The 55208-nt window shown below is 62.5% G+C and carries 59 protein-coding genes, 1 tRNA gene and 1 pseudogene (1 of these 61 running past the window's edge); 41 read left to right on the top strand and 20 right to left on the bottom strand.

All coding sequences use genetic code 11. The features are described from left to right. The 5 genes from FJV77_RS27315 to FJV77_RS27295 all read left to right on the top strand — a co-directional run. Positions 1-1032, top strand: the 3' portion of a protein-coding gene (locus FJV77_RS27315; RefSeq protein WP_142869622.1) for an ATP-binding protein. It extends 879 nt beyond the left edge of the window; only the last 1032 of its 1911 coding nucleotides appear in the window; its start codon lies off the left edge, out of view; it ends in the stop codon at positions 1030-1032. Positions 1033-1133: 101 nt separating this feature from the next. Further along, complete coding sequence (locus FJV77_RS27310; RefSeq protein WP_142869621.1) at positions 1134-1550, top strand: endonuclease domain-containing protein; 417 nt, start codon at positions 1134-1136, stop codon at positions 1548-1550. Between the two features lie 109 nt (positions 1551-1659). Further along, positions 1660-2964 (top strand): DUF6638 family protein, encoded by a 1305-nt coding sequence (locus FJV77_RS27305; RefSeq protein WP_142869620.1) that lies wholly within the window; start codon positions 1660-1662, stop codon positions 2962-2964. Between the two features lie 103 nt (positions 2965-3067). Further along, on the top strand, positions 3068-4192 hold the full coding sequence (locus tag FJV77_RS27300; protein ID WP_142869619.1) for a DUF2333 family protein: 1125 nt from the start codon (positions 3068-3070) through the stop codon (positions 4190-4192). A gap of 314 nt (positions 4193-4506) precedes the next feature. Continuing rightward, positions 4507-6186, top strand: a complete 1680-nt coding sequence (locus FJV77_RS27295; protein WP_142869618.1) for a formate--tetrahydrofolate ligase — start codon at positions 4507-4509, stop codon at positions 6184-6186. Positions 6187-6261: 75 nt separating this feature from the next. On the opposite strand, the gene FJV77_RS27290 is transcribed toward FJV77_RS27295, so the two are convergent. Beyond that, positions 6262-6900 carry a cysteine hydrolase family protein gene (locus FJV77_RS27290; RefSeq protein ID WP_142869617.1) on the bottom strand — a complete coding sequence of 213 codons (639 nt, stop codon included), beginning with the start codon at positions 6898-6900 and terminating at the stop codon, positions 6262-6264. A gap of 127 nt (positions 6901-7027) precedes the next feature. On the opposite strand from FJV77_RS27290, the gene FJV77_RS27285 reads away from it, so the two are divergent. Further along, on the top strand, positions 7028-8023 hold the full coding sequence (locus FJV77_RS27285) for a helix-turn-helix domain-containing protein (RefSeq protein ID WP_142869616.1): 996 nt from the start codon (positions 7028-7030) through the stop codon (positions 8021-8023). Positions 8024-8038: 15 nt separating this feature from the next. Here the strand turns inward: FJV77_RS27285 and FJV77_RS27280 are convergent, their stop codons facing one another. Further along, a complete protein-coding gene (locus FJV77_RS27280) occupies positions 8039-8596 on the bottom strand; it encodes a sugar O-acetyltransferase (RefSeq protein WP_142869615.1) in 558 nt (185 codons plus the stop codon). 130 nt (positions 8597-8726) lie between these two features. Here FJV77_RS27280 and FJV77_RS27275 point away from each other — a divergent pair, with 130 nt between their 5' ends. From FJV77_RS27275 to FJV77_RS27260, 4 genes and pseudogenes are all read left to right on the top strand, one after another. After that, positions 8727-9188 carry a DUF4126 domain-containing protein gene (locus FJV77_RS27275; protein WP_142869614.1) on the top strand — a complete coding sequence of 154 codons (462 nt, stop codon included), beginning with the start codon at positions 8727-8729 and terminating at the stop codon, positions 9186-9188. Beyond that, positions 9185-10561: an FAD-containing oxidoreductase gene (locus FJV77_RS27270; RefSeq protein WP_142869613.1), complete on the top strand. Its 1377-nt coding sequence runs from the start codon at positions 9185-9187 to the stop codon at positions 10559-10561. The genes FJV77_RS27275 and FJV77_RS27270 overlap by 4 nt, the downstream gene beginning before the upstream one ends. Before the next feature lie 27 nt (positions 10562-10588). Continuing rightward, positions 10589-10747 (top strand): annotated as a pseudogene (locus FJV77_RS33110) (MFS transporter); the annotation flags it as partial. A gap of 87 nt (positions 10748-10834) precedes the next feature. Further along, on the top strand, positions 10835-11890 hold the full coding sequence (locus FJV77_RS27260) for a succinylglutamate desuccinylase/aspartoacylase family protein (protein ID WP_142869612.1): 1056 nt from the start codon (positions 10835-10837) through the stop codon (positions 11888-11890). A gap of 1 nt (position 11891) precedes the next feature. Here the strand turns inward: FJV77_RS27260 and FJV77_RS27255 are convergent, their stop codons facing one another. Then, positions 11892-12662, bottom strand: a complete 771-nt coding sequence (locus FJV77_RS27255; protein ID WP_142869611.1) for an isocitrate lyase/phosphoenolpyruvate mutase family protein — start codon at positions 12660-12662, stop codon at positions 11892-11894. A 314-nt stretch (positions 12663-12976) separates the two neighbouring features. Between FJV77_RS27255 and FJV77_RS27250 the strand changes: the two genes are divergently transcribed. Both FJV77_RS27250 and FJV77_RS27245 read left to right on the top strand, forming a co-directional pair. Further along, positions 12977-15169 carry an anthranilate synthase gene (locus FJV77_RS27250; protein WP_142869610.1) on the top strand — a complete coding sequence of 731 codons (2193 nt, stop codon included), beginning with the start codon at positions 12977-12979 and terminating at the stop codon, positions 15167-15169. Between the two features lie 5 nt (positions 15170-15174). Beyond that, positions 15175-16122 (top strand): cation diffusion facilitator family transporter, encoded by a 948-nt coding sequence (locus tag FJV77_RS27245; protein ID WP_142869609.1) that lies wholly within the window; start codon positions 15175-15177, stop codon positions 16120-16122. A 192-nt stretch (positions 16123-16314) separates the two neighbouring features. Here FJV77_RS27245 and FJV77_RS27235 read toward each other — a convergent pair whose 3' ends face one another. Further along, positions 16315-17412, bottom strand: a complete 1098-nt coding sequence (locus FJV77_RS27235) for a hypothetical protein (RefSeq protein WP_142869608.1) — start codon at positions 17410-17412, stop codon at positions 16315-16317. Positions 17413-17513: 101 nt separating this feature from the next. On the opposite strand from FJV77_RS27235, the gene FJV77_RS27230 reads away from it, so the two are divergent. The 7 genes from FJV77_RS27230 (at position 17514) to FJV77_RS27200 (ending at position 21867) form a co-directional block, all read left to right on the top strand. Then, positions 17514-17942, top strand: a complete 429-nt coding sequence (locus tag FJV77_RS27230; protein ID WP_142869607.1) for a DsrE family protein — start codon at positions 17514-17516, stop codon at positions 17940-17942. Between the two features lie 68 nt (positions 17943-18010). Continuing rightward, a complete protein-coding gene (locus FJV77_RS27225) occupies positions 18011-18793 on the top strand; it encodes an SDR family oxidoreductase (RefSeq protein ID WP_142869606.1) in 783 nt (260 codons plus the stop codon). A 45-nt stretch (positions 18794-18838) separates the two neighbouring features. Further along, complete coding sequence (locus tag FJV77_RS27220; protein ID WP_142869605.1) at positions 18839-19147, top strand: putative quinol monooxygenase; 309 nt, start codon at positions 18839-18841, stop codon at positions 19145-19147. 115 nt (positions 19148-19262) lie between these two features. After that, entirely contained in the window at positions 19263-19502 is a 240-nt protein-coding gene (locus FJV77_RS27215) for a type II toxin-antitoxin system Phd/YefM family antitoxin (RefSeq protein WP_185970444.1), read from the top strand. Beyond that, positions 19499-19885 carry a type II toxin-antitoxin system VapC family toxin gene (locus FJV77_RS27210; RefSeq protein WP_142869603.1) on the top strand — a complete coding sequence of 129 codons (387 nt, stop codon included), beginning with the start codon at positions 19499-19501 and terminating at the stop codon, positions 19883-19885. Before FJV77_RS27215 ends, FJV77_RS27210 begins: the two co-directional genes overlap by 4 nt. 76 nt (positions 19886-19961) lie before the next feature. Then, positions 19962-21065: an AbrB family transcriptional regulator gene (locus FJV77_RS27205; RefSeq protein ID WP_142869602.1), complete on the top strand. Its 1104-nt coding sequence runs from the start codon at positions 19962-19964 to the stop codon at positions 21063-21065. 49 nt (positions 21066-21114) lie between these two features. Further along, entirely contained in the window at positions 21115-21867 is a 753-nt protein-coding gene (locus FJV77_RS27200; protein WP_142869639.1) for an SDR family NAD(P)-dependent oxidoreductase, read from the top strand. Positions 21868-21920: 53 nt separating this feature from the next. Here the strand turns inward: FJV77_RS27200 and FJV77_RS27195 are convergent, their stop codons facing one another. After that, positions 21921-22817 carry a LysR family transcriptional regulator gene (locus tag FJV77_RS27195; protein ID WP_142869601.1) on the bottom strand — a complete coding sequence of 299 codons (897 nt, stop codon included), beginning with the start codon at positions 22815-22817 and terminating at the stop codon, positions 21921-21923. Between the two features lie 148 nt (positions 22818-22965). Here FJV77_RS27195 and FJV77_RS27190 point away from each other — a divergent pair, with 148 nt between their 5' ends. Next, positions 22966-24501: an MFS transporter gene (locus tag FJV77_RS27190; protein WP_142869600.1), complete on the top strand. Its 1536-nt coding sequence runs from the start codon at positions 22966-22968 to the stop codon at positions 24499-24501. A 12-nt stretch (positions 24502-24513) separates the two neighbouring features. Here the strand turns inward: FJV77_RS27190 and FJV77_RS27185 are convergent, their stop codons facing one another. The 3 genes from FJV77_RS27185 to FJV77_RS27175 are packed head-to-tail and all read right to left on the bottom strand — an operon-like array spanning position 24514 to position 26655. Next, a complete protein-coding gene (locus FJV77_RS27185; RefSeq protein ID WP_142869599.1) occupies positions 24514-24828 on the bottom strand; it encodes a nuclear transport factor 2 family protein in 315 nt (104 codons plus the stop codon). Then, positions 24828-25310 carry a hypothetical protein gene (locus FJV77_RS27180; protein ID WP_246691397.1) on the bottom strand — a complete coding sequence of 161 codons (483 nt, stop codon included), beginning with the start codon at positions 25308-25310 and terminating at the stop codon, positions 24828-24830. The genes FJV77_RS27185 and FJV77_RS27180 overlap by 1 nt, the downstream gene beginning before the upstream one ends. A gap of 7 nt (positions 25311-25317) precedes the next feature. Beyond that, positions 25318-26655, bottom strand: coding sequence for an ATP-grasp domain-containing protein (locus tag FJV77_RS27175; protein WP_246691396.1), 1338 nt, complete (start codon positions 26653-26655; stop codon positions 25318-25320). Between the two features lie 26 nt (positions 26656-26681). On the opposite strand from FJV77_RS27175, the gene FJV77_RS32545 reads away from it, so the two are divergent. The 5 genes from FJV77_RS32545 (at position 26682) to FJV77_RS27150 (ending at position 32393) form a co-directional block, all read left to right on the top strand. Next, positions 26682-26918, top strand: a complete 237-nt coding sequence (locus tag FJV77_RS32545; protein WP_185970447.1) for a hypothetical protein — start codon at positions 26682-26684, stop codon at positions 26916-26918. Between the two features lie 216 nt (positions 26919-27134). After that, positions 27135-28811, top strand: coding sequence for a 2-isopropylmalate synthase (gene leuA, locus FJV77_RS27165; RefSeq protein WP_246691400.1), 1677 nt, complete (start codon positions 27135-27137; stop codon positions 28809-28811). A gap of 196 nt (positions 28812-29007) precedes the next feature. Further along, the gene (locus FJV77_RS27160; RefSeq protein WP_142869597.1) at positions 29008-30783 is read left to right on the top strand and encodes a hypothetical protein; all 1776 of its coding nucleotides are present in this window, start codon (positions 29008-29010) and stop codon (positions 30781-30783) included. Positions 30784-30889: 106 nt separating this feature from the next. Beyond that, positions 30890-31693 carry an alpha/beta fold hydrolase gene (locus tag FJV77_RS27155; RefSeq protein WP_142869596.1) on the top strand — a complete coding sequence of 268 codons (804 nt, stop codon included), beginning with the start codon at positions 30890-30892 and terminating at the stop codon, positions 31691-31693. Positions 31694-31775: 82 nt separating this feature from the next. Beyond that, positions 31776-32393, top strand: coding sequence for a hypothetical protein (locus FJV77_RS27150; protein ID WP_142869595.1), 618 nt, complete (start codon positions 31776-31778; stop codon positions 32391-32393). Here FJV77_RS27150 and FJV77_RS27145 read toward each other — a convergent pair. After that, complete coding sequence (locus FJV77_RS27145) at positions 32383-33318, bottom strand: metallophosphoesterase (protein ID WP_142869638.1); 936 nt, start codon at positions 33316-33318, stop codon at positions 32383-32385. The two genes, FJV77_RS27150 and FJV77_RS27145, sit on opposite strands and share 11 nt — an antisense overlap. A gap of 71 nt (positions 33319-33389) precedes the next feature. Between FJV77_RS27145 and FJV77_RS27140 the strand changes: the two genes are divergently transcribed. Next, a complete protein-coding gene (locus tag FJV77_RS27140; protein ID WP_185970443.1) occupies positions 33390-33890 on the top strand; it encodes an NUDIX domain-containing protein in 501 nt (166 codons plus the stop codon). Positions 33891-33980: 90 nt separating this feature from the next. Here the strand turns inward: FJV77_RS27140 and FJV77_RS27135 are convergent, their stop codons facing one another. Next, positions 33981-34967 (bottom strand): glutathione S-transferase family protein, encoded by a 987-nt coding sequence (locus FJV77_RS27135; protein ID WP_142869594.1) that lies wholly within the window; start codon positions 34965-34967, stop codon positions 33981-33983. 271 nt (positions 34968-35238) lie between these two features. Between FJV77_RS27135 and FJV77_RS27130 the strand changes: the two genes are divergently transcribed. The 6 genes from FJV77_RS27130 to FJV77_RS27105 all read left to right on the top strand — a co-directional run bounded on the left by FJV77_RS27130 (position 35239) and on the right by FJV77_RS27105 (position 39955). Beyond that, positions 35239-35775 (top strand): N-acetyltransferase, encoded by a 537-nt coding sequence (locus FJV77_RS27130; RefSeq protein WP_142869593.1) that lies wholly within the window; start codon positions 35239-35241, stop codon positions 35773-35775. A gap of 92 nt (positions 35776-35867) precedes the next feature. Continuing rightward, the gene (locus FJV77_RS27125) at positions 35868-36629 is read left to right on the top strand and encodes a 3-hydroxyacyl-CoA dehydrogenase (RefSeq protein ID WP_142869592.1); all 762 of its coding nucleotides are present in this window, start codon (positions 35868-35870) and stop codon (positions 36627-36629) included. A gap of 27 nt (positions 36630-36656) precedes the next feature. Further along, positions 36657-37808 (top strand): CaiB/BaiF CoA-transferase family protein, encoded by a 1152-nt coding sequence (locus FJV77_RS27120; protein WP_246691395.1) that lies wholly within the window; start codon positions 36657-36659, stop codon positions 37806-37808. 36 nt (positions 37809-37844) lie between these two features. After that, entirely contained in the window at positions 37845-38615 is a 771-nt protein-coding gene (locus FJV77_RS27115; RefSeq protein WP_142869590.1) for a HugZ family protein, read from the top strand. Between the two features lie 149 nt (positions 38616-38764). After that, complete coding sequence (locus FJV77_RS27110; protein ID WP_142869589.1) at positions 38765-39103, top strand: metalloregulator ArsR/SmtB family transcription factor; 339 nt, start codon at positions 38765-38767, stop codon at positions 39101-39103. A 57-nt stretch (positions 39104-39160) separates the two neighbouring features. Continuing rightward, on the top strand, positions 39161-39955 hold the full coding sequence (locus tag FJV77_RS27105; RefSeq protein ID WP_142869588.1) for an RNA methyltransferase: 795 nt from the start codon (positions 39161-39163) through the stop codon (positions 39953-39955). 39 nt (positions 39956-39994) lie between these two features. On the opposite strand, the gene FJV77_RS27100 is transcribed toward FJV77_RS27105, so the two are convergent. The 3 genes from FJV77_RS27100 to FJV77_RS27090 all read right to left on the bottom strand — a co-directional run bounded on the left by FJV77_RS27100 (position 39995) and on the right by FJV77_RS27090 (position 42114). Next, positions 39995-40219, bottom strand: a complete 225-nt coding sequence (locus tag FJV77_RS27100) for a hypothetical protein (protein ID WP_142869587.1) — start codon at positions 40217-40219, stop codon at positions 39995-39997. Between the two features lie 51 nt (positions 40220-40270). Next, a complete protein-coding gene (locus tag FJV77_RS27095) occupies positions 40271-41422 on the bottom strand; it encodes a hypothetical protein (RefSeq protein ID WP_142869586.1) in 1152 nt (383 codons plus the stop codon). Positions 41423-41577: 155 nt separating this feature from the next. Then, complete coding sequence (locus FJV77_RS27090) at positions 41578-42114, bottom strand: EipA family protein (protein WP_246691399.1); 537 nt, start codon at positions 42112-42114, stop codon at positions 41578-41580. A gap of 389 nt (positions 42115-42503) precedes the next feature. On the opposite strand from FJV77_RS27090, the gene FJV77_RS27085 reads away from it, so the two are divergent. Continuing rightward, the gene (locus tag FJV77_RS27085; RefSeq protein WP_142869636.1) at positions 42504-43133 is read left to right on the top strand and encodes a histidine phosphotransferase family protein; all 630 of its coding nucleotides are present in this window, start codon (positions 42504-42506) and stop codon (positions 43131-43133) included. An 86-nt stretch (positions 43134-43219) separates the two neighbouring features. Here FJV77_RS27085 and FJV77_RS27080 read toward each other — a convergent pair whose 3' ends face one another. After that, on the bottom strand, positions 43220-43405 hold the full coding sequence (locus FJV77_RS27080; protein WP_142869584.1) for a hypothetical protein: 186 nt from the start codon (positions 43403-43405) through the stop codon (positions 43220-43222). Here FJV77_RS27080 and FJV77_RS27075 point away from each other — a divergent pair. Next, positions 43392-43760, top strand: coding sequence for a response regulator (locus FJV77_RS27075; protein WP_142869583.1), 369 nt, complete (start codon positions 43392-43394; stop codon positions 43758-43760). The two genes, FJV77_RS27080 and FJV77_RS27075, sit on opposite strands and share 14 nt — an antisense overlap. Positions 43761-43845: 85 nt before the next feature. On the opposite strand, the gene ctrA is transcribed toward FJV77_RS27075, so the two are convergent. Then, positions 43846-44541 carry a cell cycle two-component system response regulator CtrA gene (gene ctrA, locus FJV77_RS27070; RefSeq protein ID WP_006203583.1) on the bottom strand — a complete coding sequence of 232 codons (696 nt, stop codon included), beginning with the start codon at positions 44539-44541 and terminating at the stop codon, positions 43846-43848. Positions 44542-44991: 450 nt separating this feature from the next. Here ctrA and FJV77_RS27065 point away from each other — a divergent pair, with 450 nt between their 5' ends. Further along, positions 44992-45369, top strand: a complete 378-nt coding sequence (locus tag FJV77_RS27065; RefSeq protein ID WP_142869582.1) for a flagellar export protein FliJ — start codon at positions 44992-44994, stop codon at positions 45367-45369. Between the two features lie 102 nt (positions 45370-45471). Here the strand turns inward: FJV77_RS27065 and FJV77_RS27060 are convergent, their stop codons facing one another. Further along, complete coding sequence (locus tag FJV77_RS27060; protein WP_142869581.1) at positions 45472-45876, bottom strand: helix-turn-helix domain-containing protein; 405 nt, start codon at positions 45874-45876, stop codon at positions 45472-45474. Positions 45877-45971: 95 nt separating this feature from the next. Between FJV77_RS27060 and FJV77_RS27055 the strand changes: the two genes are divergently transcribed. Next, entirely contained in the window at positions 45972-46901 is a 930-nt protein-coding gene (locus tag FJV77_RS27055; RefSeq protein ID WP_142869580.1) for an NADP-dependent oxidoreductase, read from the top strand. 63 nt (positions 46902-46964) lie between these two features. Here the strand turns inward: FJV77_RS27055 and FJV77_RS27050 are convergent, their stop codons facing one another. Beyond that, positions 46965-47240 carry a DUF1153 domain-containing protein gene (locus FJV77_RS27050; protein ID WP_013529904.1) on the bottom strand — a complete coding sequence of 92 codons (276 nt, stop codon included), beginning with the start codon at positions 47238-47240 and terminating at the stop codon, positions 46965-46967. Positions 47241-47496: 256 nt separating this feature from the next. Between FJV77_RS27050 and mnmA the strand changes: the two genes are divergently transcribed. Continuing rightward, positions 47497-48687 (top strand): tRNA 2-thiouridine(34) synthase MnmA, encoded by a 1191-nt coding sequence (gene mnmA, locus FJV77_RS27045; RefSeq protein WP_142869579.1) that lies wholly within the window; start codon positions 47497-47499, stop codon positions 48685-48687. A 156-nt stretch (positions 48688-48843) separates the two neighbouring features. Here the strand turns inward: mnmA and FJV77_RS27040 are convergent, their stop codons facing one another. Continuing rightward, positions 48844-49803: a Gfo/Idh/MocA family oxidoreductase gene (locus tag FJV77_RS27040; RefSeq protein WP_023683623.1), complete on the bottom strand. Its 960-nt coding sequence runs from the start codon at positions 49801-49803 to the stop codon at positions 48844-48846. A 365-nt stretch (positions 49804-50168) separates the two neighbouring features. Here FJV77_RS27040 and FJV77_RS27035 point away from each other — a divergent pair. The 4 genes from FJV77_RS27035 (at position 50169) to FJV77_RS27020 (ending at position 52923) form a co-directional block, all read left to right on the top strand. Beyond that, positions 50169-50245 (top strand) — tRNA-Met (locus tag FJV77_RS27035). Between the two features lie 499 nt (positions 50246-50744). Continuing rightward, positions 50745-52100: a selenium-binding family protein gene (locus FJV77_RS27030; RefSeq protein WP_142869578.1), complete on the top strand. Its 1356-nt coding sequence runs from the start codon at positions 50745-50747 to the stop codon at positions 52098-52100. Next, on the top strand, positions 52097-52468 hold the full coding sequence (locus FJV77_RS27025) for a 2Fe-2S iron-sulfur cluster-binding protein (protein WP_142869577.1): 372 nt from the start codon (positions 52097-52099) through the stop codon (positions 52466-52468). The genes FJV77_RS27030 and FJV77_RS27025 overlap by 4 nt, the downstream gene beginning before the upstream one ends. Before the next feature lie 5 nt (positions 52469-52473). Further along, positions 52474-52923 (top strand): CoA-binding protein, encoded by a 450-nt coding sequence (locus FJV77_RS27020; protein WP_185970445.1) that lies wholly within the window; start codon positions 52474-52476, stop codon positions 52921-52923. 72 nt (positions 52924-52995) lie between these two features. Here the strand turns inward: FJV77_RS27020 and FJV77_RS27015 are convergent, their stop codons facing one another. After that, the gene (locus tag FJV77_RS27015; RefSeq protein ID WP_281408605.1) at positions 52996-54225 is read right to left on the bottom strand and encodes an NAD(P)-binding domain-containing protein; all 1230 of its coding nucleotides are present in this window, start codon (positions 54223-54225) and stop codon (positions 52996-52998) included. A gap of 59 nt (positions 54226-54284) precedes the next feature. Further along, positions 54285-54842, bottom strand: a complete 558-nt coding sequence (locus tag FJV77_RS27010) for an OsmC family protein (protein ID WP_023679231.1) — start codon at positions 54840-54842, stop codon at positions 54285-54287. Between the last annotated feature and the right edge of the window lie 366 nt (positions 54843-55208).

Genomic DNA, 55208 nt, shown 5'->3' with positions numbered 1-55208 from the left:
GAACTCGGCGGTTTCCTCTTCACCTTCATCGGCGACGGCGCGCCGGGCACCGGCAAGACGACGCTGATCCAGATGATCGCGGGCCTGGTCAACGGCTACTGCCAGGTCGCCGGCTATCCCTTCGCCTATGAGAATTTCGGCGTCGACCAGATTTCGTCCTACCAGGGCAAGTCAGGCCAGAACTGTCGCCAGTTCATAAACAATGTCTTGAACCCGCGCGTCATCGGCTTCGGCACCATCGACGACATCGACCAGGTGGCGGCACGCCGCTCCGACGACCGCGCCTCGGCCGGCCAGCAGGAAATCACCGGCGTCCTGATGGATGCCTTTGCCGGCGCCGGCACCGTGGTGCGCGGCAATTGCTGCTTCGGCATGTTCTCCAACTATCCCGAAAATGTCGACGACGCCCTGCGCCAGCGCGCCGGCGCCCGCTGGCTGGTCGACGGCCCGCAGAGCCGCGACGACTATATCGACATCTTCGTTTTGCTTGCCGGCAAGAACCACAAGATCCCGCTCGGCGACCACAAGCTCTATGCCGCGCAGGAAATCCAGCGTGCTGTGACCGAGGCCTATGAGGAGCATGAGAAGCCTAGGGAAGACGGGCTGATGAAGGTCTATGAGCGCTACATGAAGGAAAACGGCGCGCCGAAATCGATGGCCGACATCGGCACGTACCTGCACCTGATCAAGGACGCCGAGCCGCGCTTCACCGGCCGCGCCATCAAGAACGTCACCGACGCCATCAAGATGCGCGCCATGGACATTGAGCTTCCCGACGACTGGTTCGAGAAACCGGAAGCCTTCATGCACAAGGGCTACGACGAGAAGAAAGCCATGATCGAGGAACTGCGCGGGCCGTTCTCGATGGACATGGTCATGCAGGAGATCAACCGCTACGCCGATTCCGAATTCCGCTATTCCGACAAGTCGGACGATGCGGCGGTCGAGAAGCTGCTCCGCGATGCGCGGCTGCGCGAACGGGCGGGTCGTGAGATGGAGGAGATGAAGAAGAAGGGGCTGTGGAATGCGTGAAGTTCCTTCGGAGCCCGCAGGTGTTGAAAGGCTTGTCACCAGCGCTGACGCCCCCCTCTCCCCGTTCTTCACGGGGAGAGGGTAAGGGTGAGGGGCAGCGCATGCGTGGACCAGAAATCTCAACAACGAAACGGGCAAGACGCCTTCGGCAGTCGGACAACGACGCGGAGACAGCACTTTGGATGGAATTGCGCGACCGCAGGCTCAACGGCCACAAATTTGTGCGTCAATTTCCAATAGGCACTTACTTTGCCGATTTCGCCTGCAGGGAATGCCCGTTGGTTGTCGAGGTGGATGGCAGTCAACACACTAACAACAAATATGATCAAGTTCGTGATCGTTTCATGATTTCAAATGGTTGGTCCGTACTTCGCTTTTGGAACGTCGACGTCTTGAAGGATCGGGATGCAGTACTCGAGACTATATTGGCGGCCCTTGAACAGCGGCTCGATCGCCGTATCGAGACGTATGATGTTCGATTTGTTGCCGCCGAAGGTTATGGGGAGACATGTCCTTGACGGTTAGCGCCGCCCCTCACCCTTACCCTCTCCCCGTGAAGAACGGGGAGAGGGGGTCGTCAGCGTTGGTGCCTCGCCTCAGCAGGCAATGCCTGTCGGACTTATCGACATGAAACCCGCCAAGAAACCCGACCTTCTCCGTGACAACGAGCTGATCTACGGCCGCCTGCTCGCCGTCGATGAGGCGCATCTCGTCCAGCGCTACAACAAGGCGCTTGTTGCCTTCGGGTTGAAGCCGACCAAACTAAAGAGTTTCCAGATCGACCGCACCGGCTTTTCGCCCGAGGTGGCCGAGGAATGCGGCGATTATGACTATCTCGATCCCAATGAGGTCAACCGTCGCTTCATCATTCTGACGCCGTCGCAGATCGACCTGCCGGTGGTGCACACCGCCTTCTCCAACACCTCGCAGCTGATGTTCGAATTCATGTCCAAGAACCAGCGCGCCATCGACGCGCTGACCATCAAGGACGTCATCTACGGCGAGATCGAAGATTCCGTCCCCGTGGTCAACGACATCGAGGATCTGCTGTCGATCAGCCAGGTCGAGTTCAAGGTGCTGTCGGCCGAGGACGTGCTGGGCAAGGCCGCCGAGCTCGGCAAGCTTGTCGACCGGCTGAAGCAGGAGCCGGACGCCTGGCGCGACAACGCCATGCTGACCCGCATGGTCGATCTCGCCAAGGTCTGTGGCGATATCAGAGAAAACGCGCTGGTGCCCGACCAGGTGATCTTCCGCCACAACGCCTATTGGACCAGCCATTTCGGCGGCCTCTACGTCTTCGTCGATCCTGATATGACGACGGTCATCGGCGACCCAGCCGCACCCGGCTTCCGCCGCTCGCGGCCCTGGCAGGTCAGCTACCTCTCAATCAACGATGCCGACAAGGTGTTCAAATTTCTGGCCAGCACCGGCCGCATCGAACTGCCGCGGGCGTCATGGGTCGAAAGCTCGGGCTATCTCGAGCATCGCGCCGAGACGGTTGTGCGCTCCCTGATCCGTGACACCGAACCGAACCGCAATTTGACTGATGTCGACAAGGTCTGGCTGCAGACCTGGATCCACGGCCATGCTGATCTCATCACCAGCGACGGCAATTTTCCCTTCCTCAACGCCGCCAAGCGCGAAATCGCCCAGCTCGGCCATCTCAAGATCGAGGATGTCGCGCCGCGCCAGCGCTTCCTGGTCGTGCGCGGCAAGCCCGACCACCCCGACGCCTGGCTAACCAACCAGCTGATCTCGGATTTCGTGCCGCAGGACTTCGTCTCGCGCTACGTCTTCAACAAGCCCGGCTTCTACAAGGACTATGACGGCTACAGCGACGCCTGGCGATCGCATGTTGTGGACGTTCTGAAAACCACATATTTGAAAGACAAGGTGGCGTTTCGCACGCGCCTTTACGGCTTGACTGACTAAAACGAAATGAGCCGTCATTTCGTTCTAACTTATTGTTTTGGCGCATGATGTTGTCCAAAAAGTCTGCAACTTTTTGGCATCATGCCGAGGGGTGATGTAAGCCATGCTTGATCCGATCGTGAATTTCTTCACCCGCATCTTCCAATGGATCGGCCGCGGTATCGGCCTTGTCATCGGCGCGATCCTGTGGCCGTTCTTATGGGCCGGGCGCTGGTATACGCAGCGCGGCTGGATCCTGAAGGCGGTGGTCGGCCTGGCTTTGCTGGTACTGATCGGCCTCTACGCCAACTTCTTCTACGCCACCCAGTGGTGGAACAAGTTCGACCCCAACTACGTCGACAAATACACCTTCGAGAACCGCAACATTTCCGCCGGCGAACAGGTCGCGGCCGGCGCCGGCACCGAGACCGCCAAGACCTGCGGCAATTCGGGCATCGCCCAGGTCGCGGCCGACCTGACCGACTTCAACGTCAACCAGAATGCCTGGATCTCGTCGATGATCCTCTACAAGCTCGGCCTGTTCGGCGTCGACTGGGATCACACGCCGTTCATGGATAACAAGGCTTCATTCCAGCGCGGCATCAACCAGGCGGTGCGGCGCACCGCCACCGAGCTTGCCGACAATCTCGGCCGCGTGCGTACGACATCGCAGATCGACGCCGATCTGCAGGATGCGCGCGGCAATCTGCAGTTCGACGAGGAAACCTGGTATTTCGGCCTGAACCCGTTCGGACCGAAGACGCCGACGCCGAGCTATTATCGCGATGCCGTCAACAAGCTGCGCTCCTTCAACGCCCGCCTGGCCACCTGCCAGGCGACGTTCGACGCCCGTGCCGACAATCTGAAGCAGTATATAGACCGCATCTCCTCCGACATCGGTTCGACCTCGGCGATCCTCAAGGAGCGTGCCGAAAACCACAACGATGGCTGGTTCGACTTCCGCGCCGACGACCGCTTCTGGTTCGCCTATGGCCAGCTCTATGCCTATTACGGTCTGATGAAGGGCGCCCAGGCCGACTTCGACGACGTGATCAAGGAAAAGCATCTCGGCAATCTGTGGGACACGATGGATTCGCAATTCGTCTCGGCGCTGCGCATCCAGCCCTTCATCATCGCCAATGGCCGGGAGGATGGCTGGATCATGCCGACGCATCTGACGACGATGGGCTTCTACGTCCTTCGCGTGCGTTCCAACATGGTCGAGATCAGCAACGTTCTGACGCAGTAACGTCTGTTGCTGCCTCAACAGGCGATGGCGAATTTGCGCCGTCGTCTCTGTCGCATTCCGTGCATTGGGCGGCTGTTTTGAGACGGCGGAACGACGCGTCCTCTGGCTTCTATACGCCGCGGCAACGGAGCCAGGAAGAACCGGCGACAGGTCGGCCCGGCCGCGGAGACACTTTCTTCATAGGAAACATAGTTGCATGCAAGTTGACGCCACGGCAGCGACAGGGTTAGAACATGCCCGCGCCCGGGTTCAACATGCCTGCGAGTGAGATCAAAACCCGTCCCCTCCACCGTTCAATCCGAAGGAAAGCCGTCATGGCCGAAGTGAAGTCCGACATCGAGATCGCGCGCGGCGCCAAGAAAAAGCAGATTCAGGAGATCGGCCAGAAGATCGGCATCCCGACCGAGCATCTTTTGCCCTACGGCCACGACAAGGCGAAAATCTCGGCAGAGTTCATCAAGTCGGTGAAGGGCAACAAGGACGGCAGGCTGATCCTGGTGACCGCCATCAACCCGACGCCGGCCGGCGAAGGCAAAACGACCACCACCGTCGGCCTCGGCGATGGCCTGAACCGCATCGGCAAGAAGGCGATCGTCTGCATTCGCGAGGCGTCGCTCGGCCCGAATTTCGGCGTCAAGGGCGGCGCCGCCGGCGGCGGCTACGCGCAGGTCGTGCCGATGGAGGACATGAACCTCCACTTCACCGGCGACTTCCACGCCATCACCACCGCGCACAATCTGCTTTCGGCGCTGATCGACAACCACATCTACTGGGGCAATGAGCTCGGCATCGACACCCGTCGCGTTGTGTGGCGCCGCGTCATGGATATGAACGACCGCGCGCTGCGCGAGATCATCGCCTCGCTCGGCGGCGTCGCCAACGGCTTCCCGCGCGAAGCCGGCTTCGACATCACCGTCGCCTCGGAAGTGATGGCGATCCTGTGCCTCGCCACCGACCTTAAGGATCTCGAGAAGCGCCTCGGCGACATCATCGTCGCCTATCGCCGCGACAAGACGCCGGTCTACGCCCGCGACCTCAAGGCCGACGGCGCCATGGCGGTGCTCTTGAAAGACGCCATGCAGCCCAACCTGGTGCAGACGCTGGAAAACAACCCGGCTTTCGTCCATGGTGGCCCATTCGCCAACATCGCGCATGGCTGCAACTCGGTCGTCGCCACCACGACGGCGCTGAAGCTCGCCGACTATGTCGTCACCGAAGCCGGCTTCGGCGCCGATCTCGGCGCGGAAAAGTTCTTCGACATCAAGTGCCGCAAGGCAGGGCTGAAGCCGGCGGCGGCCGTCATCGTCGCCACCGTGCGCGCGATGAAGATGAATGGCGGCGTCAAGAAGGAAGACCTCGGCAAGGAGAACATCGAGGCGGTGAAGAAGGGCTGCGCCAATCTTGGCCGCCACATCGAAAATATCCGCCAGTTCGGCGTGCCGGCGGTGGTTGCCATCAACCACTTCTATTCCGACACCGACGCCGAGATCCAGGCGATGAAGGACTACGTCGCCTCGATGGGCGAAGAGGCGATCCTGTGCAAGCACTGGGCCAAGGGCTCGGCCGGCATCGAGGAGCTCGCCAACAAGGTGGTGCAGCTTGCAGAATCCGGCGCGTCGCAGTTCGCGCCGCTCTATCCCGACGCCATGCCGCTGTTCGAGAAGATCAACACCATCGTCCAGCGCATTTATCGCGGCTCGGAGGCGATTGCCGACAAGTCCGTGCGTGACCAACTGCACGCCTGGGAGCAGGCCGGTTACGGCAATCTCCCGGTCTGCATGGCGAAGACCCAATACTCCTTCTCGACCGACCCGAACCTGCGCGGCGCGCCGACCGGCCACACCGTGCCGGTGCGCGAGGTCAGGCTTTCCGCGGGCGCCGGCTTCGTCGTCGTCATCTGCGGCGAGGTCATGACCATGCCGGGCCTGCCCAAGGCGCCATCTTCGGAAAAGATCTTCCTCAACGAAGCCGGCCAGATCGAAGGCCTGTTCTAAAAATTTCGAGACCGTTGCGAGATTCAAGAAGGGGGGCCAATGGCCGCCCTTTTTGCTTTCCGGGGACGGATCTGCCTATGCGGCGTGGCGCGCCAGCGCGCGCTGGTTGGACGCATAGGGCGTGTCGCGTTCGGGCAGTGCGCCGGTCTTCAGGCAGTCGATCCATTCGGCGGTCTTGAGTACGGCCGCGAAGCGCGACTGCAGGATGATGCTCACCACTCGGTGGATCTCTTCGGCCGAGGCATAGCCGGCGCTGTTGGCATAGGGCAGCGAGCCGGTTGCGTCGGAGAGGAACTCGACCGTAAAGCCCATATGGACGGCGTGGATGATGGTCGACAGGTCGCAATTATGCGTCATGTAGCCAATGACCGTGATCGTATCGATGGCATTGGCGCGCAGCCACTCCTCGAGATCGGTGCCGGTGAAGGCGCTCGGCAAGTTCTTTTCGACATAGTGGTCGCGCTTGCGCCTGGCGATTTCGGGATGCAGTTCGCCGCCATGGCTGCCCTTGGCGAATACCGGCGATGTCTCGGGCGCCATTTGCTTGACGATCACTACCTTGACGCCGGCAGCAGTGGCGGCGGCCATGGCCTGGGCCACATTGACGACGCTGTTGCGGAACGGCGGATGCTTGATCGCAAGATTGCCGCCGTCATAGTCATTCTGGACATCGATGACGATGAGTGCGCGGCGCGGCGTGGTGTTGGCGGACATGGTGTTTTCCTTTCGGGCTTGACTGGGACGGGCCGAAAATAGGCCGATCGCCCGATTGCCAAAAGTGGCCCGATTGACATCGTTCGAAAGAATTGGGACAATCCGCCTTCACTTGCCGGAAACGCCCATGACTGATCCGATCATTGCCGTCCTCGCCTTTGACGGCATCAGTCCCTTCCACCTCTCCGTACCGTGCGTGGTGTTCGGCACCGACCGCACCAAGCTCGGCCTGCCGCGTTTCGACTTTCGCGTCTGCGCGCTCGACAATGGGCCCATCCACACCGATGCCGGGCTGACGATCGCGGTGCCGCATGGGCTCCCCGCGTTCGACGATGCCGACATCGTCATCATTCCGAGCTGGAAAGATCTCGACGCCCCGCTTCCGACCCCGCTCCTCGAAGCGCTTACGCGCGCAAACCGGCGCGGCGCGCTGATCGTTGGCCTCTGTCTCGGCACCTTCGCCATCGCCGCCGCCGGGCTGCTCGCCGGCCGGCGGGCGGCCACGCATTGGTCCTCCACCGACCGGTTGCAAGCGCTGCATCCCGACATCGAAGTCGACGCCGACGTGCTCTACGTCGACGATGGCGACATCGTCACCTCGGCCGGTGTTGCCGCCGGGCTCGACTGCTGCCTGCACATAGTGCGCGCCCGCTATGGCGCGGAGGTAGCGCTGCGGCTGGCCAGGCACATCGTGCTGTCGCCGCACCGGCAGGGCGGGCAGGCACAATTCATCGAGCGCCCGCTGGCGAGAACCCCGGCTGCCGACCGCTTCACCCAGGCGCTCGACACCGTGCGCGCAACGCTGGGGCAAACGCATAGCCTCGACCGCGTCGCTGAGGCCGCCGGCCTGACCCGGCGCACCTTCACCCGCCGCTTCCAGAAATCGATCGGCACCAGCTTTGGCGAGTGGCTGGCCGGCCAGCGCATCGAACTCGCGCAACGGCTGCTGGAGGCGACCGAAAAATCGATGGACATGGTGGCTTTCGAAGCCGGCTTCGGCAGCGCCACCTCGCTGCGCCAGCATTTTTCAGCGCGGCTCAAGACGTCACCGGCGCAGTACCGGCGTGAATTCTCACGGCGAGCAGAGCCGGACGAGCGCATGGCGCGCGTGGCTTCGCACTGACCGCCCGCGTAGGGTTCAGCCGCGCTTGACCGCCCGCGCCGGATTGCCGACCACGGTGGTGTTATCAGGCACGTCACGCGTCACCACAGCACCAGCGCCGACAATGGCACCATCGCCGATGCTGATGCCGCCGAGGATGATGGCGCTGCCGCCGATCCAGGCGTTGTCGCCGATGGTGACCGGCCTGGCGATCTCCAGCCCCGCCTGACGGCCTGCTGCCTCCTTGTGGTGCTCGGCGCAGTAGATCTGCACATTGGGGCCGAGCAGCGTCCGTCTGCCGATGCGCACGGGCGCGGTGTCGAGGATGGTGCAGCCGGCATTGAGAAACGCGCCTGCGCCGAGATGGATGTTGAAACCGTAGGCGCAGTGGAACGGCGCCTCGATGCGGGCGCCCTCGCCCGCGCTGCCGAGCAGCGCCGATAGCGCTGGACCGATGTTGCCGCGTTGCTGGGGCGGCAGCGAATTGTGCTCGAACACCGCATCGCGCGCGATCACCCGCAGCGCTTCCAACTCGTCGTCGATGCAGGTGTACCACTCGCCTGCAATCATCTTCGTGCGTTCGTTTGCGGACATGGCCACGCCTCCAATCTGATCTCCTGCCAAAGCACAATCCTCCGCCTGGGAAAACCCCACTGTCCAAATGCCCGGCCTATGCTAGCTTGCCGCGCGGACCGTCCGAGGTTCTGCGTTGAGGGGATCAACCATGCTCTATCTGCTTGCACTTCTGATCGGCATCATCGCCGGTCTTCGCGCCATGACAGCACCGGCCGCAGTCGCCTGGGGCGCTTATCTCGGCTGGCTGCCGCTTGCCGGCACCTGGGCAAGCTTCATGGGCCATTGGGCCGCCGTCGGCATCTTCACCATCCTTGCCATCGTCGAACTCATCACCGACCAGCTGCCATCGACGCCGAGCCGCAAAGTGCCGCAGCAGTTCGGCACTCGCATCCTGCTTGGCGCCTTTGCAGGTGCTGTGATCGGCGCCACCGCCGGTTCCACCATTGGCGGTCTGATCGCCGGCGCCATAGGCGCCGTCATCGGAACCTATGGCGGCGCAGAGGCGCGCGGCCGGCTGGCAGCCGCCTTCGGCCAGGATCGGCCCGCCGCTCTCATCGAGGACGCGGTGGCCATCATTGGCGGCCTGCTGATCGTGGCGGCGGTGGCATGACGGCAAAGACTTTCGACGCCATCATCATTGGCGCCGGCCAGGCCGGCACACCGCTCGCCGGCAGGCTGAACGCAGCCGGCATGCGCGTGGCGCTGATCGAGCGCAAGCTGGTCGGCGGCACCTGCGTCAACACCGGTTGCATCCCGACCAAGACGATGGTGGCGAGCGCCTATGCCGCGCATCTCGCCCGACGCGCCGCCGATTATGGCGTGACGCTCAGCGGCCCTGTCGGCGTCGACTATAAGGCGATCAAGGCGCGCAAGGACAAGGTTTCGGGCGCCTCCCGCACCGGGCTGGAAACCTGGATCGCCGGCATGGACAAATGCACGCTCTATCGTGGCCATGCGCGCTTCGAATCCGCCAACACGGTGCGCGTCGGCGACGACCTGCTGACCGCCGAAAAGATCTTCCTCAACACCGGCGGCCGCGCCTCGGTGCCGGATCTGCCTGGCATCCACGACATCGACTACCTCACCAATTCCTCTATGATGGATCTCGACGTTTTGCCGCGTCACCTCGTCGTCGTCGGTGGCAGCTACATCTCGCTCGAATTCGCGCAGATGTTCCGCCGTTTCGGTAGCGAAGTCACCGTCATCGAAAAGAGCCCGCGCCTCTCAGGCCGCGAGGATGAGGATGTCTCGGCCGCCATCCTGTCGATCCTCGAAAACGAGGGGATAGCGGTCCATGTCGGCGCCGACGACATCCGCTTTGCCAGACAGGGCACGGACATCGCCGTAACCTTCTCCGCCGGCAAGCCGCCGGCCATCGGCTCGCATGTGCTTCTGGCACTCGGCCGCACCCCCAACACCGACGACCTCGGCCTCGACAAGGCCGGCGTCGCGGTCGATCTGCGCGGTTACGTCACCGTCGACGACCAGCTGCGCACCAGTGTGCCCGGCATCTGGGCGATGGGCGATTGCAACGGCAAGGGCGCCTTCACCCACACCTCCTACAACGACTATGAGATCGTTGCCGCCAATCTGCTCGACAACGATCCGCGCAAGGTCAGCGATCGCATCGAGGCCTATGCGCTCTATATCGATCCGCCGCTCGGCCGCTGCGGCATGACCGAGGCCGCGGTGAAGAAATCCGGCCGCAAGGCGCTCGTCGGCCAGCGGCCGATGACCCGCGTCGGCCGTGCCGTTGAAAAGGGCGAGACGCAAGGTTTTATGAAGATCCTGGTCGATGCCGACACCAGGGAGGTCCTCGGCTGTTCCGTGCTTGGCCCTGGCGGCGACGAGGCGGTGCACTGCGTGCTCGACCTGATGTACGCCAAGGCGCCGGTCGACACGCTGGCGCGGGCCGTGCACATCCATCCCAACGTCTCGGAGCTCTTGCCCACCATCGCCCAGGAGTTGAAGCCGCTCGTTTGACGCTGCCGGCTGGCCGACTGGAAGGGTGGCGCCTGGATCGGCGGATTGGCCCTTTCGGCGGGCGTCTCCCACGCTCACCTGCCGCTGGTCGGCGCGGTTCTGGCGCTGCTGGCCGTCACCGTGGCCGTTGTCTCGCAGGCGCTTGAACGCTCAGCTCCTGTGGCCGTTCCGGCTGCCGCGGAATGATATTGCGCCCATGGCGGCGCAAACTGGACCAATCGACAGCCCTACGGCAAACGTGCATGTGTTCTGCCTCTTTCCTGGAGGCATCCCATGCAGAAATCGATCGAACGCATTTCTGGCGACAGCGAAGGCGTTTTCTACGAATTCCCGGCATTCCGCTTCACCGGCGCCGACAAGGCAGCGCCCTCTGCCTATCTGCAGTCGGCACTCCATGCCGGCGAATTGCCGGGCGTCGTCGCCATCGACGCATTGATGCCGGCGCTGAACAAGGCCGAGGCTGAAGGCCGCATCAAGGGCAACATCACGGTCGTGCCCTGGGCCAACCCGATCGGCCGCGCGCAATATCATTTCGGTGAACATCAAGGCCGCTTTCATCTCGGCACACGCACCAACTTCAACCGTGCCTTTCCGCTGCTTGCCGCACCTGATACCGCATTGTTGCCGGACACCACGTTCGGAACTGCCGACCAGCAGTTGAAGACGCGGCTGCTGCAACTTTCGATCGGCCACGACATCGTGCTTGATCTGCATTGTGACGATGAAGGGCTGGCCTATCTCTACGTCCACACCAGCCTGTGGCCGGCAATGGCCGATTGCGCCGCCGCCATGGGCATCGACGCGGTGGTGCTATGGAGAGAAGACAGCGACGGGACCTTCGAGGGTGCCACGATCATGCCCTACCAGAACGTCCCCGCCGGCGTGGCGAAGTTCGAGCGGCGCGTCGCCACCACGGTCGAATATCGCGGCATGCTCGATGTCGACGGCAGGCTGGCCGCATCCGATGCCGAAGGTCTCTACCGGCTGCTGGTGGCGCGCGGCGTGATCGCCGACCCGGCCCTACCCGCACCAGGTCCTTTCACTGGTTTCGTCGCGCCGTTGGAAAACATCGACATGATGCCGGCACCCCGGGCGGGTGCCGTGCTCTACGACGTGAAGCCCGGGGACCGCGTCGCCAAGGGCGCGCGCCTCGCCACCATCGTCCACACACCAGGCGAGACGGGCGGCCGCACGGAAGTATTTGCCCCGCAGGACGACGTCATCCTGACCCGCCGCGCGCGCCGCATCATCCGCGCGGGCGAGGACCTCTTGAAGCTGGTCGGCGACAAGAAGAGCGCCGACGCAAGGTCAGGGACGCTGGAGGACTGACCTATCCGGAAATGGCCAACCGCGCCTTGGCCTCCAGCCATTCGGCCATCTGCCGGTAAGGCACAGGCCCGTGGCTGATGCGGGAGACGCCGAGCTCGGCCAGACGCTGGCGCGGCGGCACATGCGCCAGCGCGATAATGTTGACCGGCAACGCGGTGGCTTTACAGAGCGTCGCGATCAGCCCCTCATCGCCAAGACCGGGCGCAAAGAAACCGCTCGCGCCGGCCTTTTCATAGGCCTTTGCCCGCTCGATCGCCTGGTCGAGCAGGCCCTTGTCATGCGCATCCGGCGTCGCCTTGAGGAAGATGTCGGTGCGGGCGTTGAGGTAGGCGGGAATGCCCGAAGCCTTCACCGCTGCCGCCGCCGCCTCGATCCGCTTCACCTGCACGGCGATGTCGTGCAGGCCAGTTCCGCCGACGATCTGGTCCTCGAAATTGAAGCCGATGGCGCCGGCCTGCAAGGCGCGCGTGACCGTCTGAGCGACGACCTCCGGCTCGGGGCCGTAGCCGCCTTCGAGATCCATGGTCACCGGCAGGTCGACCGCAGTCACGATACGCTTGATGTTATCCAGCGCCAGCTCCAGCGGGATTTTCTCGCCATCGGCATAGCCGAAGGCGGCCGCGACCGGCCAGCTTCCGGTGGCGATGGCCTTGGCTCCGGCTCTCTCGACGATCTTGGCCGAACCCGGATCCCAGGCATTGTAGAGAACGATCGGGTTTCCCTTGACGTGGAGGGAATGGAACGTGCGTGCGCGTTCGATCTGGTCGGTCATCGGTGTCTTCCCGTCTTCTCGATGTTGCGTGGTTAGTCTAGGCAGGCACGCCGGCCCTGGCGATGTGCCATGAGCCCCGGAAGCGGCGGCCAGGCCTTTCAAACCTGTTGCGCATCCGGCTTTTCGCCGCTATGGATTTCGCCCATGAACATGCGTTCGATCAAGACCGTTTGGTGGTGGGCTCGCTGACAGCGGCCTGTTCGAACGCGTGCGCGTGAAAATAGAAGGTGGCCGCAACGGAATGTCCGGGCGGCCATTTGTTTTTTCAAAGCCAGTCCCGGGTCCGTTGCCCAACAAGCCAGATGGAGACGGCAATGACGACGATGAAGGTTCTGGAAAACGGCGCGGAACGCTTCGTGACCGCGGGTGGCGTCACCATTACGCGCGAGCGCCACGACAAGCCCTATGCCGGCGCGATCGACTCCTATGTCGACGGGCTGAATTCGCGCCGCGGGGCCGTGTTTTCCTCGAACTACGAATATCCCGGCCGCTATACGCGCTGGGATACGGCCATCATCGACCCGCCGCTGGTGATCTCGGCTGGCGGCCGCGCCATGCGCATCGAGGCGCTGAACGGCCGTGGAAAGGTGCTGTTGCCGGTAATCGGCAAGGCGCTTGCCGGCTTGAGCGAAGTTACAATCACCGAAACCTCGAAAAAGCTGATCCGCCTCGATGTCGCCAAGCCCGGCCGGGTCTTCACTGAGGAAGAGCGCAGCCGCGTTCCCTCCGTCTTCACCGTGCTGCGCGCCATCACCGCTCTGTTCAAGACCGACGAAGACGCCAATCTCGGCCTCTACGGCGCTTTCGGCTACGATCTCGCCTTCCAGTTCGATCCGGTCGACTACAAACTCGAGCGCAGAGAGAGCCAGCGCGACCTCGTGCTGTTCCTGCCCGACGAGATCCTGGTCGTCGACCATTACTCGACCAAGGCCTGGACCGACCGCTACGACTATTCCGGCGAGGGTTTTTCGACCGAGGGGCTGCCGCGTGACGAAATCGCAGAGCCGTTCAAGACCGCCGACCGAATCCCGCCGCGCGGCGACCATGAGCCCGGCGAATATGCCAATCTGGTGCGCAAGGCGATGGATAGCTTCAAGCGCGGCGATTTGTTCGAGGTCGTGCCCGGGCAGATGTTCTACGAGCGTTGCGAGACGCAGCCTTCCGAAATTTCGCGCAAGCTGAAGTCGATCAACCCCTCGCCCTATTCCTTCTTCATAAACCTCGGCGAAAACGAGTATCTGATCGGCGCTTCGCCCGAAATGTTCGTGCGCGTCAATGGCCGCCGGGTCGAGACCTGCCCGATCTCCGGCACGATCAAGCGCGGCGACGACGCCATTTCCGACAGCGAGCAGATCCTGAAGCTGCTCAACTCCAAGAAGGACGAATCCGAGCTGACCATGTGCTCGGACGTCGACCGCAACGACAAGTCCAGGGTCTGCGATCCAGGCTCGGTGCGCGTCATCGGCCGCCGCCAGATCGAAATGTATTCGCGCCTGATCCACACCGTCGATCACATCGAAGGCCGGCTGCGCGAAGGCATGGACGCCTTCGACGCCTTCCTGTCGCATGCCTGGGCGGTCACCGTCACCGGCGCGCCGAAACTCTGGGCCATGCGGTTCATCGAGCAGAACGAGAAGAGCCCGCGCGCCTGGTATGGCGGCGCCATCGGCATGGTCAATTTCAACGGCGACATGAACACCGGCCTGACCTTGCGCACCATCCGCATCAAGGACGGCATCGCCGGGGTGCGCGCCGGCGCCACGCTGCTCTTCGACAGCATCCCCGAGGAAGAAGAAGCCGAAACCGAACTGAAGGCATCCGCCATGCTCTCCGCCATCCGCGACGCCAAATTAGGCAATGCCGCCGGCGCCGAACGCACCACCGCGCGCGTCGGCGACGGCGTCAACATCCTGCTCGTCGACCATGAGGACTCCTTCGTCCACACGCTGGCCAACTATTTCCGCCAGACCGGCGCCAATGTCTCGACCGTGCGCACGCCGGTGCCGGAGGAAGTCTTCGAGCGGCTGAAGCCGGATCTCGTCGTGCTGTCGCCCGGACCGGGCACACCGAAGGATTTCGACTGCGCCGCCACCATCAAGAAGGCCAGGGCCCGCGACCTGCCGATCTTCGGCGTCTGCCTCGGTCTGCAGGCGCTGGCCGAAGCCTATGGCGGCGAACTCCGACAGTTGCATGTGCCGATGCATGGCAAGCCGTCGCGCATCCGGGTCTCCAAGCCCGGCATCATCTTCTCCGGTCTGCCCAAGGAAGTCACCGTCGGCCGCTACCACTCGATTTTTGCCGATCCGGTGCGGCTGCCCGACGGTTTCGTTGTCACCGCCGAGACCGAGGACGGTGTCATCATGGCCTTCGAGCATCGCAAGGAGCCCATAGCCGCCGTACAGTTCCATCCGGAATCGATCATGACGCTCGGCCACAATGCCGGCATGCGCATCATCGAGAACATCGTTGCGCATCTGCCGCGCAAGGCCAAGGAAAAGGCGGCCTGACCGGTATGGCCGCAGCGGACAGCGTGACGGCGATCGCGGCAAAGGAGGCGGCCAAGCAAAGGGTCGCCGCCCTCGCCTTCTGGTCGATCGTCGTCGCCTGCGTCGTGCTCGCGCTGAAGCTTGCCGCCTGGTACGTCACGGGCTCCGTCGCGCTCTATTCGGACGCGTTGGAATCGATCGTCAACGTCATCGCCTCGGCCGCCGCTTATTGGGCGATCCAGGTCAGCTACAAGCCGGCCGACCAGGACCATCCATTCGGCCACCACAAGGCGGAGTATTTCTCGGCCGTACTGGAAGGCGTGCTGATCGTGCTGGCAGCACTTTTGATCCTCACCGAGGTCTGGCGCTCCTGGCAGGCGCCGACGCCGCTTGAACAGCCTTGGGAAGGTCTCGCGATCAATGGCGTCGCCACCGTCATCAACGCTTTCTGGGCCTGGACGCTGATCCGCGCCGGCCGCAGCGCAAAATCACCGGCGCTGGTTGCCGACGGCCGCCACATCATGACCGATGTGGTGACTTCCGTCGGCGTCTTCGGCGGTCTCGTCGGCGCAATCCTGACCGGCTGGCAAATCCTCGATCCGGTGCTTGCCGTCATCGTGGCGCTCAACATCCTGTGGCAGGGCTGGCATGTCATCGGCTCGTCGATGAACGGGCTGATGGACCGCGCCGTCGACACGCAGGAACACATGCATATCCGCGACACTATCTCGGCCAATTGCAAGGGCGCGCTGGAGGTTCATGACCTCAAGACTCGCATCGCCGGCCGTGCCACCTTCATCGAGTTCCACCTGGTCGTCGACGCCGATATGACCGTCGGCGCCAGCCACGTTATCTGCGACCGCATCGAGGATGCGCTGAAAGCCGAAATCCCCTCGGTGCGCGTCACCATCCATGTCGAACCGGATGATGAAGCGAAGCTGCCGAAAGGCACGACGGCGGTGCCTTTCGCCTGAAGTGGTTCACCAGGTCTGGATCAATTCAGACAGGATGACTCACCAAATAATTAAAGACCTCATCGAGACTGGAACGGATCTGCTCCGCCGGCTTCTCCAACGCCGCCTCAACAAAATCGTCATCGAGCGGCCCTACAAATTGATCGAGCCGGTGCCAATCCTGTGGAAGCGGTTCTGGGTCATGACCGGACCTCAAGGCGCACACGCCGACTGTGGCATCGACTCCAGCCGGTAGACCTTGTCATCGGACGCGGTCTTGCCGTCCGCCGCCTTTGAGCACAGGTCGACGATTGCCAGGCTGCTGTTGGGGTTGGCCAGCATCATGGTGCCGTTGGCGCCGCGCTTGAGGTAGATTTCCTTTTGGCTGATGTCGCAGGAAAAATTGCTCATCTTCGAACTCGCCGCGCAGCGCCACTGGTCCGCCTCGCCCTGGCAGGAATAGGTCTGCGTGACCTTGGCCCCGTTCTTCCTGGTGGTCACCGAAACGGCGATGTCGGCGCCGTCGGGCCAGTTGGCGACATCGCCGCCCGAGGCGAAGGAGGCAAGCTCGACCGGTCCGCGGAAGACGCGGATCGACTGCGTCACCTGATCGGGATGAGAGCTCAGGTGCGCGGCATCGTAATCGCGTCCGAAACAGAAAGGCTGGTCCGGCTTCAGCCGTTCGCGCAAGGGGACGCCAAGCGCCGGATCGATCGGATCGATCTTGGCGAATTCGGCCTTACAGGTCCCCGCCGGCATCGGGTCGAGGCGGAAATTATCGTCCTCCGAGCCCAGCGCCTGCCGGTCATATTCAGCCTCGCCCAGTTCGTCTTCCGATCCGGCGTCGAGATAGAGATCGGACGAGACATCGGTGAGGATCAGGCGGCCTTTGTCATCGAGCTTCAGCGAAGCCATGGTGCGGTCGCAGTCCATGCCGCAGCGGATCGGGCCCGACTTGTCGTCCTCGGACTCGTGATTGCACCAGCCGCCGGCCCATTGCGGCGTCTTGGCGCCACGCACGGTGGTGGTGAGAAAGCCGTTGTAGGAGGTATCGGCGTTCGCCGTCGGCTCCTCGTTCGGACGGCTCACCGGATCATGGCCATAGAGGAAGAATATCCGCGCCACCTTCTGCTTCGGATGCGCCTTGAGGTGGGCGGCGTCATAAACACGACCGAAACAGGCATCGGCGCCACTCGCACTGAGTTCGGGCAATTTAAGCGCATCGTCGGCCACAGCCGAACCCGCAAGTGCGCCGAGCAGCATGGCGCCAAATCCGGCGACGGCGAAATTCTTCCACTTCCTGAATGCCATTGGACCCCCTCCTCGCATCGACAGGACGTAACGCCGATTTATGCTAGTATCATGGCCGCAGCCACGCAATTTGCGGTGAGCACCAAGCCGAGGAGGATGCCATGCGCCGACGCGACATTTTCCGTGCCAGCCTTGCCGGCGCCGCCGGGCTGTTCGGGCTAAGCCGGGCGGCGGCCGCCGAGGATAAACCGAAGGTCGCCTATCACCTCAGCGATCTCGACAAGGTCAATTTCGTGCTCGGCAACATCAAGAACCACTATGAAGGCACCGGCGGCAATGTCGAGATCGTGCTGGTGGTGCATGGTCCCGCACTTGCCGGCTTCAAGTCCAAGGGCATATCGGCGGCGATTTCGGGACGCTTTGCCGGCCTCGTCCAGCAAGGCCTCGAGCCGCATGCTTGCGGCAATACCATGAAAGGCATGGAGATCACCCTTGGCGACCTGCTCGCGGGCTTCCACGCCGCCGACAAGGGCGGCGTCGTCAAGCTCGCCGAACTGCAGCGCCAGGGCTACGCCTATCTGAGGCCCTAGCGGCAGGACTTGAACAGGAGGGCTGCGAGCGCCTACGAAGGACGGGCAGAAATTCCCGGAGAACCGACGTGCCAGCAACCCCCACCCTCGTCATCCCCGATCTTGCCGGCAAGGCGGTGCTGGTCACCGGCGCCTCGACCGGCATAGGCGCTGCCGTTGCGCTGGCCTATGCCGCGCAGAAAAGTCGTGTCGCGCTGCACTACAATTCAAGCCGCGAGGCCGCTGAGAAACTGGCCAAAACCATCCGCGACGGCGGCGGCGAGGTGTTTCTGACCCAGGGCGACTTCTCACAGGCCGCCGATGTCGAGCGTGTCGTCGAGGAGAGCGCCGAGCATTTCGGCCGGCTCGACGGGCTAGTCAACAATGCCGGCGGCATGCTTGGCCGTGTGCCCTATGGCGAGCAGACCGAGGCGCATTACGACGCGGTGATGGACCTCAACGCCCGCTCGGTGCTGACGGCGTCACGCAAGGCGATGCCATGGCTGAAGAGGCAGGGCGGCTTCATCGTCAACACCTCGTCGATCGCGGCGCGCAATGGCGCCGGTGCCGGCGCCGGGCTCTACGGCTCGGCCAAGGCCTTTGTCTCCAACGTCACCCGCGGCATGGCCAAGGAATTGATCGGCTTCGGCATTCGAGTCAATGCGGTGGCGCCGGGCACCATCGCGACGCCGTTTCACGAGCGCTATTCGACCGACGAGCAGATGAAGGGCATGGTCGCCACCATTCCGCAGGGAAGAGCAGGCACAGCGGAAGATTGCGTCGGCGCCTATCTGTTCCTCTCGTCCGACCTCTTGAGCGGCTATATTACCGGACAGGTGATCGAGGTGAACGGTGGCCAGTTGATGCCGTGAGATGCCGACGGCATAATCTTGTCGCTTAAAGGGAGGCGAAGCCAAATGTACGGACTGATCGGCAAGATGCGGGCGGCGCGTGGCCAGCGCGATGCGGTCATGGGCGTGTTGCGTGAGAGCACCGGCGCCCTGCCCGGCTGCCTGAGTTACATCATCGCCACCGACCCGGCCGATGCCGACGCGATCTGGGTCACTGAAGTGTGGACCGATGCTGCAAGCCACAAGGCGTCGCTGCAACTGCCCGAGATCCAGGCCGCGATCGCCAAGGCACGTCCCTTCATCGCCGGCTTCGAGTTCCAGATCGAGACCCATCCAGTCGGCGGCTTCGGCCTGGCTGAGGCCAAGACGGGCTAGCCCAAGTGAAAGTTCAATCCTCCAGCCAGCGAGTTCGCGTGCCCAGGCTGCAAATACTTGCAAAAAGCCGCCGGATAGACTAAGTTCCGTGGACTAAGTCCAATCGGAGCGTATGATGCAAACCGTGAACATCCACAACGCAAAGACCAACCTGTCGCGTCTCGTCGATCAGGCTGCCAAAGGCGAGCCATTTATCATTGCCAAGGCTGGTAAACCGTTGGTCAAAGTGGTGCCCATCGATCAGTCGACACAGGTGCGGCGGGTTGGTTTTATGGCCGGCCAGTTCTCTGTCCCTGAGGATTTTGACAGCATGGGTAGCGAAGAGATTGAGAAATTGTTCGGCGTCAACACGTGAAACTGTTGCTCGACACCCACTTGCTCCTTTTGGCGGCCGGCGAACCGGGCCGATTGCCTCTTGCGGCCCTCGCCGAGATTGAAGACCCGTCGCATGAACTGCTTTTCAGTTCTGCCAGCCTTTGGGAGGTGGCAATCAAACGAGGGCTCGGGCGGGATGACTTTACCGTCGATCCGCGATTGCTGCGGCGAGGCCTCTTCGACAACGGCTATCACGAGTTGCCGATCACCAGCGAACATGCCGTAACCGTCTATGGCCTTCCAGCAATTCACAAGGACCCCTTTGATCGGATCCTCATTGCTCAAGCGACCGTAGAAGGTATTACCTTGCTGACGACCGATGATCTTATAGCCCGCTATCCTGGTCCTATTCGAAAGCTCTGACCGAGATCCTAAGCAAACGTCTTTTTCCTGTGCGCTGGGGTTCGCATTTTTCGCACCCGGGTCTAAGACCAAAAAAATGGAGTCCTCATCCGACCAGCCCGTCCCAGACCAGCCGGCCGTCGAACGCATGACGCGCATGCGTCCGCTTCGGCAGTGGCTGGTGCTGCTGATCTTCTCGCTGCTGTTCGCCGGCGCGCTGGAATATGCCGCACTGCCTGCGGCATTGCTGATCGGGCCGATGCTGGCGGCCATCCTTGCCGGCACCAACGGCGCCACGGTGCGCGTGCCGCGCCCGCTGTTCGGCGCCGCCCAGGCCGTCGTCGGCTGCCTTGTCGCGGCGTCGATCTCCGCCGACATCTTTTCGGTCTTCTACAAGGAATGGCCTCTGTTCCTCGTCGTGGTGCTGGCGACCCTTGCGGCGTCCAGCCTGCTCGGCTGGCTGATCAGCCGCTGGCGCATCCTGCCCGGCACCACCGCGGTCTGGGGCTCTTCACCGGGTGCCGCCACCGCCATGGTGCTGATGGCCGGCGCCTTTGGCGCCGACCAGCGCCTCGTCGCCTTCATGCAGTATCTGCGCGTCATCTTCGTCTCGATGACGGCGGCACTCGTGGCCAAGATGTGGGTCGACACCTCCGGCGTTGAAATCCCAGCCATTGTCTGGTTCCCGCCGATCGACGCAATGGCCTTTGCCGCCACGCTCGGCGTGGCGCTGATCGGCGGCCTGCTCGGCCGCTTGTGCCGATTGCCCTCACCCTTCTTCCTCGGCACCTTCATCTTCGGCACCATCGTTCATCTCGGCTTCGGCGTGGCGATGCAATTGCCGCCATGGCTGCTGGCGCTCTCCTATGCGATGGTCGGCTGGTCGATCGGTCTGAATTTCACCCGGGCGATCCTGCGCCATGCAACACGGGCGCTGCCGCAGATCGTCGGCTCGATCGTCGTGCTGATCGCCTTTTGCGGCGGTCTCGCCTGGCTGATCAGCCATGTCCTCGGCATCGATCCGCTGACCGCCTATCTCGCCACCAGCCCCGGCGGCATGGACAGCGTCGCCATCATTGCCGCCGCCGCGCAGAACGTCGACATCTCCTTCGTCATGGCGCTGCAATCGGCCCGCTTCCTGGTCGTGCTCATCGCCGGGCCGAGCATAGCGCGGCTGGTGGCGAGAGCCGTCAGGGACTGAGTTACGAATTCAAGGATCCGGGAAGAGGAAGTTGCCCATGAACCGTCGCGTGAATGCCGTCGATCTCTCAGGCCGTGTCGCCGTGGTGACGGGCGGCGCGCAAGGCATCGGCCTTGCTGTTGCCCGGCGCTTGCTGTCGTCGGGCGCCAGCGTTGCCATCTGGGATGTCGACCAGGCTGCGATGAAGAACGCCGTCGCCGAACTCGCCCCGCTCGGTCGGATCGAGCCTTTGCTGTGCGATCAATCGCTGATCGAGGCCGTCGACAGCGCCGCGACGCAAACCGAGCGCTCGCTCGGCCCGGTCGATCTGCTCGTCAACAATGCTGGCATTGCCGGACCGGCGGCTACGGTAGTGGACTATGATCCTGCCGCCTGGCGCCAGATCATCGACATCGACCTCAACGGCGTCTTCTACTGCTGCAAACGCCTGGTGCCCGGCATGATCGCACGCAGCTACGGCCGCATCGTCAACATTGCCTCTGTCGCCGGCAAGGAAGGCAATCCGAATGCCGCCGCCTATTCGGCCGCCAAGGCGGGTGTGCTCGCGCTGACCAAATCGCTCGGCAAGGAGCTTGCCGGCCACGACATCGCCGTCAACGCGCTGACGCCGTCGCCCGCCCGTACCCGCATCCTCGAGCAGCTCACCGAGGCACAGGTCGCCTACATGCTGGGCAAGGTGCCGCGCGGCCGGTTCGTCGAAGTGGAAGAGGCCGCGGCCATGATCGCCTTCATGCTGTCGGACGAGAATTCCTTCACCACCGGCGCAACGTTCGACCTCTCCGGCGGACGGGCCACCTACTGAGAAGCAGCGCTAGTCCTCGCCGTCTTCGTCATCGCCATCGGCGCCGCGAAGGACTACGAGCCGTTCAGCGTCGCGGCAAGCCTGTCGGGAAGGAAATCGACGAAAGCGCGCACCTTCGGCGACAAATGGCGATTTGACGGCCACAGCATCCGGAACTGGCCGCGGCCGTCGACATGGTCGTCCAGCACAGTGCGCAATTGCCCATCGCGCAGCGCCTCGCGGACCAGGAAATCGGGCATCGAGCTGATACCGAGACCGGCCATAGTCGCGCCCTTCAGCGCCTCGGTGTTGTTGCAGGTCAGCATCGAGCGGACCTGCGGCTCGACACTGCCGCCGATGAACGGCCAACCCTGCAGCTTGCCGCTGTTTGGAAACCGAAAGCGTATGCCGTAGTGGTTCACGAGATCGTCCGGTCCGCTCGGGTTGCCGTGCCGCTCGATGTAGGAAGGTGCTGCGCACAACAGCAGCCGGAAGGGCGCAAGCGGCCGTGCCACCAGTCGCGAATCCGGCAGCTCGCCGCTGCGGATTGCGATGTCGACGCCTTCGTCGATGAGGTCGACGATGCGATCGTTGAAATCGATGTCGAGTTCGATTTCGGGATAGCGCGCCATGAACTCCGACAGCACCGGCAACAGCAGGTGATAGGTCACGATCGGCGTCGAAACGCGCAGCCGACCATGCGGCGTTTCTCGCGTCCGCGACAGCATCGCCTCGGCATCGTCGATGTCGTCAAGGATGCGCCGCACCCGCTCGCTGAACAGCTTGCCTTCCTCGGTCAGGCCGATGCGGCGCGTGCTGCGCTGCAGCAGCCGCACGCCGAGATCCTGCTCGAGCCTGGCGACGCTCTTGCCGACGGCCGACGCCGAGATGCCAAGCGTTCGGCCGGCGGCGATGAAACTGCCGAACTCGGCGGTGCGGGCAAAGGCCAGAAGGCCGTTGAGGCGTTCCATCGCATCTCTCCATTCGAGCGTTTCAGTCCGGTATATCTGGAGATTTAATACTATTTTTCTGGGAATGTCGCGGGCCTATCTTGTCTTCACGACCGGCGCCGCGCTCCCAGCGGCAGGCCGGCGGATCCTGCTTCAGATAGGAAAACCCATGACTTCCAAGACCACAAACGGCGCCGCCGCGCCATGGCTCGTTCTGCTGTCGGTATGCCTTGCCGCCATGACCATGCCCTTGACCTTCACCGGCCCGGCCGTCGCACTCTCGCGCATCGCAGCCGATCTCGGCGGCAGCCCGATCGCGCTCAACTGGGTGACGAACGCCTTCATGCTGACCTTTGGCGCCACCCTGATGGCGTTGGGCGCGCTCGCCGACAATCATGGCCGCAAGCGGATGTTCATTGTTGGCCTCGGCCTCTATGTCCTGGCCACGCTGGGCGCGATGCTGGCGCCTGACATCGTCTGGTTCGACACACTTCGGGCTGCGCAAGGGCTCGGCAGTGCCGCCGCCTTCGCCGGCGGCGCCTCAGCGCTTGCCCAGGAATTCGAAGGGTCACTGCGGTTGCGCGCCTTTTCCTTCCTCGGCACCAGTTTCGGCATTGGCCTCGCCTTCGGTCCGATCGCCTCCGGCCTCATCATCGAAGCATTCGGCTGGCGGTCGATCTTCGTGCTGGTGGCAGTGCTTGCGATTGCCGCCGCGCTACTGGGTCTGGGCACAATCAAGGAATCGCGCGACCCCGATGCGACTGGCCTCGACTGGGCGGGGGCCGGCACTTTCACGATTGCGCTGGCCGCGCTGACCTACGGCGTGCTTCAGGCGCCGCAGAGCGGCTGGACCGATCCGCTCGTGATCGGGCTGCTTGCCATCGCTGCGCTCTTCTTTGCCGCCTTCGTCATCGTCGAGCGGCGCGTGGGCCGGCCGATGCTCGATCTCTCGCTGTTCCGCTTTCCCCGCTTCGTCGGCGTCCAGTTTCTGGCGGCTGCCCCCGCCTATGGCTTCGTCGTCCTGCTCGTGCTGTTGCCGATCCGCTTCATCGGCATTGAGGGGATGAGCGAGATCGAGGCCGGGCAATTGATGATCTGCCTGTCGGGACCGCTGTTGATCCTGCCTCTGCTTGCCGGCCAGGTGGCGCGCTGGATCGCTCCGGCGACGATCTGCGGCGTCGGCCTGTTGATTGCCGCCGCCGGCCTTGTCTGGCTGAGCCTGACGCCGCCGGTCGCCATCGCCCTCGTGGCGCCGCTGGTGCTGATCGGCATCGGCATCGCTTTGCCCTGGGGGCTGATGGACGGACTTGCCGTCAGCGTCGTGCCGAAGGAGCGCGCCGGCATGGCGGTCGGCATCTTCAACACCACCCGCGTCGCCTGCGAAGGCGTGGCGCTGGCGATCGTCATGGCCGTTCTGTCGGGTTTCACGGCGACGAGACTCACCGCCGAGGGAACGGCGTCTTCCGTTGATGCGGCGGCGGCAGCCCAGCTGCTGGTAACCGGCAATGTCGGCGAAGCAGCAGCCCGCCTGCCGGGAGCCGGAGCCACGGTCCTGATCCAGGCCTACGAGACGGCGTTCGACAGGCTGCTGATCGTGCTGGCGGCAATCACCATCGTCACCGCGCTTGTCGTCTTCCTCGGCCTGCGCCGCGGATCGACCGTGGAGCACGAAGCCGTTCCTGTGCCGGTATGCCAGGAAGGCTAGCCTTGCGCAGCGTCAGCTGATGACCAGGCTCGCTATGCGGTCACCGTCCAGCGTGAAGACCATGTCCCCTTCGCCGTTGAAGCCATCACCTTTGACGGCGATGCGGACGTGGTAGCTGGCATCGGCCTCGGCGATACGGACAATGCGCAGATTGGACTTCACGCCGATATTGTCGGACTGGTTCCAGCGCGCAATCTGCTCGCGGCCGTGGAAGGATCGTCCCCAGTCGGTCAAGGATGCATCCGACGCGAACGTGTCGAGAAACGCTTCGGTGTCACCTTCATTGGTGGCTCCGACGAAACGGCGGATGGGCTCGGGTGTGGTCATCAGTCCAATCTATGCATCAGATCGTCATCCAGCCAGCGGCCGAAGAAATAGACCAGTTGCTTGTGCCACCACGGCCAGTCATGGCTGACATCGCCGCCCCAATAGTCGACCCAGGCGGGAATCGATTTGTCGCGCAGGATCTGTTCCAGCTTGCGCGTCTCGACCAGCATGCGCTCTTCCCAGGCGCCCTGCCCGCAGCAGAAGATCATCCGCAGCGCCTTCAGCCGCGCCAGCAGCTTGGGGTCGACGATGCCGGGCAGATAGTCGAGCGGCGAGTTGTAGAAGATGTCGCCTTCCAGCGCCTTGCCGAAGAAGTCGCGCGCCGAATAGACGCCCGACAGCGCGATGACGCCGCTGGCGAGTTCTGGAAAGCGGAAGATGAAGTTCGAGGAATGGTAGGCGCCCATAGAGCAGCCCGTAAACAGCGGCTTCAACTTGCGTCCGCCATTGGCTTGCTCGGCGGTCGCCAAAAACTGCGGCAACGCCTCCTCACGGACATAGCGGAAATAAGCCTCGTGGCGGTCGATGCGGTGGGCGGCGTCGGCATGCTTGTTGAAGAAAGATTCCGAATCGATGCCGTCGACCGCAAACAGCTGGATACGGCCGGTGTCGATGAATTCGGCCAGCGCCCCCACCCCGCCGGAATCCTCGAACTGATAGAACCGCCCTTGTGAGGTCGGGAACACGACCGGCCTCGCGCAGCGCTCTCTCGTCCTTCGAGCGCATCTGGTAGGCGTAATTTCCCATGGCGCGGCTGAAAACCTTTTCTATCGGCTGATGGTGGACGATCTTGTCGCGATGCGCGGCTAGCACGTCCTCATGGCTGTGCAAATAGTGGAGGTGCTGCTTGCGGCTGGCATAGGCGGTGAAATACTTGCCCTCGTAGGGTCCGCCGGCGGCATCCTTCACCACCATGTCGGCCCATGCCGCATAGACATCGATATCGAACGTGTAGTTGATCGCATCGGTCATCCAGGCGCCGGGCGGCCGCATGTTGACCTCGAGCGCGATGACACGGTCGTCCTTGGTTTCGAACAGCTCGATGTGGAAGAAGCGCTCACGCACGTCGAACGCCTTCAGGATTTTCCTGCCCGCCTCCTCCACCGCCGGCGATATCTTTGGAAAGCAGGTGTAGCTCATGTGGCGGTCCTTGTTGACCACCTCCATGACGCTCTGGTCGTAGCGGTGGCTGGCCGCAAGCACCACCTCGCCGTCACGGTTGACCAGCCCGTCATAGGTCACCACCAGTCCTTCGATGAACTGCTCCATGACGAAGGTCACGTCCTCGGGCTTGTCCCGGAAGAACTGGTTGAGCTCTTTGGCGTTGGAAATCTTGAAGGTGTTCGAGGCGCCGGAACCGGAATCGGGCTTCACCACCACGGGATAGCCGACGCGGCGGATGAAGGTCATGGCGCCTGCCCGGTCGGAGCATTTGCGCTGCGCGATGGTGTCGACGCCGCTCTTGCGGAAGAAGGCGCGCATGCGGCTCTTGCGCTTCAGGTTCTTCACGAAATCGAGCTTGGTGCCGTAGATGTTGAAGTCGGTGCGGATATTGGCTTCCAGCTCCAGCCAATGCTCGTTGAGCGATTCGAAGCGGTCGATGCGGCCCCATTTGTGGATGAAATGGCCCATCGCCCGGAACACCGGATCGTAATCCTCCATATCGGCGACGCGGTAATATTCCGACAGAGCAGCCTTCAGCTTGCCGTCCAGCGCCTCATAGGGCGCGTCGCCGATGCCGAGCACGGTAGCGCCGGCCTTCTTCAGCCGGTCGCAGAAATCGGCGCCGTTGGTGGGAAAATGCGGCGAGAAGAAAACGAAATTCATGGATGACCCCTCGACGGCGAAGCATTGTGATCTCGGCCATTCGCAAGTTTGGCGCATTTGCCGCGCATGGGGAAGAGTGCTCGGGCGCGGTCGAAACGGCAGCCTACTTGCCTCTCTATGGCCGCTCCTGTATGAAAACCGACATGAACACGCGCGCCTCCTCCGTCGCTTCCCGTCCGACCGGCTTTGCCGGCGAGACCGTTCGCGCGCTGGCATCCACCCTGCTTCTTCTCGGCCTTATCGGCGATCGCCGGGTTCGCTGAAGGAGCGCCCGGCGGTCGAACCGCCGCTTACGCGCACGCTCCTTGGCCAGTTCAAAATTGGCACTTCACATCAAGCGAACGAAAATCTGGTAAGGCGCTGCTCGCCACCAATCCGTCCGAAGACCGATCCGCGAGCCGCCGGGAGAAACGACGATGAATGCACGAGAAGAGATCCGATCCGGCGAAGCCGAAAGCGTAAAACGCGCGGCCGGCCACATGCCGGGCGCCGCCCGCAAATACCAGCCCTATCCGACAGTCGGCCTCACCGACCGCACCTGGCCCAACAAGGTCATCGACAAGGCGCCGGTCTGGTGCTCGGTTGATTTGCGCGACGGCAACCAGGCGCTGATCGACCCGATGGGCCATGAGCGCAAGGCGCGCATGTTCGCGCTGCTGCTCGACATGGGCTTCAAGGAGATCGAGATCGGTTTCCCCTCGGCCTCGCAGACCGACTTCGATTTCGCCCGCTGGTGCATCGAACGAGGCAATGTGCCGGCCGATGTCTCGCTGCAGGTGCTGGTGCAGTGCCGTCCCGAACTCATCACCCGCACCTTCGAGGCGCTCAAGGGCGCCACCAACCCGATCGTGCATTTCTACAATTCGACCAGCGAGTTGCAGCGCCGCGTCGTCTTCGAGAAGGATGTCGGCGGCATCAAGCGCATCGCCACCGATGCAGCCAAGATGATCACCGACATGGCGGCGAAGGCCGGCGGCGGTTACCGCTTCGAATATTCGCCGGAGAGCTTTACCGGCACTGAACTCGAAGTCGCGCTGGAGATCTGCAACGCCGTCACCGAGATCGTGAGGCCGACACCCGACAACAAGCTGATCATCAACCTGCCGTCGACGGTCGAAATGTCGACGCCCAACATCTATGCCGATCGCATCGAATGGATGTGCCGCAACCTCGACAACCGCGAAAACCTGTTGATTTCGCTGCACCCGCACAATGATCGCGGCACCGGCATCGCCACCACCGAGCTCGGCCTGATGGCGGGTGCGGACCGCGTCGAAGGCACGCTGTTCGGCAATGGCGAACGCACCGGCAATGTCGACATCGTCACCCTGGCGCTCAACATGTACACCCAAGGCGTCGATCCCCATCTGGATTGCTCCGACATCAACCGGATGAAGGACGTCTACGAATATTCCAACCAGCTGAAGATCCCCGAGCGCCACCCTTACGTCGGCGAACTCGTCTACACCGCCTTTTCCGGCTCGCACCAGGACGCCATCAACAAGGGTATGAAGGCGCTGAAGAAGGCCAATACGCCGGTGTGGGAAGTGCCCTATCTGCCGATCGATCCGGCCGATGTCGGGCGCAGCTACGAGGCTATCATCCGCATCAACTCACAGTCCGGCAAAGGCGGCATCGCCTATGTGCTGCAGGCCGATTACGGCCTCAACCTGCCGCGCAATCTGCAGATCGAGTTCAGCCAGGAGATCCAGGCGATCACCGACGCGGAAGGCAAGGAAGTGCCGGCAAAGCGCATTCATGACCGCTTCCTCGAGACCTATGTCGACCAGCCCGTCGCGCGGCTCAAATTCCTCGACCATCAGACCTACCCTGATACCGAGAAAAAAGGCCGGCGCGTGGTCGAGGCGGTGATCCTCGACAACGGCAAGGAGACGACCATTACTGGATCCGGCACCGGCCCGATCGATGGCTTCGTCGATGCGCTGTCGCGCCATGTCGGCGTCAACATGTCGGTCCTCGACTATTCCGAGCATTCGCTCCAGCGCGGATCGAACGCCTCGGCGATCTCCTATGTCGAGATGGAATATCCCGGCGGCAAGCTGTTCGGCGCCGGCATCAATACCAACATTGTCGCCGCCTCGCTGGAAGCCGTTGTTTCGGCTGCCAACCGTATCATCAACCGCAAGGCTGGCTGATATCTTGCCGGGCGCTGTGTCTCCGCGGCGCCCGGAAATCACCCATTTGCCGGGGGGGAAATCGCGATTTTTTCGTGTTAACCATCGGCAATTATTCGGTGCGGTACGCGATCGCATAACATAAGCATGCTTGAATGGAAGTGCTGGCGCTATATGATTGCGCCTCAACCTGTGCCGACTTCGAGAGGATCGACACTTGCAGCATGCCACGCCTGCCGCCCCCGCAGTGCGCGAGACACTGGAGCGACTGCTCGCCAGCGAAACGTTCGGACGTTCCGAGCGCGCACGCAAGTTGCTGCGCTACCTAGTGGAGCGCGAGCAAGCCGGCGAAGCCGACAGGCTCAAGGGTTTCTCGATCGCCATGGACGTCTTCGGCAAGGACGGCGATTTCGATTCGTCGACCGATGCGGTGGTCCGGGTGCAGGCAGGCAGGCTGCGCGAACTTCTCCAGCATTATTTCGCGAATGAGGGCGTAGCCGAACCGGTCCGCATCGCCATTCCGCGCGGCGGCTATGTGCCGTCCTATGAACTCAACGCCATCCGCCTGCCGGTTGGGCAGGAGTCGGTGGCGCTGGCGCAATCGGTAGCCGCCTTGCCCGGATCGCCCGAGGACCCCGCTCTTGCCGCGCCCCCGGTTGCCTCGATGGCGTCGGCGGTTGCGGAACCTGGACGTTCCCTGGCGCGCCATTTGCACTTCTTCTGGGGCGCGATGGCGCTGGTCATCCTTATGCTGGGCGTGCTCATCCTGCGCCAGGGCAGCGGCGCAGTGCTTGCCGGCAGCGATCCGGCGGCGGCGGTCGAGACGGCGGGCGCAACGAGCAGCATCGCATCGCCGACGGTGGAAGCCCTGCCCGTCATCTACATCGCCGTGAAGGCCACCGGCCCCGAGGCAGGCCGCGTCGCCGCCTCGCTGCGCGCCGGTCTTGCCGGTTTCGACACAATCGACTTCATCGGCCGCGACGCCGACAGCAACCGCGACCCGAGCACCGACCCGACCAGCTTCGTTTTCGATGTCCTGCCCGGACCGATGGCAGGTGACGTGACGCTCGAGCTGCAGAGCGTGGCGACCGGCCGCGTGCTTTTGTCGCGCAATCTGACGACCGGCGACAGCGCGCCCGGTATTGTCGAGGATCGTATCGCCACCATCCTCAGCTCGACCATTCCCGCCGCCGGCCCGCTCTACAGTTACATCGAACAGAACGGCATTCAGACCAGGCTGACGAGGTGCCTGATCCTCAACGACAGATATTATCTCGACCAGAGCACCAAGACCCACGAGGCCGCCTATCGTTGTCTGGAAAACCTTGCCAGCCAAGGCGCGAAATCGTCGCTCGTTTATTCAGAACTGGCATCGCTCCATCTCGAGGCAGCGAGCGACCACTACGCCTATCCGCCTGACGCGACGGTCGAACAAGCGATGTCTTTTGCCCATCGCGCCATCCAGATGGGGCCGACCAGTCCCTACGCGCACCGCGCATACGGTTACCTTTACTCGCGCCTCGGCAACAACGAGGAAGCGATCCGCTGGATGCGCAAGGCCTATGAGCTCAACCCCTACGACCTCAGCATGGCCGCCGCTTACGGCTATGGCCTGATCTTCGCCGGCAAGTATGCCGAGGGAACACCGATCCTTGCCCACGCCGTCGAGACGTTCAGCGGCCACCCGACCTGGTGGGATTATGGGCTCTTCGCCGGACAGTTCATGCTGGGCGATATGAACAAGGCCGCGATCGCCAGCGAGTCGCTGCGCACGACGGCGATGAAATCGCATTATCTGGCGGCGCGGCTGATCGGCGCCAAGGCTGCCGGCCGCGAGCAGCTGGCGGCCAAGCTTCTGGATGAGCTGACCACCAAATTCCCGAAATTCGCCGCTGACCCGCGTGCGGCCTTCGCCGAGCGGAAATATCCCGCCGATCTGACCGAGCGGCTGGTCGAGGCGTTGCGCGCCGCGGGACTCGGTAACGCCAGCTAGTATCTTTCCGGATCGCGAAAATTTTACCGGCCATCGGTCTGGACTGGGAGCAATCCAGCCCAATTCGAAATTTCCTGTCCCATCTTGCAATAATCATACATTTTTCATGGTCCCATCCCTCTATGTTGCCGAGCGGGGCGCCGGGTCGAAGACGGTCGTCCTGCTGCATGGCTTCGGCGGTTGCCATGACATCTGGCGCGAGGTGACCGCGACGCTGGCGCCCGGGATCAGAACACTGGCCTACGATCTTCCGGGACACGGACTGTCACTCGATTTCCCCGCCGGCGGTCCGGCCAAGACGGCGGCGCGAGCAGTTCTCGCGGATCTCGCCGCACGCGGCATAGCAAGGGTGCATGTCGCCGGTCATTCGATGGGCGGTGCGGTAGCCACCCTGATGGCATTGGCTGAACCCGAAACAATAGCCTCGTTGACGCTTCTGGCGCCGGGCGGTTTTGGCCCGGAGATCAATGGGCCGCTGTTGCGTCGCTACGCCGCGGCGGCCGACAGACGCGAAATCCGCACTTGCCTTGCCGCCATGTCGGGACCGCAAAGCCCACCGCCGGAGCGCATCGTAGGTGTCCTGGCAGAAGTACGCCGTCGCCCCGGCCAGTTGCGCAAGCTGGTCGAAATATCAGCCGTCATGACCAGGGATGAGCGGCAGGGCGTCATCCCCCGCAAACAGCTCGACACGCTCGACATGCCGCTGATGGTGGTTTGGGGAGCGGACGATCCGGTGCTGCCCGTAACCCAGGCTGATGGCCTGCCGGCGCATTTTCATGTCCATCACGTGCTCGATGCCGGCCATATGCTGGTCGACGAAGTGCCTGAGGTGGTCGCCCAGGCCGTGCGCCGGAACATGGCCCGCCGCGGCCGGCGTGTGCGTCCGACACTCGACGCCGCAGCGAGCTGAACCTCGCTGGCTCCCAGCATCTCGCCAGTGCATTTTGCCGGCGGCTGTGTTAACTCGCTATTAACCATATTAGCGAGGGATAATGAAGGACTCAGACGAGCAATTCACCTCTTTAACCCCGTCGCGCAAACTGTCCGATGCCGTTCGCGACGTAAAAAACGCCTTTGCCGATCGCGATGATGTCGTGGTCGACATGCGCGAGGCGCACCGGATGCGGCTTGAGCTGCTTGCCGCCGAACTCACCCCGGTCTTTGCCGACGTACCCGCCGACATGGACAATTTCGACTTCGTCGTCTCGTCGGGCCTGCAGCCGCGGCTGTGGATCGACGCCGTCAGCCATGTCGCCATGGGACGCGACCGCCGCACCTACCGTTTCCTGAGGGATACCCGCATCGGCCGCGTGGTGCTTGCCGAATCGACCGATATGAAACCGGTTGCCGATCAAGTTACGCGCTATGTGGCGGAGCGCATCGTCGAGCGCCAGCGCATGATGGAGGGCGGCGTCGAGCCGGCCGTTGCCGGCATGAACCGCGCCACCGTGCGGGAAGCCGAACCACCCTTGCAAGCAACCGCGCCCGGCAAGCGGTGGTCGGCCTTCCTGTCCGGCCTCGGCCTGATCGCCGCCGGCGCGCTGGTAGGACTGGCGGTGGCGGCCGCGCTGTTCTGGGATCGCCTGATGGCGATGAAGATCAGCTTCTGATCAACGATTCCGAGGCCTCGGCATCCACGCCGAGTTCCACCACCTGGAGGTCGGATGGCGGCAAAGCCGGTCCGGTCAGGCCGCGACGCGTCAGCCGGATCCGCCAGCCGCCCTTTTCGCCGTCGATGTCGAGTAGATTGTACTGTGCCGCCGGGTTCTTGCCGCCCGGCGATTGCCCGGCAGCGGAGACGCCGACGACCGGAATCCTGGTGCCGCGTCCGCCGATGAAGAACAGCGACGGCAGGTGCGAATGGCCGTGCAGCACAAGCTCGGCGCCGTGCCGGTGAACGATCTTGTGGAAGCGAGAGATACCGAACAGGCGCTTTTGTTGGGTGACGGCGCCGCGTACCGGGGGATGATGGATCATGATCACCCGCAACAGCCCGCGTTTGGCCGTGGCGTCGAGCACCGAGGCGAGCCTTTGCGCCTGGCCTTCGAGGAAGAAGCCGTTGGCCATGAAAGGTGCTGTAGCGCGCGCCGTCGAGACGCCGATCAGCGCGACGTTGCCGCGCACGCGCAGATAGGGAAAGGTGTTGCGGTCGATTGGTGTGGTGACGCCGTCGCCGCTCATCCACGCCGCCCAGGAGCGGCAGACCTTGTCGAAGGCGCCCGGCACATAGGCGTCGTGATTGCCCGGCACCACCGAGACATCCTCCGGAGGGCCCAGCGTCTCCAGCCAGTGCTTTGCCATTTCGATCTCGCCATCCAGCGCCAGATTGACCAGATCGCCGGTGACGGCGAGGTGGTCGGGACCGCTCGCCTTCATGTCGGCGACGATGGTGTCGATGACGGCATCGTGCATATGGCGGCGGCGGTTGCGCTGCCAGTTGACATAGCCGACCACGCGCTTGGACGCGAGTTCGCGATAGGTTACACCGGGAAGCGGCCCCAGATGGACATCGGAAATATGCGCGAGCCTGAACATCCTTCCTTCATAGGCGACGCGCCCCGCGCTTTCCACTCACTGTTTCCTGTCTGCTTACGGTTTCGCTAGTGATGGCGATATCGGATCCGGAGCAGGCGTTTCGCCAGACCAGTTGGGCGGGCTTCAGGGCAAGGTTGTTCCATCTCTATTTCCTGCTGCGGCGGCCAATGACGCTTGGTGTGCGCGGCCTGATCCACGATCGCGCGTCGAACTCCGTCTTCCTCATCCGCCACACTTACGTCCCCGGCTGGCAATTGCCGGGCGGTGGCGTCGAGCTGGGCGAAACGCTTGGCGAAGCGCTGACGCGGGAATTGGCCGAGGAAGGCAACATCGCGCTCACCGCCCCGCCGGTGCTGAAATCGATGCATTTCAACCGCCGCTCCAGCCGCCGCGACCATGTCGCCTTGTACCTGATTGAGAACTTCAGCCAGACGGCGCCGAAACTGCCGGACCACGAGATCGCCGAAGCCGGCTTCTTCCCGCTTGATCGTCTGCCCGAAGGCACGACGCCGGCGACGTTGCGGCGCATCGCTGAGATTTTTGGTGAGTACCCGGCATCGCCGCACTGGTAGGCCAGAGTTCTCCGACAGCATTAGCTGCTGCGATAACTCTCGCTGCTGAAATCGCAACGTAGTGCGCCATGCGCTCGATTGGATTTGGCGTCACGCCGCCTTCCTGAACCGCGCCCGGTCATGCGGCGCGGCGTAGTCGAGCTCCGGGCCGACCGGCACGATGCGCGTCGGGTTGATGCTCTCGTGGCTGCCGTAGTAATGCGTCTTGATGTGGTGCAGGTTCACCGTGCCGGCGACGCCGGGCACTTGGTAGAGATCGCGCAGATAGTTCGACAGGTTCGGATAGTCGGCGATGCGGCGCAGATTGCATTTGAAATGGCCGACATAGACCGGGTCGAAACGCACCAGCGTCGTGAACAGCCGCCAATCCGCCTCGGTGATGCGCTCGCCGATGAGATAGCGCTGTTTTGACAGCCTCTCCTCCAGAGTGTCGAGTGCCGAGAACAGCTCTCCAAAGGCTTCTTCATAGGCTGCTTGCGTGGTGGCAAAGCCGGCGCGGTAGACGCCATTGTTGATGGCTGGATAGACCAGTGCATTGACCTTGTCGATCTCGGCGCGCAGCGCCGGCGGATAGAAATCGACGCTGGCATCGCCCCAGTCGTCGAAGGCGGAATTGAGCATGCGGATGATCTCGGCGGATTCGTTGGAGACGATGGTCTGTTCCTTTTTGTCCCACAGCACCGGAACCGACACCCGGCCCGAATAGGCGGGACCGGCTTTGGTGTAGATCTGATGCAGGAAATCGAGGCCGTAGACCGTGTCGCCGGTGGCCCCGTCCTCGGCCAGAAAAGTCCAGCCGTCGGCACCGAGGAAATGATGCACGACCGAAACCGAGATGATCCCTTCGAGCTTCTTCAGCGCGCGAAAAATCAGCGTGCGGTGTGCCCACGGACAGGCGAGCGAGACATAAAGATGGTAACGGCCCGGTTCGGCCTTGAAGCCGCGCGTACGGCCTTTAGCTGGCGCGCCATCACGCGTGATCCAGTCACGCCACTGCGTCTCGGCGCGGATGAACCTGCCGCCGCTATCGACCTTGGCCGCGCGGTCCTGCCATTTGCCTTCGACCAGCAAACCCATGCGAAATCTCCTTGCGTGTCTTGGCCAATGTAGGCGCAAAGCGGCAATGTCGAAGTCGTCATCTGCTGAACAGAGCGTCACTCGTCCGAAATGCCTGATAAAAGCGACCGATTGCAGCGGCCGAAAAATGATGCTAGCGGACACTCCGCATGTTCGACTTTACCTCGATACGGTTTGACCGACGACGAAAGGGCGCCCGCGCTTAGAAAGCGCTGACTGGCGAACGCTGCCGCTTGCAGCAACCTTCCTCGTATATCGGACCGCAAAGACCATGAGCCTTGCCGACGTGAAATACCTGCCGGAAACTCCGGCGCATGACCCCGAAATCGAAGCCATCAACGACGAAGCCTTCGGCCCCGGTCGCTTCGTGCTGGCCGCCTACAAGATCCGCGAGGCCGGCGGCCACGAGCGCTCGCTGTCCTTTGTTGCCGTCGATGGTGACATCGTCGTTGCTTCGGTGCGCATGACCCGCATCGCCGCCGGCGCCGGCCGCGCACTGATGCTCGGCCCGCTTGCCGTACGCCCCGCGTTCAAGAATCTCGGCATCGGCCGCCGGCTGGTGGCGATCGCGCTGGAGGCGGCGGCCAAGGCCGGCGCGCCGGCGGTGATCCTTGTCGGCGACGAGCCCTATTACGGCCCGCTCGGCTTCAGAAAGATCCCGCGCGGCCAGATCTCCATGCCACGCCCGGTCGACCTCGACCGGCTGCTGTCGCACGAGATCCTGCCTGGCGCCGTGGCGCGTCTTTCCGGTGAGGTCTGCCATGCCAGCCTTGCCAGGATTGCCGAGAACGTTCTGGCGATGGCCTGATCCCAGTCGATCGAGGCCTCTCGATTAACTGGTCAGGTTGCACCATGGCAGTGACCTCCGTAGCATGACCGCAAAAGCAGGGAGGACGCGGCATGAACCCGAACGGCCAGATTGCGATCGTAACCGGCGGCGGCTCCGGTCTCGGCGAGGCAACCGCCCGCGCGCTCGCTGACAAGGGCGCCCGCGTCGCGATTTTCGATATCGGCATCGACCGGGCGGCGAAGGTGGCGGGCGACATTGGCGGCACCGCCATCCAGTGTGACGTCAGCAGCGCCGACAGCGGTGCGGCCGCGGTCGCCGAAGTAGAAAAAAGGCTTGGGCCGGCGCGCATCCTGGTGAACTGCGCCGGCATTGCCATTGGCGTGAAGACCATCGGCAAGGATGGTCCGCATCCGCTCGACCAGTACCGCAAGGTGATCGAGATCAATTTGATCGGCACCTTCAACATGATCCGCCTCGTCGCGGATCGCGCCGCCAAGCTCGAACCGATGCAGGGCGGCGAGCGCGGCGTCATCGTCAACACGGCGTCGGTCGCCGCCTATGACGGCCAGATCGGCCAGGCCGCCTACGCCGCCTCCAAGGGCGGCGTCGTCGGCATGACGCTGCCGGTTGCCCGCGATCTCGCGCGCTCCGGCATTCGCGTCTGCACCATCGCGCCAGGCATCTTCAAGACGCCGATGATGGCCGGCATGCCGCAGGAGGTGCAGGATTCGCTTGGTGCGGCCGTGCCGTTCCCGTCCCGCCTCGGCGAACCGTCCGAATATGCGGCGCTCGCCCTCCACATCGTCGAGAACCAGATGCTGAATGGCGAAACCATCCGTCTCGACGGCGCCATCCGCATGGCGCCGAAATAGACGGCCATGGCGGCCGGCGCAGCCGCAGTGAAAACCGGCCCCCTCGCCGGTCTGAAAGTCATCGAGATGGCCGGGCTCGGCCCCGTGCCGCTGGCCGGGCTGATGCTGTCGGAGATGGGCGCCGATGTGCTGCGCATCGAGCGCGCCGGATCGGACCAGCCTTTGCTGCGGCTCTCCGATGCGCACAATCTCGACCGCCACGGCCGCTCCATCCTGCGCCTCGACCTCAAGCAAGAGAAAGGCATCGAGCTGGTGCTGGGTCTCGTTAAGAAAGCCGATCTGCTGGTCGAGGGTTTTCGTCCGGGTGTCATGGAGCGGCTCGGTCTCGGCCCGGATGCCGCATTGGCGCGCAACCCGGCGCTGATCTACGGCCGCATGACCGGCTTCGGCCAGGACGGGCCGCTGGCCGGCCGCGCCGGCCACGATATCACCTACCTCGCCTATTCCGGTGTGCTGCATGCCATCGGCCGGGAGGAAAGCCGGCCGCCGCCGCCGCTGAACCTGATCGCCGACAATGGCGGCGGCGCCATGATGCTGATCGCCGGCGTGCTCGCAGCGCTGTTTGAGCGTTCGCGCTCCGGCAAGGGTCAGGTGGTCGACGCGGCAATGGTCGAGGGCGCCTCGATGCTGGCGGCGCCCATACACGCCTTCATGGCGGCCGGCCTGTGGAGCGACAGGCGCGGCGCCAACCTGCTCGATTCCGGCGCCCCCTTCTACGACACTTATGAGACGGCGGACGCACGCCACGTCGCGGTCGGCTGCCTTGAGCCGCGCTTCTTCGCCGAATTCGCCAGGCTGCTGCCACTCGGCGAGCATTTTGTCCGCGGCCAGTACGACAAGGCGTTGTGGCCGGACATGCGCGCTACCATCACCGACCGGTTCCGGCTGAAGACGCGCGACGACTGGGCCGGTCTGTTCGAGGGGACCGACGCTTGCGTCGCGCCGGTTTTGTCGCTTACGGAGGCCAGGAATCATCCGCATAATCGTGCTCGTCACGCATTTGTGAAGACGGGCGCATTCGAACGCCCGGCACCTGCGCCGCGCTTTTCCTCGTCGCAGCCGTCGCTCGCCGCCACACTGGTCGAGGAAGACCAGCGGCCGCAAGACGTGCTGGCGCGCTTCGGCTTTTCGGCAGACGAGATCACAGCGCTTGTCAAATCCGGCCTGATTGGCCAATAACTGGACGAGGAAAATCAGCTTAACCCGGTGAAGATCTTGGACGAGCCGAAAAAGGACGTCATTCGGGCGACGGATGCCGAGGCGGTCAGGCTGGCAACAACCTTGATCCGCAGCGCCCGTTTCGGCGCGCTGGCGGTGATCGAGCCCAAGACCGGTTCGCCGCTGGCCTCCAGGGTCGGCGTCGCCACCGACATCGATGGCGCGCCGCTGATCCTTGTCTCGGCGCTCTCCGCCCACACCGGGGCGATGCTTGCCGAGCCGCGTTGCTCGCTGCTTGTTGGCGAACCCGGCAGGGGCGATCCGCTGGCGCACCCCAGGATAACACTGGTTTGCAAGGCCAAGCCGCTTGGGCGCGGCTCGGGCGCGCATGCCCGCGCCGAGCGGCGCTATCTCAACCGCAACCCCAAGGCAAAACTCTATGCCGGGCTCGGCGATTTCTCGATCTTCCGCCTCGAGCCGGAGCGCGCCAGCCTGAATGGCGGTTTCGGCAAGGCCTATCTGCTCGACCGTGCCGATATCATCACCGATGGGCCGATCGTCGAGGAGCTGGCCGCCAGCGAACAGTCCGCCCTCGACCACATGAATGCCGACCATCTCGACGCGATCACTGTCTATGCCCATCATTTTGCCAAGGCCGAAGGTGATGGCTGGACCATGACCGGCTTCGATGCCGAGGGCATGGACCTGGCATCGGGCGACACGGTTTGTCGGGTCTATTTTCCGCAACCATTGAAGACCGCAAGCGACCTGCGGGCCGTTCTTGTCGACATGGCCAAGACCGGACGTATGCCGGCTACGCAAGGATAATCGTCATGAATCAAAAGCATGTCTTGAGATTTGGGCGAAATGATCTACGATTCATACGACGCTGAATCAGCAGCGCGATCCACAGCTGAATTATAGCACCTAACGCTATTTGCCCCCATAGCGTTCGGATGAGCAGGGAAACATGGGGCATGGTCTCGACCAAACTAATCGCCAATGCCGAATCGGCGGCCGCATTTCTGACCCTTATGGGCAACGAAAAGCGGCTTTTGATTATGAGCTATCTGGCCGACGGTGAAATGTCGGTTGGTGCCATCGCCGAAAAGGTGGTGCTCAGTCAGTCCGCTTTGTCGCAGCATCTGGCCAAGCTCAGGGCGCTCGATCTTGTCGAGACCCGCCGCGACCGGCAGATGATCTACTATTCGTGCAAGTCGGACGCCGTGCGCGATCTCTTGCGCATGCTGGACGGCATTTTCGGCGCCGGCGACTTGTCCCAGATGGCAACGCGTCTGCGCCGCGCCGGGACTTGACCTGCGGCTCCGATCGCTCCTTACCTCGCTGACGATTTTTCGCCGGCCGAGGTATTGATGGGTCCGATCCAGATCGACGACGCGCGCGATCCGCGGATCGCCGCTTATCTCGATATCCGCGAACGCGATCTCACCGGCCGCCATGGCCGGTTCGTCGCCGAAGGCAAGGTGGTGCTGGACGTCCTGCTGTCAGCCGGACGCTTCGCCGCCGAGTCGGTCCTGGTTCTGGAAAACCGGCTGGCCGGGCTCGACGACATCCTGCGCAAGGCCCCTGCCGACCTGCCGGTTTACGTGGCGACAAGCGACATCATGGACAGGATCGCGGGCTTCCACATGCATCGCGGCATATTGGCGATCGGCAGCAAGGGCGCGCCACAGCCCGCAGAGGCCTTGCTCGACACCTTGCCTGCCAACGCGCTGATCGTCGTGCTCATCGGAATCGCCAACCATGACAATATGGGATCGATCTTCCGCAACGCTGCCGCCTTCGGCGCCGATGCCGTGTTTATCGACGCCACCTGTTGCGACCCGCTGTATCGCAAGGCGATCCGCGTCTCCGTCGGCGCAGCGCTGAAGGTTCCCTTTGCATCGTTTGATGACATGATCGGTTTCATCACCGCGCTCGGCCAGCGGGGCTTCAGCCAGTTTGCGCTGTCGCCACGTGGCGCGGCCGATATTCGTGACGCAGAGAGGACGAACCGGCTGGCGCTCTATCTCGGCACCGAAGGGGAAGGCCTGCCCGAAAGCCTGCTCGTTCGCCTGCAAACCGTGCGGATCGGCATGGCGCAAGGCTTCGACAGCCTCAATGTCGCCGCCGCCTCAGCGATTGCACTACATCATTTTTCGCACTGATGCGTGCCGCCTGTTGGTCAGAGCCAATCCAATCAAGGGCTAAACAGATTTCGGGATAACACGCGTGGTGCCGGCCTCGCTGGGCGCTGCCTCGATCCTGAAAGTCTCCATCTCGTCGGCCAACGGTATAGGAGCACCGGTCGCTTCGCGATCTCTTGCCATCGCATCGAACAGCGACGCAACAGCATCCAACACCTCAAAAAGCATCGGATGACAGAACCAGAGCAGGAGCGACGAGATTACAAGCGCGCCATAGACGATCATGACGTCAACATGGGAATGGCCTGCTATGGGCGCAAGCCAGCGGCCTGAAGCTCAGCCCGCCGAATCTGCCTTTTGCAGCGCCCGCACGCGATCGGCGAGGCTGATGGTTCCCGATCTCGCTTCCTGCGGCGCAGCCAACGCCTTGGTGATCGGCGAATCGGGTCCTTCGAGCTTGGCGGTCAGGCTGACGACCTCTGCCGCGAGCGTGTTCATCTGTTCGCGCAACGCATCACCGGCGCTGCGCCCGTCGTCGCCATTTCTCGTGGTTTCGGAACCGCCAAGCTCCGTCTTCAGCCGCCTGTTCTCACGGGCCAGCGTCGTCAGCCTGGCTTCCAGCCGCTCGCGATCGCCTTCGAGCTTGGCCAGCACCTTGTCAACGTCGTCATTGCCGGCAGGGGCATTGTCGTGCGCGCCAACAAGGCCAGCAGCCACGGCGCCTCCCGCGTTCTCGCCCTTCAACCGTTCGCGAAGCCGCGCCAGTTCCTTTTCGCGGCGATCGAGCTTCTCCTCGCGATCGGCAAGCGTGGCGAGCAGGCGCTCGAGCTTCTTCTCGAGATCGGCGGTTCTTTTTGTCTCGGCTTTCAGAGAATCGCGCGTGGCCTTGCCCTCGGCGACAACTTCCTGATGACGCTTGTAGGCTTCCTTGCGCTGACCGCGCAGCACCGAAATGTCGTTGGTGAGCTTTTCCAATTCCGATTCGCGCGCCACCAGTTCGATCTGACGATTGCTGGAGGAGAAGGAGGCGTCGTCATACATGTGCTCGAGCTTTTCGAGCTCAAGCGCGCGCTTTTCCATCATGCGCTCGGCCTGCACCAGCTTGTCCGTCAGCTGCTGTATCTGCTGCTCGCGATGCAGGAGCAATTCGTTTTTTTCTCCGAGCTCGGTAAGCGCCTGCTTCTTGTCCTTCCGCTCGACCGCCAGGCCTTTCAGCGCCTCGCGCCCGCGACTGATTTCGACCAGTTGCTCATTGGCCTGCTCACGCAGCGTCTTGACGCTGATTTCGAGCCGGCGCGTCGTCATGGCGAACTCGGCCCGCAAGCTGTCCTTGTCGGCCTGGATCTCGGCCAGCGTTCGCGGCACCGACGCCTCGACACGCCTGCGCGTCAGCGCGACCGCCCGCCGCCAGATGGCCGGCGCAACCAGCAGCGCCAGAAAGCCGGCGCACAGAAAGCCGAGGGCGAAGAACAGGATCGACTGAACCAAGGTGACTACCCGTTACAGGCGGGCCGCTAGCCGACAACCGCCAAGTCTGGACTTTGCCATGTTCGCATGACGCAAATCCAGCGCTGCGGCAAGAGTATGCCGCAGCTTGATCGGGTCAGAACCTGTTGATCGGGTCGACCTGTGGTCGGAATCGCTCAGAAGGGATTCCAGGTCGGCTTCTGCGTCAGCTTCAGATAGCCGAGATTGACGCCAAGCCGCGCGCCGACGCCGGTGCGGATCGGCACCAGCAGCACCCTGTTGTTCTGCAACACGTTGAAGCCGACGCCGGCCACGACATAGGCGGAACCGGCAACGCCGCCGAACCGATTGTAGAGATTGCTGACGTCGTCGAGATTATAGACGAGCATCATCACCCGCGATCCCTCGCCGCCGAAATCCCAGCCGAGCGACGGACCTTGCCAGAACACCTTATGGTCGCCGGCATTCTTGGTGTAGAGCGTGCCTTCGCCGTAGGTCAGGCCGCCGATCACCGCGCCGGAACCCTCTTCGCCGAGCAGATACCCATTGGGCAGTCCGTAGGAGGCAAAAATCTTCTCGACGACGGTGGCGAGACCGCCCGACGTCGCGCCGAAGAACTTGTGGCCGGAATCGACGATCTCCTGAGCGGTGTATTCCTGCGCCCGCGACGCAGAGGTTGAGAAGGCGAGCGCGCCCATGAGGGCAATCGCCATGAAGAAGACACGGACAAAGGTCCGGTCGTAGAATCGGGAAACCATGCTTCCAATCTCCGTCAGGGAGCACTTTCGCCGATGCCTCGCACCCGTCCGGCTCTTTAGGCGGCCGTTAAGGATGACTGTTACGGGCAAACTATGCCGTAATCCTTTTTCAACCATTAACCTTCCACATGAACATGGCGGTTCGAAGGCTGTCTGACCGTCTGTGCGGGCTCCCATCCTGTGCAAACACGCCATTTTTGCTGACGAGAATTGTGGATTTGTTGCTGCACGCTCGGGCGCTGTGTATTCAGAAGCGCTGGGGAAAGAGCGTGATTCGGGTGGGTGAGGCGCGGCGGTCGCTCGCGAGGCCACCAGGATATGAATTTTTGCAGGGATTTTCGCCGATGGCCGAGCTTTTCTCTCTCTCCGCACCCGATCTCGCAGCCTTGTTGTGCAGCCGCGTCTGCCACGACATCATTTCGCCGGTTGGGGCCATCAACAACGGCCTTGAACTCCTCGACGAGGGCGGCGCCGACGAAGACGCCATGAAGCTGATTCGCCAGAGCGCCAAAAACGCTTCGGCCCGCTTGCAGTTCGCCCGCATCGCCTTCGGCGCCGCAGGTTCGGCCGGCATGATGATCGACACCGGCGATGCCGAGTCCGTCGCCATCGCGTTCCTGAAGAACGAGAAGCCGGAACTGGTCTGGAACGGCGTTCGCGCGCTGCTGCCCAAGAACAAGGTCAAGCTGCTGCTCAATTTGCTGCTCGTCGCCAACGCCGCCATCCCGCGCGGCGGCAAGCTGGTGGTTACACTGGAAAACCTCGACACCGAGCCGCGCTTTGCGCTTGCGGCAAGCGGCCCGATGCTGCGCGTGCCGCCAAAATTCCTCGAACTCCATTCCGGCAACAAGCCCGAGGAGCCGATCGACGCCCATTCGGTCCAGCCTTATTACACGCTGCTTCTTGCGCGTGAGGCCAACATGACAATCTCGATCCACGCGACCGCCGAAGAGATCGTGCTGTCCGCGGTCTGACGACCCGAAGTCGTCGCCGGCTCGGCCGACAGCCAAGAACAAGTCAAGTATCTTTTCCCGCTGATATTTGCGGGCTTGGCCGAAATTCAGAACAGCCAAGTTTCTTCGTCGGCGACGCGTCCGCCGGCACGGCGCGCAAACGACATTTTTGCAAAAACTTTACCTAACGGCTTTTCGGCTTCTTTACCAGATCGGGGTAAGGTGTATTCCGATACCCCGGATGCCGCCGGTTCGACCCAAGGCAAAGAGGACCCGGAAATGAAGCGCTGCATGTTTGTCGACGATTCGAGTGTGATCAGGAAGGTCGCAAAACGGATTCTTGGCGGCTCCGACATGGTGGTGATCGAAGCGGCCACCGGACTTGACGCGGTCGAGATGTGCGCTGCCGAGATGCCCGATGTGATTGTCGTCGACGGCGCCCTGCCGGACATGCAGGCGGTCGATGTCATCCGCCGGGTCCGCGCCATGGAAAGCGCGATCAAGCCGCAGATCCTGATTTCGTTGGTCGAAGTCGATGTCGCCTCGATCATGAAGGCAAAGCGCGCCGGCGCCCAGGGCTATCTCTTGAAGCCGTTCAACCGGCCGCAACTGCTCGAACGCTTTCGTACCCTGAAGATCGCCGCCTGATTCGGCTCGTGCTCGAACGGAAGGGACAGCAAAAAAACCCGGCCTGAGCCGGGTTTTTTACATTAAATTCAATCAGATGATTCGGTCAGGCGCTGACGCGGATGTCTTCCGGCTCGCGCAGCACATAGCCACGGCCCCAGACCGTTTCGATGTAGTTCTGGCCACCGGACGCGGCGTCGAGCTTCTTGCGCAGTTTGCAGATGAAGACGTCGATGATCTTCAATTCCGGTTCGTCCATACCGCCATAGAGGTGGTTGAGGAACATTTCCTTGGTCAGCGTGGTGCCCTTGCGCAGCGAGAGCAGCTCCAGCATCTGGTATTCCTTGCCGGTCAGATGCACGCGCTGGCCACCAACTTCGACGGTCTTGGCATCGAGATTGACCACCAGATCGCCGGTGGTGATGACCGACTGGGCATGGCCCTTGGAGCGGCGCACGATGGCGTGAATGCGGGCGACCAGCTCGTCCTTGTGGAACGGCTTGGTCATATAGTCGTCGGCGCCGAAGCCGAGGCCGCGCACCTTGTCCTCGATGCCGGCCATGCCGGATAGGATCAGGATTGGCGTCTTCACCTTGGAGAGGCGAAGTGTCCGCAAGACTTCGTAGCCTGACATGTCGGGAAGGTTGAGATCGAGAAGAATGATATCGTAATCATAAAGTTTCCCGAGATCGACGCCTTCTTCGCCGAGGTCGGTCGTATAAACATTAAAACTTTCGGATTTGAGCATCAGCTCGATGCTCTGAGCGGTTGCACTGTCGTCTTCTATCAGCAGAACGCGCATTTCATTCCCCTTTTCTGCCGCCGGACCATGTCACGACCCATCCGGGACCGGAGCAGTGATTGCCTGAACAGAAGGCTGCCATCGAATGGTTAACAAAACCTAATTCCGCACCCAGAACGGTACCAGATTTTTTAACCGCTTTCTACACCCTCTTGAATCTAATGATGAATCACAGAACCAAATCGCTAATGCAACACATTAATAAGTTGGACTAAGTGACTCAGGGGACTCGCTGGCCGGCTTCCGTATCGGGAGCCGGAATTTTTACCCGGCCTTAAGTCCTCGCCCTTATGATTAACAATGCCCGTAAACGAATGGTTACCGCCGGCAAAAAACTTTAGGAATTTGTTTCCCATAGTTCGGGGAATGCCGGTGGATACGGGTGTCGCCAGGCCCTGGCGAGCAGATTGGACGATATGTGCAGGTGTGCGTTTCCGGGAGTACCGAATCATGAAGTCACGTGAAAACCTCGTTCGGCTGAAGCAGTTTCAGGTGAATGAGAAGCGGCGGCAGCTGCTGCAGCTCGACACGATGATCGCCGAGTTCGAGCGCATGGCTGTTGAACTGGAGCTTCAGATCACCGCCGAAGAAAAGAAGGCGGGCATCACCGACATCAGTCATTTTGCCTATCCAACTTTCGCGAAAGCGGCGCGTCTGCGTCGCGACAACCTCAGAAACTCGCAAAGCGACCTCGCCCAACAGCGAAGCGCTGCCGAATCATTACTCGGCGAAGCTGAAGCGGAGCTTTCCAAGGCCGAGATGCTGGAATCGCGCGACACCAAGATTCGCGATGCGGAACTCGGCGGCCGCAGCGCCATGATCGGCTGAAGACTGTATCTGATCCAGCCGGCAGCAACTGACGCCGCGCCTTGAGGGTAGCCGCGCCAAAGGGATCCCGCGCTGCTGATCTGGCCGCAGGCGGCCGCAACTTCAGGCCTGTGCCTGTAATTCCGCTTCCTGGTTCGCCGCTGCCCTAGCCCGCGCTTGCTTGATGTCGGGCACATGCTCTTCCGACCAGGACCGTATCTGGGTGAGCAGCCCCGCCAGGTTCTGGCCAAGTTCCGTCAATTCATATTCGACCCGCGGCGGGATGACCGGAAAGATTTCACGCCGCACCAGCCCGTCGCGCTCGAGAACGCGTAGCGTCTGCGTCAGCATTTTGGGCGTGACGCCTTCCACCCTGCGGGCCAGTTCGCCATTGCGCATCCGGCCGCGGCGCAATGCGCAAACCACCAGATAGACCCATTTGCTGGCCAGCATTTCGAGCACGGCGTGCGAAGGGCACGTCCGCTGGAAGGCATCATAGCCGAAGCCGCAATCATTATCACTATCCATGGGGTTCCTTTATATAGAAAAGGTACATACTAGACAAGAGAATATTACTATCCAAATGATAGCGGCATATGAACCCAATCAGGAGGAGATATCCCATGCGTGCCATTGTCCAGAATTCCGTCGGCAGACCCGACGTCCTCGTCATCGCCGATCGTCCCGCCCCCTCGCCCAAATCAGGCGAAGTGTTGGTCCGCGTGCACGCAGCCGGCATCAATCCGGTCGATGGCGCGGTGCGCGCCGGCTATTATCCATTGCTGGGCGAACCGCCCTTCACCCTTGGCTGGGATATTTCAGGCACCGTCGAGGCGGTGGGCCCGGGCGTCAACGGCGGCCTCAAGGTCGGTGACACCGTGTTCGGCATGCCGCGTTTTCCCAAACAGGCCGCGGCCTATTCGGAACTCGCTGTCATCCCGGCCGATGAAATCGCGCCAAAGCCGCGAACCATCGATCACAATCACGCCGGCGCGCTGCCGCTGGCCGGCTTGACCGCCTGGCAAGGCCTTGTCCGCCATGGTGGCCTGAAGCCCGGCCAGCGCGTGCTGATCCATGCCGCGGCCGGCGGCGTCGGCCATCTGGCGGTGCAGATCGCCAAGGCGCGCGGCGCCTATGTCATCGCCACCGCCAGCCCGAAGAAACTCGATTTCGTCCGCTCGCTCGGTGCCGACGAGGTCATCGACTACACCAAGGGCGATTTCACCGCCGAGGTCCGCGACCTCGATTTTGTTCTGGACCCGATGGGCGGCGACCATGCCGACCAATCGCTGACAGTCCTGAAGGACGGTGGCGTCCTGGTGTCGCTGCTCAACGTCCACGACACCACCCGGGCCAAGGCTGCGGCGCGAAACATCCGCGTCGAGCGCATGTCTGTGGTGCCTGACCGCGAAGGCCTCTTTGAGCTTGGCAAACTGGTCGACGCGGGAAAGCTTGCCGTCCATGTGGCAAAGAGCTTTCCGCTCGAACAGGCGGGCGCGGCGCACGCCTTTCTCGCCACCAGGCCGATCGGCAAGGTGGTGCTGACGGTCTGAAGCAGGCTTTACGACAGGCAAAAGGGCGCGGTTACCGCGCCCTTTTCTGTTGAGATCCTGGCTCTAGTGCCGGTATTGCTGGATGCGCGTCGTGCGCAGTCCGGCAAGGCCGTATTCGTCGATCGACGCCTGCCAGGACAGGAATTCCTCGGTGGTCAGTTTGTAGCGCTGGCATGCCTCGTCGAGGCTCAAAAGCCCGCCGCGCACCGCCGCAACCACTTCCGCCTTGCGCCGGATAACCCAGCGACGTGTATTCGTCGGCGGCAGATCGGCAATCGTAAGAGGGCTGCCGTCAGGCCCGATAACATATTTGACTCGCGGTCTAACAAGATCGGTCATCGTACTCTCTACAAAAAACTCAAAGACCCAATCCCCACCACATTACCGCCACAGCTTTAAAAATTGCCTAAGCGAACCCTAATGACTAGGTAAGGATCATGAACGCCGCGTTAGTCTTTTCGTCGGCATTTGAGTGAACGGCCGGCAGGCGCGCAATTTCCCGCCAAATCGGCGCTGCCGCAAAGCTGGCGCCGCTGATGTGGTTGACCTATATTCGCGCCACTGCCATTGAAGCGCCGCGCAGAACGAAAGAACCATGAACAGCCTCGATCTTCCCGCCAGCCCGCAAAACACCCGCGTCGTCGTCGCCATGTCGGGCGGTGTCGATTCGTCCGTCGTCGCAGGTCTTTTGAAGCGCGAAGGCTATGATGTCGTCGGCGTCACGCTGCAGCTCTACGACCATGGGGCGGCAACGCACCGGGCCGGCTCGTGCTGCGCTGGCCAGGATATTGACGACGCCCGCCGCGTTTCGGAGACGCTGGGCATCCCGCATTACGTGCTCGACTATGAAGAGCGCTTCCGCAAGGCGGTCATCGATCCGTTCGCCGAGAGCTATGTCGCCGGCGAAACGCCGATCCCCTGCGTGTCGTGCAACCAGACGGTAAAGTTCGCCGACCTCTTGGCGACCGCCAAGGACCTTGGCGCCGACGCGCTCGCCACCGGCCATTATATCCGCTCCGGCGCCAATGGCGCCCACCGTGCGCTGTTCCGGCCGGTCGATGCCGACCGCGACCAGAGCTATTTCCTGTTTGCCACCACGCAGGCGCAGATCGACTATCTGCGCTTTCCGCTCGGCGGCCTGTCGAAGCCCGCGGTGCGCGCCATTGCCGAAGAGATGGGGCTGACCGTCGCCGCCAAGCAGGACAGCCAGGACATCTGCTTCGTGCCGCAGGGCAAGTATTCCGATATCATCGCCAAGCTAAAGCCGGCTGCCGCCAACCCGGGCGATATCGTCCATATCGACGGCCGCGTGCTTGGCCGCCATGACGGCATATTGCGCTACACGATCGGCCAGCGCCGCGGCATCGGCATTGCGTCAGGCGAACCGCTATACGTCGTCCATCTCGACGCCGACCGGGCGCGCGTCATTGTCGGCCCGCGCGAGGCGCTGGAGACGCACAAGATCTACCTGCGCAACATGAACTGGCTGGGCGATGGCGCGCTGTCAGACATCCCGGCCGCCGGCATGGAGCTGTTTGCCAAGGTCCGCTCGACGCGGCCGCCGCGCCCGGCCGTACTGCATCACCGCGCCGGCAGCACCTTTGTGGAACTGGTCGACGGCGAGTCCGGCATCGCGCCCGGACAGGCCTGCGTGCTCTATTCCGATGACGGCAACGAGGCCCGCGTCTTCGGTGGCGGCTTCATCGAGCGTTCCGAGCGCGGCGCCGAGGCCGAAGCAATGCTGACGCGGCTTGCCGCCAGGCCGGCACAGGTTCCCGCCGAGTAAACACTACTTTCTCGGAGACCGTTGGCCGCCGGACTAATGCATGTCGCCCAGAAGTGTGCTGCGGTTCTGGGACAACGACATGCATCAAAACAAAGACTTAAAGCGCGTCGCTTGAATCCGTTTGAGCGCGACGCGCTTTAGAATTTCCAAACGGTCTCAGGATTTGGTGTGGGTGACCGTGCCTGCCGTCAGGATACGCAGCACCCTGATGGCTTCCTCGCCGCTGGTGCGCGGCTCGGCGCGCGTCTCGATGCACTGGATGAAATGCTCGAGTTCGCGCGTCAGCGGCATGCCTTGGCCGACCGCGACATAGGATGGTTCGTTGGTGGTGAAAGCCCACTGGCCGCTGTCCTGCCACACTGCGTGGCGGTAGACGGCAAGCTTGCGCTCCCATGGCTCGACATCGTCGAACACAGCCATCGCCTTGGTGCCGACGACGGTCAGCCGCCGCTCGCGGTAAGGGTTGAGCCGCGAGGTGAAGAGATGGCTGCGCAATCCATTGGGGAAGCGCATATGCAGATGCGCAAAGTCGCTGAGGTTGTCGAGCAGTGCCGCCCCCTCGCCTCGCACCTCGATCGGCTCGGTCCCGGTGATGGCCAGGATCATCGACAGATCGTGCGGCGCCAGATCCCACAGCGCGTCGTTCTCGGTGTGGAATTTGCCGAGGCCGAGCCGGTGCGAATGGATGTAGCGGACTTCACCGAGCTCGCCATTGTCGATCAGCGCCTTCAGCGTCTCGAAGGCGGGATGGAAGCGCAAGACATGACCAACCATGAACACGCGGCCATTATCCTTTGCCGCCTGCACGGCACGTTCGGCATCGGGCACCGTCAGCGCGATCGGCTTTTCCACCAGCACGTCCTTGCCGGCTTCAGCGGCGCGTACGGCGAGATCGGCATGGAATTGCGGCGGCAGCGCCATGACGATGGCGTCGATATCGTCGCGCACGAACAGCTGATCCGGCTCGATCGCCAGGCAGTCCTGCTCGCTGGCAAAACCTTCGGCCCGCGCCCGATTGGCATCGGAAACCGCATGCAGCGCGCCAAGCGCCTTGAGGGTGCGAATGTGGTTGCTGCCCCAGTATCCGCAACCGAGGACTGCAATGCGCGGCTTCATCAGCGTCAAACTCTAGATTTCTTGGCCGAGACATAGCGACGTGCCCCGCCGAACTCAACCCCGGCGACAAGAGCATGGTCCCTAAAAGTGGGAACCGGTTTTCACGGACAAACGGGGTACCCGTTTTGTCCAGAGACCATGCTCAAACAAAAGACTAGAGCCCCATCCCGACTGCAATCGGGGTGGAACAGGCTCTGGCCTCAGATGTCTGCCCGGCAAAGCTTTTCGCCGGCGACAATATGCCGGCGCGCCTGACGCATCGATGCTTGACAGGCTCGCCCTCCCAACCTTATATCCGCGCGACCTTGGCGAACGCCTCGAAATGCCTTTCGATTTAAGGTGGATTTCGGGCCTTTCGCCGCCATGGCGGGGTAGCTCAGTTGGTTAGAGCACGGGAATCATAATCCTGGGGTCGGGGGTTCAAGTCCCTCTCCCGCTACCAACCTACCTATAAGCTATTGAAATCACAACAAAAACATGAACCTTTGGTAGCGCCCAGTCCAAAAAATCTTCAATGATTTCAGGACCGAGCCTGCTACCTGTGGTGCCAACGAACGTCGCAGAGGGCGCCAGAAGCGGTCTTTGCAGAGCAGATGTTCTGATGTCGCCTTTGGGGCCGAAAGCGGAATGGCGGCTTCGAGGCTCGGAAGGCCAGAAGCGGACCTTTAAGCGCCGTGCGTATATCGACGTGACCTAACCAGTTGCTGACCCGGTTATGGTTCGCTGCCATACGCTCCGATGATGATTGAGCCGCTGCAAGGGTTCTCAATAACCCTCGGGCGGTCAATACGTGGCGCCCCACGGGGGCTCTGTCGCCAAGTTGTACGTCACGTGCGCACTTCACAAGCCACCCCGGCCATAGCGCCAATGCCAAGCATGCACTAACATTCCAGCTCGACCCCGTTGGGGCTGATCAGTGATCTGTTCAAAGGGAAGTACCCATGACCAATCATTGCTGTGGACCGGGCTATGCTTCTCCAGCCGAGGCGATGACGGCACCTCGCGAAAAGCTGCTCTATACGATTGCCATCTACACCGGCACGGGCATTCAGAAGCCGGACTATCTGTGCACCATCGATGTCGACCCGGAGAGTTCGACCTACAGCCAGGTGATTTCGCGTTTGCAAATGCCGGGCATTGGCGATGAGCTTCATCACTCGGGCTGGAATGCCTGTTCGTCGTGCCACGGCGATGCGAGCATGGAGAGGAAATATCTGATCGTGCCGGGTGTGCGCTCGTCAAATCTGCATATTATCGATTGCGGTACCGATCCGCGCAGCCCGACACTGTTCAAGGTGATAGACGGCGCTGAAATCAAAGCCAGGACCAACCTGTCGGCGCCACACACGGTGCATTGCCTCGGCTCGGACATCATCGTTTCCATGCTTGGTGACGCCCAGGGCAATGCCCCAGGCGGCTATTTGCAACTCAGCAAAGAGTTCGAGGTTGTCGGCCGCTGGGAAAACTCCATGGGCAGTATCAAGTTTGGTTATGATTTCTGGTACCAGCCGCGACACAACGTAATGGTCAGCTCGGAATGGGCCGCGCCTAATACCTTCATGCCTGGCTTTGACCTGGAAGAAGTTGGTCATCTGAAATATGGCCGAGAGATCCATTTCTGGGATTTTGAAAAGAAGGAGCCAAAGCAAACATTCTATCTCGGTGAAGATGGCTTGATCCCACTGGAAGTGCGATTCCATCATAACCCCGACAGCAGTCACGGCTTTGTTGGCGCGGCCCTTTCCGCAAATATCATCCATTGGTGGAAGGATGCGGCGGGTGACTGGCAATGGGAAAAAATTGTCGATGTCGGCAATGAGCCGCATCCCGAATGGCCGATACCAATACCGGGCGTGATCTCGGTCATTCTGCTCAGCATGGACGATAGACACCTCTATCTGTGCAACTGGTTGCATGGCGACATTCGTCAATACGACATCTCGGACCCTCACAACGCCAAGCTTACCGGACAAGTGTGGATGGGCGGACTTCTCGGCCGTGCGCCTGAGGTCAATGGCGTGAAAGTGACTGGCGGGCCTCAGATGATACAGCTCAGCCTCGACGGCAAGCGCCTCTATGTGACGACCTCACTCTTCTCGACCTGGGATAATCAGTTCTATCCGGAAATCCGCACCAATGGCGGATGCATGCTGATGGTCAATTGCGATACTGAAAACGGCGGCATGGAAATCGATCCGCTGTTTGTCGTCGATTTCGGCAAGGAACCAAATGGACCAAGCCGCTGTCACGAAACCCGCTATCCCGGCGGTGATTGCACGAGTGACATCTGGGTATGACCAGCTTCACCATCACCCTCGCCAATCAAGGCGGTGCGGCCTTCGACGTCGATCACCGCAAGCCCCTGCTGCAAAGCTTGCGCGAGCATGGCGTGGACCTGCCCTACGGGTGCAAGTATGGCGGCTGTATCACCTGTGCGGCCAAGATAATCAGCGGCAAAGTCGATCAAAAGGCGCAGCGGGCGCTGAACAACCGCCAGATCAACAATGGCTACATAATCCTCTGCGTCGCCCGCCCGATGAGCGACTGCACGCTGGAGGTCGGCGTTGAGAGCCACGACAAGCTCTATCGCAACCCCTTCCTTGACCCGCTGGCCGCTCATGAATTGAAAGCCGATATTGCGACCCCGTTGGAAGCAAAGAAATGACCCATATGAATCATGATGAGCCCTATTCGGAGGCTTATCTGCAAGACATTCTGAAATCGGTCAAAACCATCGCGATGGTTGGGGCCAGCCCCGACAAGACCAAGTTTTCCTATGGTGTTCTCAGGGTGTTGCACGAAACCGGCTACGACATGATCCCGGTCAACCCCAGTCCCGGTCTGGATGAAATTCGAGGGCTCAAGGTGTACGCGTCGCTGGCGGCCATCGACCGGCCTGTCGATATGGTTGAGGTTTTTCGCCGCTCCGAAGATCTGTTGGAGGTTGCACAGGAGGCCATCGCCATCAATGCCAAGGTTCTGTGGGGTCAGATTGGGGTGCGCGATGACGCCGCCGCCCGGTTGGCGGAGGAAGCGGGCTTGAAAGTGGTGATGAACCGCTGTCCCAAGATTGAGTTGTTCCGCCCCTTCTGGAAGCCAAAGCTGCATTTGGGAATATGACTGCAGGGGCGCAGAATTCGGGTTGTCGCGGCAACCAACCTGTTCCCTCTGGGGTCTCAGACGTTGATGCTGCTAGCAGACTGAATTTTGCCCGAGGTACGATGCCAGATGATCACTGAGATCACGCGCGTCTTCGCCAGCGCCGTCGATCAGAGCTGACTTGCGGCGGCGCAGAAACTGCGTGCCCATCAGGTACAGGCCCGGACGTTCCACTACACCGCCGTCGTGACGGACGTGGCCCTTGCGATCGAGGACCGGCAGCTCCAGCCAGGAGTAGTCCGGCCGGTAGCCGGTGGCCCAGATGATCGTCCTAATAGCGCCTCCGGCGAGATCGAGGCCGAGCGGCGGGTTGTCCTGGACACGGGTCGGCGGCGGGCGATCCGGCGGCCCGACCGTAGCGTCCAGGCCGTTGGCGCGCGCCCATTCGTCGATGAGGTCGAGCAGCCGGGCCATCTTGAGATCGGAAAGCGCGCACATGTTGCGCAACGACCCCGCAAACTGGGCCTTGCCGTCTTCGGTGATGCCGGCAAGACGACCAATGAGGCGGACGCCGAGGTCGTCGAGCGCATTGAGGTCGAGGGTGGTGCGGTCGGGCGTGCCGGCAAGCTGCAGCGAAGGAACCCGTCGCGCCCGCCTGATGTCGTCCACCTCGTCGTAACGCTCGTCGAGCACGCCGGCGGCGTCCATCCACCATTCCAGGTCCTTACCGCGATAGACGCGGGGCGCCCGGATGTGCTCGCCCACCGACAGAGTCACTTGACGCCCCGAACGCTGCAGCTCCTGTGCGATCTGGGTGCCGCTCGACGACGCGCCCACCACCATCACGCCACCGTCGGCGACCTGACGCGGATTGCGGTAGGACTGTGCCGTCAGCATGGCGACCGACGGCGGCACGCGGCTGGCGACGTCGGGCAGGCGCGCGATGTTGCACGCGCCAGACGCCAGCACGACGGTCCGACACCGCCACTCGCCGCGGTCCGTGCGCACAAGATATCCCGCCCCGTCGCTGCGAACCGAGGTAACGGTCGTGTGGGTTCTGACCGGAGCCGAGATCACCTTGGCATAGTTGCCGAGGAAGTCGATCACCTCAGGCATCGTCCGGTAGCCGTCGGGATCGTCGCCGTCATAGCGGAAGCCCGGCAGCCGGCTCTGCCAGTTCGGGGTGAGCAGCCGCAGTGAATCCCATCGCTCGGTGCGCCAGGTATTGGCGATCTCGCCGCGCTCCAGCAGCACATGGTCGATAGAGCGCTCCGCGAGGCAGCGGCTCATCGCGAGCCCCGCGTGCCCCGCGCCGACGATCACTGTGGTGACGGAACTAATCGCACCCTCTCATCAGGAGAGTCTACGGTTCGAAGCGCCTTTCAATTCACCACGACCGTGACGTTCGTCGGATTGGTGACGATGTCATAGACCGCCGACCGCTTCTGCGACTGAGCGACGATAGCCTCGATGTCCTCGCGCTTGGCGTCGGCGTCGATGTTGTATTTCACCGTGATGCCGCTGAAGCCGTTGCGCACGTCGCTGTCGATGCCGAGTATTCCGGCGAGATCCATGTCGCCTTCGATGGTCGCCTTCACCGACTTCAACTGGATGTTCCGGTTCTGGGCAACCGCGGCGATGCCGGCGGTCAGGCAACTCGCCAGTCCGACCAGCACGTATTCGACGGGCGTGGCGCCCTTGTCCTGGGAAGCGAAGACCTCCGGATGGTCTGCATCGAATGTGAAGGTGGTCTTGCGATGCTGGTCCTCGCCGAGACCGTAGAAGCTCTCGACCGACGAGTGGCTATGGGTGCCATCCTTCCATTCGCAGGCCGCGCGCCACTTGAACTGCGCGGCCTCCGGGGCGTTGGTAAGCGCTTCGCGTGCGCCGAGCAGCGCCTCTACGTTAACGCCGTTGTTTGCCTGTACTTCGGAAGCCATAATTATTGTCCTCCCTACCTTGCACTGGCTCAAAAACCCGACCGATCTCACTGACCTCCCGATCAGATTTCACCATGGCGCGGCATGCTATGGGTCGCGAAGCGTTTCTTCAAGTTGTTTCCGCGGCGGAATGTTCGCGCTCGTGTACCAAGTTGCGCCTTTGCAGGCTCTGGCGCGACCACGACCTTCAGCGTGGTCAATTGCAGTGTCCGCTTCCGGGCGGAGGCAAAGTTCGCCTCTATGGCCCACATGAGGCGCGAAGCCGCCCGGCAGCATTGGGGCCGACAGCGGGTAGTGTACTGAGAGTTCTGCAAATTCGCTGAGAGAGGGCGGTCATGGCAGGCTGGTGATTGTTCACGTCACCTG

This window comes from Mesorhizobium sp. WSM4306 (genome assembly GCF_007003975.1).
Classification (GTDB): Bacteria; Pseudomonadota; Alphaproteobacteria; order Rhizobiales; family Rhizobiaceae; genus Mesorhizobium.
The sequence above is the reverse complement of the archived record's forward strand: the minus strand, read 5'-3'. Positions and strand labels throughout refer to the sequence as shown.

Excerpts from the sequence above, each read along its gene's own strand:
- FJV77_RS27010 (WP_023679231.1), bottom strand. The coding sequence starts at position 54,842 with ATGGCTTCCGAAGTACAGGCAAACAACGGCGTTAACGTAGAGGCGCTG.
- FJV77_RS27260 (WP_142869612.1), top strand. The coding sequence starts at position 10,835 with ATGCAGAAATCGATCGAACGCATTTCTGGCGACAGCGAAGGCGTTTTC.
- FJV77_RS27090 (WP_246691399.1), bottom strand. The coding sequence starts at position 42,114 with ATGGCGATTGCCCTCATGGGCGCGCTCGCCTTCTCAACCTCTGCGTCG.
- mnmA (WP_142869579.1), top strand. The coding sequence starts at position 47,497 with ATGAACAGCCTCGATCTTCCCGCCAGCCCGCAAAACACCCGCGTCGTC.
- FJV77_RS27025 (WP_142869577.1), top strand. The coding sequence starts at position 52,097 with ATGACCAGCTTCACCATCACCCTCGCCAATCAAGGCGGTGCGGCCTTC.
- FJV77_RS27020 (WP_185970445.1), top strand. The coding sequence starts at position 52,474 with ATGAATCATGATGAGCCCTATTCGGAGGCTTATCTGCAAGACATTCTG.
- FJV77_RS27080 (WP_142869584.1), bottom strand. The coding sequence starts at position 43,405 with ATGCAGCGCTTCATTTCCGGGTCCTCTTTGCCTTGGGTCGAACCGGCG.
- FJV77_RS27205 (WP_142869602.1), top strand. The coding sequence starts at position 19,962 with ATGGAGTCCTCATCCGACCAGCCCGTCCCAGACCAGCCGGCCGTCGAA.
- FJV77_RS27245 (WP_142869609.1), top strand. The coding sequence starts at position 15,175 with ATGGCCGCAGCGGACAGCGTGACGGCGATCGCGGCAAAGGAGGCGGCC.
- FJV77_RS27060 (WP_142869581.1), bottom strand. The coding sequence starts at position 45,876 with ATGGATAGTGATAATGATTGCGGCTTCGGCTATGATGCCTTCCAGCGG.
- FJV77_RS27155 (WP_142869596.1), top strand. The coding sequence starts at position 30,890 with ATGGTCCCATCCCTCTATGTTGCCGAGCGGGGCGCCGGGTCGAAGACG.
- FJV77_RS27280 (WP_142869615.1), bottom strand. The coding sequence starts at position 8,596 with ATGTCCGCAAACGAACGCACGAAGATGATTGCAGGCGAGTGGTACACC.
- FJV77_RS27085 (WP_142869636.1), top strand. The coding sequence starts at position 42,504 with ATGGCCGAGCTTTTCTCTCTCTCCGCACCCGATCTCGCAGCCTTGTTG.
- FJV77_RS27270 (WP_142869613.1), top strand. The coding sequence starts at position 9,185 with ATGACGGCAAAGACTTTCGACGCCATCATCATTGGCGCCGGCCAGGCC.
- FJV77_RS27230 (WP_142869607.1), top strand. The coding sequence starts at position 17,514 with ATGCGCCGACGCGACATTTTCCGTGCCAGCCTTGCCGGCGCCGCCGGG.
- FJV77_RS27140 (WP_185970443.1), top strand. The coding sequence starts at position 33,390 with ATGGCGATATCGGATCCGGAGCAGGCGTTTCGCCAGACCAGTTGGGCG.
- FJV77_RS27195 (WP_142869601.1), bottom strand. The coding sequence starts at position 22,817 with ATGGAACGCCTCAACGGCCTTCTGGCCTTTGCCCGCACCGCCGAGTTC.
- FJV77_RS27220 (WP_142869605.1), top strand. The coding sequence starts at position 18,839 with ATGTACGGACTGATCGGCAAGATGCGGGCGGCGCGTGGCCAGCGCGAT.
- FJV77_RS27105 (WP_142869588.1), top strand. The coding sequence starts at position 39,161 with ATGGGTCCGATCCAGATCGACGACGCGCGCGATCCGCGGATCGCCGCT.
- FJV77_RS27295 (WP_142869618.1), top strand. The coding sequence starts at position 4,507 with ATGGCCGAAGTGAAGTCCGACATCGAGATCGCGCGCGGCGCCAAGAAA.
- FJV77_RS27030 (WP_142869578.1), top strand. The coding sequence starts at position 50,745 with ATGACCAATCATTGCTGTGGACCGGGCTATGCTTCTCCAGCCGAGGCG.
- FJV77_RS27050 (WP_013529904.1), bottom strand. The coding sequence starts at position 47,240 with ATGACCGATCTTGTTAGACCGCGAGTCAAATATGTTATCGGGCCTGAC.
- FJV77_RS27175 (WP_246691396.1), bottom strand. The coding sequence starts at position 26,655 with ATGAATTTCGTTTTCTTCTCGCCGCATTTTCCCACCAACGGCGCCGAT.
- FJV77_RS27055 (WP_142869580.1), top strand. The coding sequence starts at position 45,972 with ATGCGTGCCATTGTCCAGAATTCCGTCGGCAGACCCGACGTCCTCGTC.
- FJV77_RS27040 (WP_023683623.1), bottom strand. The coding sequence starts at position 49,803 with ATGAAGCCGCGCATTGCAGTCCTCGGTTGCGGATACTGGGGCAGCAAC.
- FJV77_RS27305 (WP_142869620.1), top strand. The coding sequence starts at position 1,660 with ATGAAACCCGCCAAGAAACCCGACCTTCTCCGTGACAACGAGCTGATC.
- FJV77_RS27125 (WP_142869592.1), top strand. The coding sequence starts at position 35,868 with ATGAACCCGAACGGCCAGATTGCGATCGTAACCGGCGGCGGCTCCGGT.
- FJV77_RS27290 (WP_142869617.1), bottom strand. The coding sequence starts at position 6,900 with ATGTCCGCCAACACCACGCCGCGCCGCGCACTCATCGTCATCGATGTC.
- FJV77_RS27075 (WP_142869583.1), top strand. The coding sequence starts at position 43,392 with ATGAAGCGCTGCATGTTTGTCGACGATTCGAGTGTGATCAGGAAGGTC.
- ctrA (WP_006203583.1), bottom strand. The coding sequence starts at position 44,541 with ATGCGCGTTCTGCTGATAGAAGACGACAGTGCAACCGCTCAGAGCATC.
- FJV77_RS27185 (WP_142869599.1), bottom strand. The coding sequence starts at position 24,828 with ATGACCACACCCGAGCCCATCCGCCGTTTCGTCGGAGCCACCAATGAA.
- FJV77_RS27065 (WP_142869582.1), top strand. The coding sequence starts at position 44,992 with ATGAAGTCACGTGAAAACCTCGTTCGGCTGAAGCAGTTTCAGGTGAAT.
- FJV77_RS27130 (WP_142869593.1), top strand. The coding sequence starts at position 35,239 with ATGAGCCTTGCCGACGTGAAATACCTGCCGGAAACTCCGGCGCATGAC.
- FJV77_RS27100 (WP_142869587.1), bottom strand. The coding sequence starts at position 40,219 with ATGATCGTCTATGGCGCGCTTGTAATCTCGTCGCTCCTGCTCTGGTTC.
- FJV77_RS27250 (WP_142869610.1), top strand. The coding sequence starts at position 12,977 with ATGACGACGATGAAGGTTCTGGAAAACGGCGCGGAACGCTTCGTGACC.
- FJV77_RS27310 (WP_142869621.1), top strand. The coding sequence starts at position 1,134 with ATGCGTGGACCAGAAATCTCAACAACGAAACGGGCAAGACGCCTTCGG.
- FJV77_RS27300 (WP_142869619.1), top strand. The coding sequence starts at position 3,068 with ATGCTTGATCCGATCGTGAATTTCTTCACCCGCATCTTCCAATGGATC.
- FJV77_RS27215 (WP_185970444.1), top strand. The coding sequence starts at position 19,263 with ATGCAAACCGTGAACATCCACAACGCAAAGACCAACCTGTCGCGTCTC.
- FJV77_RS27150 (WP_142869595.1), top strand. The coding sequence starts at position 31,776 with ATGAAGGACTCAGACGAGCAATTCACCTCTTTAACCCCGTCGCGCAAA.
- FJV77_RS27145 (WP_142869638.1), bottom strand. The coding sequence starts at position 33,318 with ATGTTCAGGCTCGCGCATATTTCCGATGTCCATCTGGGGCCGCTTCCC.
- FJV77_RS27190 (WP_142869600.1), top strand. The coding sequence starts at position 22,966 with ATGACTTCCAAGACCACAAACGGCGCCGCCGCGCCATGGCTCGTTCTG.
- leuA (WP_246691400.1), top strand. The coding sequence starts at position 27,135 with ATGCCGGGCGCCGCCCGCAAATACCAGCCCTATCCGACAGTCGGCCTC.
- FJV77_RS27255 (WP_142869611.1), bottom strand. The coding sequence starts at position 12,662 with ATGACCGACCAGATCGAACGCGCACGCACGTTCCATTCCCTCCACGTC.
- FJV77_RS27275 (WP_142869614.1), top strand. The coding sequence starts at position 8,727 with ATGCTCTATCTGCTTGCACTTCTGATCGGCATCATCGCCGGTCTTCGC.
- FJV77_RS27285 (WP_142869616.1), top strand. The coding sequence starts at position 7,028 with ATGACTGATCCGATCATTGCCGTCCTCGCCTTTGACGGCATCAGTCCC.
- FJV77_RS27235 (WP_142869608.1), bottom strand. The coding sequence starts at position 17,412 with ATGGCATTCAGGAAGTGGAAGAATTTCGCCGTCGCCGGATTTGGCGCC.
- FJV77_RS27135 (WP_142869594.1), bottom strand. The coding sequence starts at position 34,967 with ATGGGTTTGCTGGTCGAAGGCAAATGGCAGGACCGCGCGGCCAAGGTC.
- FJV77_RS27110 (WP_142869589.1), top strand. The coding sequence starts at position 38,765 with ATGGTCTCGACCAAACTAATCGCCAATGCCGAATCGGCGGCCGCATTT.